We start from the raw sequence: 56,606 nt of genomic DNA, 5'->3' as shown, positions 1-56,606 counted from the left end.
CAGACCGCGATGGTCATGCCCGTCTCGGCGAGGGAAGCGGTCAGGTCGCTCAGCACCGGGCGGGCGGCACGCAGGAACCGGTCGTCCAGTGCGACGTCCTCGCTGTAGGAGACCAGCAGCCGGTGCGGCTCCAGCCCGACGGAGCGGCAGCGCTTCCAGGAGTCGAGCACCAAGTCGCGGACGTCCGACTCGACCAGTGAGCCGGCGAGGAATCGTTCGTGGGCATCGACGAGACCGCCGATGTCGTCCCAGGCGACGGACAACGGGATCACTTCCCTCATCCGAACCCGGCCCGGTCGCGCACCGCCCCTCGGCCCGCGGCCCGGCGAGCTTCGTCAAGCGCTCTCACCCTAGCCCCATGGTGACGCGCATCACAATGAATGCTTCCGCCCTCGGTCAGGGCGCTTCCCCGCGCGGCCAGCCGAGCGCGATGATCCACGCCATACTGGGTCGCATGCGGTCACTGCGGGGCCTGACCAGTCTCGCCGCCGGGCTGACGCTGGTGGCCGCCGTGGGCTGCACGGCAGGCGACGGCAGCACAGGCGACGCCGACGGCACCCACCCCTCCTCGGCATCGGCTCCGGCCCCGACCCGCGGCGGAGGCGAGTCCCCCGGCCCGTCGGCCTCCCCCTCCCCCGCCGACCCGGTCTCCCTCCCGGCCCTGATGCAGCGCGAGCACCGAGGCTCCGACCTGCGCCTGGGTGCCGTACGGGTGCGCACCGGCGCCTACACCCAGTACGCCGTCACCTACCGCTCGGGCGGTCTGACCATCTCGGGGATCATGAACGTCCCGCGCGGCGAGGGGCCGTTCCCCGCGCTGGTCCTGGCGCACGGCTACATCGACCCGGACGTCTACACGACCGGCCGCGGCATGCCCCGCGAACTGGACCTCCTCGCCCGCAACGGCTACGTCGTCCTGCACACCGACTACCGCAACCACGCGGGCTCCGACGACGACCCCGACAACGACGTCAACCTGCGGCTCGGTTACACCGAGGACGTCATCGCCGCCGTGCGCGCGCTGCGCTCCGCCGCCCGGCCGGACGTCGACGACGAGCGGATCGGGCTGGTCGGGCGGTCGATGGGCGGCGGGGTGGTGTACAACGCGCTGGTCGTGGCGCCGGGACTGGTCGACGCGGCCGTGGTGTTCGCGCCGGTCAGCTCCCGCCCGCAGGAGAACATCGACCGCTTCCAGCGGCCCGAGGGCGACCCGCTGGTCGAGGAGATCGAAGCCGCGCACGGCACCCCGGAGGAGAACCCCGAGTTCTGGCGGCAGGTCTCGCCGGTCACGTACGTCGACCGGGTCACCGAGCCCCTGCTGATCCACCACGGCACCGCCGACGACACCTGCCCCCTGGCCTGGACGCGGGCGACCGTCGCCGCGTTCGAGGCGGCCGGCAAGGACGTGGAGCTGCGGACGTACCGCGGCGAGGGGCACACGTTCGGGCCGCGGTGGCCGGACTCGATGGACGCCACCCTGACCTTCCTCGAACGACACCTGCGCTGACCGGCGACAAGGAGAAGACGGACATGCCACTGGCCGCGGTGAACGGGGTCGAGCTCTACTACGAGACGGCCGGCGACGGCGACCCGCTGGTCCTGGTCCACGGTTCCTGGGGCGACCACTACAACTGGGTGCCGGTCATGAAGGACCTCTCCCGCGACCACCGGGTGCTGGTGTACGACCGGCGCGGACACAGCCGGAGCGAGCGTCCGCCGGGCCAGGGGTCACGGCGCGAGGACGAGGACGACCTGGCGGCGCTGATGGAGACCCTCGGCTTCGCCCCCGCGTTCGTCGCGGGCAACTCCTTCGGCGCGTCGACCGCGCTGGGCCTGGCCGGCCGGCGCCCGGAGCTCTTCCGCGGCATCCTCGCGCACGAGCCGCCGCTCATGGGCGTCGTGGCCGACGACGCCGCGGCACGCCCGCTGATGGCGGCCACCGCACTGCGTATGGCCTCCGTCGTCGAGCGGTTACGGGAGGGCGAAGTCCTCTCGGGGGCAAGGCAGTTCGTGGAAGAGGTCGCGTTCGGGCCCGGGGAGTGGGAGCTGATGCCGGACCGGGTGCGGGAGACGTTCCGCGTCAACGCGCCCACGTTCGCGGACGAGCAGGGCGACCCGCGGTGGGCCGATCTCGATCTCGGCCGGCTCTCCGGTTACCGGGGGCCCGCGCTGCTGACCAAGGGCAGCGAGAGCCCGCGGTGGTTCGCCGCGATCGTCGGCCGGCTCGCGGGCGCCCTGCCGCAGGCGCTCACGCACACCTTCGAGGGCGCGGGGCACATCCCGCACGTCTCCCACCCGAGCGCGTACACGCGTCAGGTGGGCGCGCTGGTCGCTCTGGGGCGACGGGCGGCGTAGCGGCCGAACGGGGAGCGCCGTACCCGCCGTTCGCGAGGGATTGTGACGAACGCCCCACCGCGGGCCGCAAGTTTTTTCGCGCGGCGGTGATTGTTTCGCGCGAGCCATCCGTACCTCAGGGAGTACCGGCCGTTCACGTCACAGGAGTCACGATGCCCGTCTCGCGCCGCATGGTAGGCACCGTCTTCGTGGGAGGCGCTCTCGTCCTCACCCTCTCCGCCCTCGCCTACCCCGCGATGCTGGGCGTGGAGACCACGTCCGTCAATCAGGACCGCGTCATCGCCAACACGCAGTACGGCCCGTTGACCGAGGCCGACCGGGACTTCGTCGTCAAGGTCCGCGCGGCGGGCCTGTGGGAGCACCCGCTGGGCATGATGGCGATGCAGCGGGGCACGACGCCGGAGATGAAGGAGGCCGGCAAGCACCTGGTCGTCGGACACGCCCGGCTCGACCTCGCCTGCCGCAAGCTCGCCTCCGAGCTGAACATCACGCTGCCCAACCAGGCCAGCCCCCAGCAGCAGCAGTTCGTGGCGACCGTGGACTCCAAGACCGGCAAGGAGTTCGACGCCACCGGTGTCGCCATCATGCGGGTGACGCACGGGCAGATCTTCCCGGCCATCGCGAAGATCCGGGGCACCACGCAGAACACCCTGGTGCGTCAGCTGGCGGACCTGGCGAACGACACCGTGCTCGACCACATGACGGTCCTGGAGAAGACGGGCATGGTGAACTTCGACGCGAACAACTTCCAGCAGACCACGCCGCCGAAGCTCCCCAAGGACCAGATGACGCCGCCCGCGCCCCAGCCGGGCGCACCGGTCCTCACGCTCGCCATCCCCAAGGGCCTGGAAGACCTCAACACCGCGTCCCCGACGGCGCTGCCGAGCGCGGACGTCAAGTGACGCCCGCGGTGGGCCGCCGCTGAACGCGGCGCTCGCCGTCGAGGCCGGCGACGGGACCCGCGGTCAGCCCGTCTTCCATCCCCACGGCGTGTCCAGCCGCTCCCACTCGGCGGCCCACTGCTCCAGCCGCCGCCGCTCCAGTCCCAGCCGCACCACCCACACGGACCCGAGCACGAGGCCCGCGGCTCCCGAGCCGGCCAGGACTCCGCCGGCGACCGAGTGCAGCATGATCTCGGTCTCGGACAGCGGTTCCTTGGGGAGGACACCATGGCGGTCCGTCCACACCTCGGCCTTGCCGCCCGCCTTCGTCTTGGGCGGCACCCGCGCCTCGTCCGTGCGGACCGTGCCGTCCGGGTCGGTCCAGCGCACGGTCGCCCACACCAGATGGTCGGTGGTCACCCGCGCGGGCCCCGGGTCCTCCGCGTCCTTCACCAGGACGGCCGTCACCCTGTGGCTGTCGGCCCGCTGCTGCTCCGCCGAGCGCACGACCGCGTCCGCCGCGACGAGGCCGCCGCACACGGCACCGGCCAGCGCGAACAGCCATCCGCACAGCACGACCCAGGCCTCGATGAGGTCGCAACGCCGCCTCAGCGGATTGCGCCGCCACCGCCACAGCCGCACCCTCGGGCACTCGGACGCCGCCATGCCGACACCCCCTTGAGCACCGACAGCACCCTTCCAGTGTGCGCCCGCCGGCGCCGGCACGTAATGCCGAGACCGGCGGCGAGGGTCCTGGGGAGCGCGGCGGTCCGTCCGAGAGCCACCGACCCCGACCGTCCCCGCCGCCCCACCACCCCCACAGTCATCTCACCGCCGGTGACGGCGGAGGCAGACCCCCGGCCACGTCGCCCGCCCGCCGACGCCCCTTCCGTTCCCGGACACCACCGCGTCACATCGAACGGGCACGTTCTCGTCGTCCCCTCCTGCCCTCGCCCTCTAGCCGTCCGCCCCGCGTCCGCGCGCGGGTTGTGACGCGGAAGGACGACCGCGCCGTGTCCTCGCTCCCGCTCAGCGATCTCCCCGGACCGCTGCCCGCCTGCCCCACCGCCTCCGCCGCTCCCGCCACCCCGGTCCGCTCCCTGTTCGCGCCCGCACGCCTGGTCCGCCACGCGCTGACGCTCCTCCCGCTCCTGCTGATCGGGGCGTGGGCGGCGGCCGACTGGCACACCGTGCGCGACGGCGCCGCCCGGCTCGTCACCGCCGACCCCTGGTGGCTACTGGCCGGCCTCTTCTTCACCTGCATGGGCTGGGTGGTCGCCGCCCTGGTCCGTCAGGGCTCCATACCGGAGCGGCTGCCGCCGGGCCTGCTGCTCGCGTCGCAGTTCGCGGCCGGCGCCGCGAACCACGTGCTGCCGGCGAGCATCGGCGCCCACGCCGTCACCCTGCGCTTCCTCCAGGGCCAGGGCATCCCCCTGGCCCGGGGCACCGCGTCCCTCGCCCTGTACTCGCTGGTCAAACCGATCGCGAAGACCGCCGTGCTGCTCGGCTTCCTCATCGCCTTCCCCGAGCTGCTGCACCTGGGCGAACTGATACCGGACCGGCGGACCCTGGTCCTGGTCGCCGCGGGCGTGGTGACGGTCCTCGGCACGACGGCCGTACTGGTGACGGCCGTACGGCCGCTGCGCCGCCCCCTCCTCGGCTTCGTACGCACCGCCCTGACCGACGCCCGGATCCTGCACACCCGGCCCAGCCGGGTCCTCGCCCTGTGGGGCGGGGCCGCGGCCACCCCGCTGCTCCAGGCGAGCGTGATCGCCTCGGTGGGCTTCGCGCTCGGCCTGCCGCTGTCGTGGACGCAGGTGACCCTGGCGCTCCTCCTCGCCAGCACCGCCGTCGGCGCCGTGCCCGCGCCCGGCGGCATCGGCCCGGTGGACGCGGCCCTGGTCTTCACGATGGTCACCTTCGGCGCCCCGATGGGCCTGGCCGCGGCCACCGTCATCGGCTACCGCATCCTGACGGTCTGGGTACCGCTCCTGCCCGGCGCGCTGGTGCTCTCCGTCATGGTCCAGCGCAAGATCCTCTGAACCCGACGCCCCCGCTACTCCTTGCCGACCCGCACCAGGGCCACGGTGATGTTGTCGGGCCCGCCCGCCTCGATCGCGGCCTTCCACAGCTCGAAGGCCGCACGGCCGTCCTCGTGCTCGTCGAGGATCTCCTCCAGGACGTCCGGTGCGACCGGGTCCGTCAGGCCGTCCGAGCAGATGAGGAAGCGGTCGCCGGACGCCAGGGGTTCGGCCGAGACATGGGGAGCGACGGCCCGGTAGGTCAGCGAGCCGCCGAGGCTCTGGGTGACGAGGGTGGTGGTGCGGCCGGGCGGATGCGGCGGGCTGTCGTCGACGCTCAGCTGCCGCAGTTCGGCGCCGGAGGCCGCGAAGACCTGGCTGTCGCCCACGTTGAACACGAGCAGCGACTCCGGCCGCACCACGACCCCGGCGATCGTCGTTCCCATGCCGGAGAGCTCACTGCGCTCCTCACCGCCCGCCGCCTGGTACACGGCGAGGTTGCAGGCGTTCACGGCGTCACGGACGGCGACCTCGCTGCTCAGGGCGGGTCCCAGGGCCGCCATCCGGCGGGCGACCAGAGAACTGGCCACATCACCGCCGGGATGCCCGCCGAGGCCGTCGGCGACGGCGACGACCAGGGGGGTGCCGAGCGGGAAGACCAGGGTCTGCGGGTTCTCGGTCACGGTCCCGCACAGCGTCCACGGCCCGACGACGAGGCTGTCCTCGTTGCGCTCACGCAGCAGCCCGGGATGACTGATCGCACTCACGGCGACGTACGACATGAGGCGCCACCACCGCCTTCCCGCACCGGGGACACCACCTGGCCGGACCTCCGACTACGAGTCTAGGAACAGCCGTGTCCCCCGTGCCAGCGCGGCCACGCACGCCCCCGCGCCGGGCCGCCGAGTGATCGTTGCCACAGCCGGCGTCGGTGCGGAGCGTGCGCGTGAGGCGATCAGCCCTCGTCCGGCGTCAGCCGCAGCGAGATGCTGTTGATGCAGTACCGCTGATCGGTCGGGGTGGCGTACCCCTCGCCCTCGAAGACGTGCCCGAGGTGCGATCCGCACCGGGCGCACCGCACCTCGGTGCGCACCATCCCGTGCGAACGGTCCTCGATCAGCTCCACCGCGTCGGTGTCCTTCGGGTCGTAGAAGGACGGCCAGCCGCAGTGCGACTCGAACTTCGTGGTGGAGGTGAACAGTTCGGCGCCGCAGGCCCGGCAGGAGTAGACGCCCGTCGTCTTGGTGTTGGTGTACTCACCGGTGAAGGCGGGCTCGGTGGCGGCCTGACGGAGGACGGCGTACTCGGACGGGGTCAGCTCCGCGCGCCACTGCTCGTCCGGCTTTTCGACGTCGTACGACATGTGTGTGTGCCCCTCACTTCACAGGCGGTCCAGGATGAGCGGGCCGAGGTCGGTGACGTCGCCCGCGCCCATGGTGAGAACGAGATCACCGGGCTTTGTCATTCCCGCGACGAGCGAGGGCACCTCGCCCTTGTCGTGGACCGCCGTCACCTCGGCGCCGGCCGCCCGGGCCGCCTGGATGACCAACTCGCTGGTGATGCCGGGGATCGGGTCCTCGCGGGCCGGGTAGATGTCCAGGACCAGCGAGGCGTCCGCCAGGGCGAGGGCGTCGCCCATCTCCTTGCCGAGCTCCTGGGTCCGGGAGAACAGGTGGGGCTGGTAGACGACCAGGATCCGGGCGTCCCCGGCCGCCGCGCGCATCGCCTCGAGGTCGGCCGTCATCTCGGTCGGGTGGTGGGCGTAGGAGTCGATGACCTGCACGCCCGCGGCCTCGCCCTTGAGCTGGAGGCGGCGCTTGACACCCGTGTAGGCCGCGATCGCCGGGGCCAGCTCGGCGGCCGGGATCCCGAGCGCGGCGCCGGCGGCGAGCGCGGCGACGGCGTTGAGGGCGTAGTGGCGGCCGGGGACGGAGACGGCGAAGGTGAGCTCCTGGCCGTCCAGCAGGACGGTGACCTGGCTCTTCAGCCCCTGCGCCACGACGGACAGCACCCGCACGTCGGCGTCCTCGGCCTCGCCGTACGTCACCGTTCGCACGGTCCCGGCGACCCGCTGGGTAAGCTCCCGCGCCCCGTCCTGGTCGGCCGAGATCACCAGCGTGCCGCCCTCGGTGATGCAGTCCGCGAACGTCACGAAGGACTCGTAGATCTCGTCCATCGACGCGTAGTTCGCGTGGTGATCGAGCTCGACGTTCAGGACGATCGCGACCTCGGGCTCGTACTTGTGGAAGCTGCGGTCCGATTCGTCCGCCTCGGCGACGAAGATCTCACCGTCGCCGTGCAGGGCGTTCGAGCCGGGGGCGTCGAGGTCGCCGCCGATGGCGTACGACGGCTTCAGGCCCAGCTCGCTGAGGGAGACGGCCAGCATCGACGTCGTGGTCGTCTTGCCGTGGGTACCGGCGACGGCGATCGCGCGCAGCCCGTCCATCAGCGAGGCGAGCGCGTCGGAGCGGTGCACCACCGGGATGCCCAGCTCGGCGGCGCGGGCCAGCTCGGGGTTGTCCTGCCGGATCGCCGAGGACACGACGACACAGCTGGCGTCGTCGGCGAGGTGCTCCGCCGCGTGCCCGATGTGCACGGTCACGCCGAGCGCCCGCAGCGCCTCGGCGGTCGCGGACTCCCTGGCGTCGCTGCCGGCCACCTTGGCCCCGCGCTGCGCGAGAATCTTCGCGATCCCCGACATCCCGGCCCCGCCGATGCCGATGAAGTGAGGTCGGTCCATGGCGGTGGGAATGCCGGGTGCCATGTGTGTTCTCCCAGAAGTGCGATACGACGGTGAGGCACCAGCCTATTGGGTGCTCCCGCGGGCGCTGGGCAATGGGGCGCCGGGCAGTGTGCCGACCAAGGGGCGCGGGGAACTGCGCGATCAGCCCCCACAAAGCCGCGCCCGACGAACCGCCCAGCTCCTACGGCGCCCACGGCCCGGCCCAGCGGCAGCGTTACGCCTTGCTGTGCGAGAACAGCTTCAGCACCGGCACTCCCACCTTGTGCCGGGCCCGCGAGGCCCAGTCCCGGTGGAAGAACTCCTCCACGTAGTGGGGATCGGTCAGCACGATCACCTCGTCCGCACCGACCTCGTCCACCACCGTCCTGAGCGCGTCCAGCGGATGGTCGTCCAGCAGCCGCCCCTCGGCCTGCGCCCCGGCCGTGCGCAGCGCGGTGAGCGAGACCTCCAGGGCCCGCTCCCCCGTGCTCATCGCCTCCTCGCCCTCCGGGGTCTCGCCCTCCCGGACGGCCTCGTCCAGCTCCCCGAGCGCGATGTCGTCGATGGCGCGCAGCAATCTGTCGGCCTGCTCGCCGCGCGGCTGGAGCAGCACGTGGAAGGAGACCTCCTCGTCCCCGTGCAAGGTGGTGACGAACTCCACGTCGGCGGACGTCAGGGCCTTCTCGATCATCAAAACGCTTGTGAACACCGGGCGCCCCTTCTGCGGAACCATCCTGCCCCGTGCTCGCACGGGGACTGCGAGTTTTAGTGTGCCCGGCGGAAGCTAAACGGAACGGCTGATTCCGCCGTTTCCCGGACCACGACAGTTATAGAACCCATTTCCGAGCGGATCTCACGTCCGCCGGTACCGGCTGTACAGGAAACCCTCCTCCTCCAGCAGGGACACCAGCTCGAACCGCCCGGGCACCGTCACCGAGGGCCCGCCCGCGATGCGCTGGGCGTCGCCCGCGGTGAGCATCGGGGAGATCGTCAGACAGAGCTCGTCGAGGACTCCGGAGGCCACCAGCTGGCCGAGCAGCCGCGGCCCGCCCTCGGTCAGCAGCCGGGTGTGCCCGAGTTCGGCGAGGGCCCGGACGGCGCGGACCGGATCCACGCCGACGCCGTCACCGGCGATCACCACCCGGGCTCCCGCCTTCTCCGCCGCCGCCTTCCGGTCCGGAGCCGCGGCGGCGCCCGTCAGGATCAGGGTGGGCACCAGGGGCGAGGTGAACAGCGGGAGGCCGTAGTCCAGGTCGAGGCCGGCGCTGACCACGGCGATGGCGGGTGCGGGGCCCTGCCCAGCCGCCTCGCGCGCCTCTGCGAACTCCGCCCGCTCACGGGCCGGCCGGTACCCCTCCTGGCGTACCGTTTCGGCGCCGACGATCACCACGTCCGCCAGCGCCCGCAGGGTGCCGAAGATCCGCATGTCGGTCGCCGTGGAGATGGGCTGCGAGCGGCCGTCGTGCTGGGCGGCCCCGTCCAGCGTGGACACCATGTTGGCCCGCAGCCACGGCACCCGCTCGCCGGGGCCGGGCTCCGGATAGGCGTAGGCGCCGGCGAGCTCGGCCAGGCTCCACTCCCGGTCCAGGCCCTCATGCCCCCCTCGGGCCTCATCACCCCCGGCCCCCTCACGAACGGTCCTCGCTGCTGTCTCGTCGGTCACAGGGAACAGGCGTCGCATGTCAAGGAGTGTGGCACGGCGCTTACCATGGTGACCCGTGTCGTCCTCCACCGCCGCCTCCGGGCCGAGCCCGATAACCGAAGCGAGCCCGCTGTCCCTGTGCGCCCGCGAGCCGCACGTCCCGGCGGACCGGCTGGTCGCCGAGATGGTGCCGCCGCCCCGCTTCGACTCGGTCCGCTTCAGCACCTACATCCCGGACCCGAACCAGCCCAGCCAGATCGAGGCTGTCCGTGTCCTGGAGGAGTTCGCGGGCGGGCTCGGCGGTGCGCACGCCACCGGCGCCGGCAAGGCCCGGCGCGGATTCCTCGGGTTCGGCAGGCCCAAGGCGCCCAAGGTCCCGGCCGGCCCGCGCGGCGTCTACCTCGACGGCGGCTACGGCGTCGGCAAGACCCACCTGCTGGCCTCCCTGTGGCACGCCACTCCCGCCGAGCCGTCCCTCAAGGCGTTCGGCACCTTCGTGGAGCTGACCAACCTCGTCGGCGCCCTGGGCTTCCAGCAGACGGTCCAGACGCTCTCCGGCCACCGCCTGCTCTGCATCGACGAGTTCGAGCTCGACGACCCCGGCGACACCGTCCTCGTCTCCACCCTGCTCGGCAAGCTGGTCGACGCGGGCGTCGCGCTCGCCGCCACCTCCAACACCCTGCCCGGCAAGCTGGGCGAGGGCCGTTTCGCGGCGGCCGACTTCCTGCGCGAGATCCAGGGCCTGTCCGCCCACTTCCGCGCCCTGCGCATCGACGGCGAGGACTACCGCCACCGCGGCCTGCCCGAGGCGCCGGCGCCCTTCTCCGACGAACAGGTGACGAAGACGGCGTACGCCACCGAGGGCGCCTCGCTCGACGACTTCCCGCATCTGCTGGAGCACCTCGCGCGCGTCCACCCCAGCCGTTACGGCGCGCTGACCGACGGCCTGAAAGCCGTGTGCCTCACCGACGTCCAGCCGATTCCGGACCAGTCCACTGCCCTGCGGCTCGTGGTGCTCGCCGACCGGCTCTACGACCGTGAAGTCCCGGTCCTGGCCTCCGGACTGCCCTTCGACCAGCTCTTCAGCGAGGAGATGCTGAAGGGCGGCTACCGCAAGAAGTACTTCCGCGCGATCTCGCGACTCACCGCGCTGGCCCGCGACGCCAAGAGCCTGGTAACCCAGTAACTGCCCCTGGTCAAGGGGCGGTTCAAGCCAAGTCACCCTCGCATTTCAGGCTCTCTTCAGCTCGAAACGTTAAGTTAACCCTGCAAACAACGTTGCCGGGTTAACGTGTTTCTTGACCAACGGTTGACCAAGTGTTGGCACGTGCATGAGGTGTGGACTGACTGGAGGGGGGCGCATGTTCCGAGGTACGACGGCCCGGACCCCGATTTCGATCCTCGCCGCCGTCCTGCTCGCCCTCCAGTTCTTCGCACCCGGCACGGCCTTCGCACACGCATACACAGCGAGTCAGGCAGAGGCCAAGGCCCAGCCCGGAACCAAGCCCTCCGGGAAGGCGCCGCGCGACGAAACCCTCACGTCACGCCCCTGCGTCCCGTCAGGTGACGGGGACCCGACCGGTCCACTGCGCACCCGTGACCAGCTGCGCTGCACCGACTCCGGGCCACAGGCGCCCGACAGACCGTTGCTCTCCCGGGACTCCGCGTCCGCGCACCAGCCGGCCGAAGCCGGCGCGCACCGGCGCACGTCGAGACCCTCGACGTCCCACACCCCGGCGGGGCTTCAGACCTTCCGCTGCTGAGCGGCGGAGCAGTCCCCCCACCCCTGTCATGTAAACCCCGACGCGCCATTGAGGCGCGCCAGGAGGAGTCACCACACATGCAGCCCCTCATCGACAACGCCCGTACCTTCGGACAGCGCCCTGAGGAGTTCGCCAAACTGGCCGAAGGGCAGTCCCCACAGGTCCTGTTCATCACCTGCTCCGACTCCCGGGTCGTACCGGCCCTGATCACGGGCGCCCGCCCCGGCGAGCTCTTCGAGCTGCGCACCGCGGGCAACATCGTCCCGCCGTACGCCTCCGAGCACCCCACCAGCGAGGCGGCCACCATCGAGTACGCCGTGGAGGTCCTCGGCGTCAGCGACATCGTGGTCTGCGGCCACTCCCACTGCGGAGCCGTCGGCGCGCTGGTGCGCGGCGACGACCTGGACGCCGTGCCGGCCGTGCGCGACTGGCTCGCGCAGGCCGATCCGCGCCCGACGGGAGCCACCGAGGACCCGGAGGTCGCCGAGGGCGTCCAGGCCCATGTGCTGACGCAGCTGCTGCGGCTGCGCTCGTACCCGTTCATCGAAAAGAAGCTGAAGGAGCGTCAACTGACCCTGCACGGCTGGTACTACGAGGTGCACAAGGGCGCCGTGCACGCCCACGACGCCGAGACCGACGCGTTCGAGGCGCTGTGACCGGCATGCTGACCAAGTTCCCTCACCTGCGGCAGGACTTCGCCGCCTCGTTGGTCGTCTTCCTGGTCGCGCTGCCGCTGTGCGTCGGCGTGGCCGTCGCCTCCGGCGTGCCGGCCGAGCTCGGACTCGTCACCGGCATAGTCGGCGGCATCGTCACCGGCATGATGCGCGGCAGCAGCCTTCAGGTCTCGGGACCGGCCGCCGGTCTGACGGTGCTGGTCTTCGAGGCCGTACGGCAGTTCGGGCTGCCGGTCCTCGGTGTGCTGGTGCTGGCGACCGGCCTGCTCCAGCTCCTCATGGGCGCCCTGAAGCTGGGGCGCTGGTTCCGGGCCATCTCGGTCTCCGTCGTCGAGGGCATGCTGGCCGGTATCGGCCTGGTGCTCATCGCCGGCCAGCTCTACGCGGCCGTCGACGCCAAGGCGCCCGCCTCGGGCCTGGACAAGATAGCCGGGCTGCCGGGCGCGCTCGCCCGGGCGGCCGGGAACACCGAGGCGCTGGCCTCGCTCGCGCTGGGCGCCGGCACCGTCGCCGTCCTGGTGCTGTGGAAGCGGCTGCCGCGTCAGGTGCGCACCGTGCCGGGTCCGCTGGCCGCGGTCGGGCTGGCGACGCTGGTCGCCGCCGTCTTCTCACTGCCCGTCGCCACCGTCGAGGTCAAGGGCCTGCTGGGCTCCGTCCAGCCGCCGTCCCTCACCGCCTTCGGTGAACTCGCGAACGTCGGCGTGCTGGCCACGATCATCGCCTTCACGCTCATCGCGTCGGCCGAGTCGCTGTTCAGCGCGGCCGCCGTGGACCGGCTGCACGACGGGCCGCGCACCGAGTACGACAAGGAGCTGATGGCCCAGGGCGCGGGCAACACCGTCTGCGGTGTGCTCGGCGCGCTGCCGATGACCGCGGTGATCGTGCGCAGCTCCGCCAATGTCCAGGCGGGCGCGAAGACCAAGGCGTCCCGGGTGATGCACGGCGTGTGGCTGCTGCTGTTCGCGGCACTGCTGCCCGCCGCGCTCGCGCTGATCCCGATCCCCGCGCTGGCCGGCATCCTGGTCCACGCCGGCTGGAAGCTGATCCCCTTCCGCGGGATCGTCTCCCTGTGGCGGGGCCACCGGGGCGAGGCGCTGATCCTCGTCGTCACCGCCGTGTCGATCGTCGCGGTGAACATGTTCGAGGGCGTGCTCATCGGCCTGGGCCTGTCGGTCGCCAAGACCGCCTGGGAGGCCTCGCACGTGAAGCTGGAGGTCATCGACAAGGGCGCCGGCCCCATCCAGGCGTACCTGTCGGGCAACGCGACCTTCCTGCGGCTGCCGAAGATCCTCGACAGCCTGGAGGCCCTGCCCCAGGACCGCCCGGTCGTGCTGAACCTGTCCGGGCTGCACCATCTCGACCACGCCTGCCGTACGGCCCTGGAGAACTGGGCCGAGCGGCACAGCTCCGCGGGAACCGAGCCGGTCCGGGTCACCTCACCCTGACGTGCCCCGCTGGTCCGGGGCCGCCCATGGCCCCGGACCAGATTCCGGGCATATCGTTGCAGGAGCATACGCAACGGACCTCTCGGCGAGGAGGTCGTCATGGTCGAGGAAGTACTGGGCATCGTCGCGGGTGTGGGTGCGGCGGGCGTCGTGTACGTCGCGGCCGCGGCGCGGGTCGTCAAGCAGTACGAGCGCGGGGTCGTCCTGCGGCTCGGGCGGCTGGTGGGAGACGTACGACCCCCCGGATTCACGTTGATCGTTCCGATCGTGGACCGGCTGCACAAGGTCAACATGCAGATCGTCACGCTGCCGGTGCCGGCCCAGGAGGGCATCACCCGGGACAACGTCACCGTACGCGTGGACGCCGTCGTGTACTTCAAGGTGATCGACGCGGCGAACGCGCTGATCAAGGTCGAGGACTACAAGTACGCGGTCTCGCAGATGGCGCAGACCTCCCTGCGCTCGATCATCGGCAAGAGCGATCTGGACGACCTGCTGTCCAACCGCGAGAAGCTCAACCAGGGCCTGGAGCTGATGATCGACAGCCCGGCCATCGGCTGGGGCGTGCAGGTGGACCGCGTCGAGATCAAGGACGTGTCCCTGCCGGAGTCGATGAAGCGCTCCATGGCCCGGCAGGCCGAGGCGGACCGCGAGCGGCGGGCCCGGATCATCAACGCCGACGCCGAACTCCAGGCTTCCCGGAAGCTTGCCGAGGCCGCCCACCAGATGGCCGACGCGCCCTCCGCGCTCCAGTTGCGGCTGCTCCAGACGGTCATGGCGGTGGCGGCGGAGAAGAACTCCACCCTGGTCCTGCCGATCCCGGTGGAGCTGCTCCGCTTCCTGGAAGGAGGCAAGGACCAGGAAGCGAAGCCTCCCCCGAAGAGCGAGACGACTCGCGCCGTGGAGAGTGGCTCCGGCTCCGCGGACGAGGGCGCCCAGCCGGCCGTCGAGCCCGCGGCCGAGCGGGAGGTCGAGCGGACGATCGAGGACATCATCGACGACGCCTCGACGCAGTGACACGTGCTACGCGCGTGGTTCCCGAGGTCGGCACCAGGTGATAGACACGGCGGGTCACAGTTCCTGTCCGCCAGCAGGAAGGCTGCCCCATGTCCGAAAACACTTCAGCCGGTGGTTCGACACGTCGTCAGCTCCTCGCCCGCACGGGCGCGTTGGGCGTCTCGATCGCCTTCGCCGGAAACCTCACCGAACTCTTCGCCGGCACCGCCGCCGCGCAGAACCTGGGCCATGCCGGCTACGGCCCGCTGGTCGCCGACCCGAAGGGCCTGCTCGACCTGCCGAAAGGTTTCCGCTATCGGGTCCTCTCCCGTGAGGGCGACCCGCTGCGCTCCGGTGAAGGACCCGTCCCCTCCAACCACGACGGCATGACGGCCCTGCCCGGCCGGCACGGCCGCGTCCACCTGGTCCGCAACCACGAGAACCGCGCCGCCGCCCGGGTCCCCGTCCCGACGGTGGAGGGCCTCACGTACGACCCGGCCGGCAAGGGCGGCTGTACGGCCCTGACCCTCGACCGGCACGACAACGTCCTGTCCGAGCGGGTCGCCATCGCCGGTACGGCCGTCAACTGCGCGGGCGGGCCCACCCCTTGGGGCACCTGGCTGACCTGCGAGGAGACCGAGGACCGGGCGGGCACCAACGGATACACCAAGGACCACGGCTTCATCTTCGAGGTCGACCCGGCCGACCCGCTCCGCTCGGGCGCGGTCCCGCTGACCGCGATGGGCCGCTTCCAGCACGAGGCGATCTCGGTGGACCCGCACAGCGGTGTCGTCTACGAGACCGAGGACGCCTTCCTCAAGCCGTTCGGCCTCTTCTACCGCTTCCTGCCCCACCAGCCGCGCGGAAGCCTCGGCAGCCTGCGCGCGGGCGGCCGGCTCCAGGCGATGCGGGTGCCGGGCGTACCCGACCTGTCGACGATCCAGGAGCCGGGCACGAGCTTCGGGAAGATCGAGTGGGTCGACGTACCGGACCCGCTCGCGACCCGAACCCCCATCCGCCTCCAGGACTTCGGCCCGAAGGGGATCACGCACGCGCAGAAGCTGGAGGGCTGCTACTGGGGCGGTCGCAGCGTCTACTTCGTCTCCTCCTTCGCCCGCAGCGCGGACGGCTCGGCGGCGGACCACTACGGCCAGATCTGGCGCTACGACCCCGCCGCGCGCCGCCTCACGCTGGTGATCGTCTTCGGCCCCGACACGAACGTCGAGCTGCCCGGCGAGTCCCCCGACAACATCTGCCTCGCCCCCGGCGGCGGCCTCATGGTGTGCGAGGACGGCAACGGCGCCCAGCACGTCTTCGGCGTGACGCGGCACGGCGAGGTCTACGCGATGGCCCGCAACGCCCAGAACCTCGGTACGGCCGAGGAGCCGGAATGGGGCGAGTTCGCCGGGGTCACCTTCTCGCCCGACGGGGGGACGATGTACGTCAATTGCTACACACCGGGGACGACCTTCGCGGTGACGGGACCCTGGCGCAAGTGACGGCCTGATCACGGGCTCACCCCTAAAGCCCCGGCTCCACCACGTCCTCTAACCTGTGCGGCATGAACGCACCGGGGGATCTCGTCGACGGCCGTTTCGAACTGCTGGAACGGCTCGGCAGCGGAGGAATGGGCACCGTGTGGCGGGCCCGTGACACCGTGCTGCACCGCGAGGTCGCGCTCAAGGCGGTGCGGTCGGACGCGGACACGGTCGGCGTGATGCGTGAGCGGGTGATGCGCGAGGCGCGGGCGCTGGCCCGGCTGAGCCATCCGCATGTGGTGACGATCCATCAGATCGTGGCCGCCGAGCCGCATCCGTGGATCGTGATGGAGCTGGTGCCGGGTGTCTCGCTGCAGCGCCGTCTCGACGACGGCCCGTTGACTCCCGTCGAGGCCGCCCGGCTCGGACGTCAGGTGCTCGCCGCGCTGCGGGCCGCGCACGCGGCGGGCATCCAGCACCGGGACGTCAAGCCGGCCAACATCCTGCTGCACACCGACGGCGACGCCGTGCTCACCGACTTCGGCATCGCCGCCCTGCAGGGCACGACGGGCCTCACGGCCACCGGCGAGCTCATCGGTTCGCCCGAGTACATGGCCCCGGAGCGCATCCGGGGCCATGGCGACGATCCGGCGGCCGACCTCTGGTCGCTCGGCGTGGTCCTGTACGTCTGTGTGGAGGGCGTCAGCCCGCTGCGCCGCCCGACCACGCTCGCCACCCTGGCCGCCGTACTCGACGACCCGCTCCCCGCCCCCACCCGCTCTGGCCCGCTGACGCCTGTGCTCGACGCGCTGCTGGTCCGGGACCCGGCGGCCCGGCCGGACGCCGCCCGGCTGGACTCGATGCTGGCGCAGGTGGAGTCGGGGACGGCGCCGCACAGGGCCGTGCAGCCGACGGTGACGTACGCGGGGCCGCCCACGCCGCCCACTCCCACTCGCCTGGACACCCCGCGCCCCACGGTCCCGCAGCAGGTCGGCGCGGCCCGCCGCCGCACGCCTCTCGTGGTGGCCGCGACCGTGGCACTGGCGGTCGCCGCCGCCACGGCCCTGGTGTTCGCCCTGCGCCCCGGCGACACGGACGGCGGCGCGAAGGCCGACGCGGGCAAGGACTCCCCGACCACGACATCCGCCCCCACCCCGGCTAAGCAGAAGCCCTCCCCCAAGTCGGAAACCTCTTCCCCGACCCCCACCCCCGCCGGCACATCGACGGGCCGCTGGATCGCCCAGCTCCACTCCGAGCCGCTGTCCCTGGGCGCCGCCGACCGCGACCGCCGGCTCGCCACGATCCGCGAGTCGGTCCCGGAAGCCGCCGTCCTGCGCAGCGACGACTACGCCTCCCTGCGGAAGGGCTACTGGGTGTTCTACGCCCCCGGCCCCTTCACCGACGGCCGGGCCGCCCTGCGCTACTGCGCCGAGCACGGCCGCACCACCGTGAACACCTGCCTCGGCCGTTACCTCAGCACGGATCCGGCCGAGTTCACCCTCCAGTGCCGCCCGCCGGCCACCGCGCCGACCGGGACCTGCGCGCGCAGCACCGACTGACGGACGACCGAGCGGCCGGGCGGGTGATCCGCCACCGGCACACCCGGCGGCGTACCGAAATGAGCATGTGATCATCATATGTTCATTCGGTGATCACTCTGGTACGACGTGCCACCGCCGTCTGCGCCCTGGGCGCGGCGCTCGGCACGCTCGCCGCGTGTGCGGCGGAGGACGCGACCCGCGCTCCGAGCCCGGCGCCCAGTGCCACGGCCGGCGCGTCGTCCTCGGCCCGGCCGCCGACGCTCGCGCCCGGCCCGGCGGGCACGACCGCCGTCTTCGAGCACGGACCGCGGGACGGGGAGAAGACCGTCGCGCTGACCTTCGACGCCGACATGACCGCCGATCAGGGGCCACGGGCCGCGCGGGGCGAGCGGTTCGACAACCCCGGACTGATCGCGGCTCTGCGGGAGTTGAAGGTGCCGGCGACCGTGTTCATGACCGGGCGATGGGCCGAGGAGTACCCGGAGCAGGCCCGGTCCATCGGGCGGGACCGGCTCTTCGAGGTCGCCAACCACGCGTACAGCCACTACGCCTTCACCGACGACTGCTACGGGCTGCCGACCATCGGCGAGGAGGGGATGCGGGCCGACGTGGAGCGGGCGTACCGGGTGTTCCGGAAGGTGGGGATCCGTGAGCCGATGCCGTACTTCCGGTTTCCGGGCGGCTGCTACGACCGGCGCGCGCTGCGGGAGCTGACCCCGGTGGGCGTCACGGCCGTGCAGTGGGACGTGGTGAGCGGCGACGCGTTCGCGACGGACGCCCGCGCGGTCGCCGAAGAGGTGCTGGGCGGGGTGCGGCCCGGGTCCGTGGTGGTGCTGCACTGCACGCGCAGTGCCGCGCCGACGACCGAGCGGGTGGTCCGCCGGGTCGTGCCGGAGCTGCGTGCGCGGGGTTTCCGGCTGGTGAAGGTGTCCGAGCTGATCGGCGCCGTGAGCGCCTCGCGGTGAGCGTCCTACGCTGGAGACATGAGCGAGGACTACTGCACGATCGCCGACGCGGTGAAGCCGCCGAAGGCGGACGGGCCGCCGTACGCGATGGGGGTCCCCCCGCTCGAGCGCATTCGAGAGTGGGGGAGTGTGCTGTGCCGGGAGCCGACCGAGTACCCGGAGTCGTACAAGGGGATCACGCTCTGCCCTGTGTGTGAGTGGCAGGAGGCCCAGCGCACCGCCTGTTCAGGGTGATCTGCGCGAGGTGAGCGCGCAGGCCGCCGCGGTCGCCGCCGCCGTGAGCAGCGCCGCCGCCGCGAGGGGCAGGACGGGCATCGGGACCGTGCCCGAGCGGGAGCCCGTGACCAGGCCGCTTACCGCCGCCTGCGCCGGGGAGCCGGTCACCACCACGGACAGCAGGGCGGCGAGGAGCATCGCCGGGACCGCGCGGCCCGTCGAGCGCAGCACCGGCCAGGTGGTGAGAGCGCCGACGGCGGTGCCCAGCAGGGCGCAGGCCAGCGCGGCGAGCAGCCCGGCCGCGCCCGCGGGAACCAGGGGCAGACGCGTCTGGTGATCGGCGGTCACCGGCTTGCTGATCAGGGTCACGACGACGGTCGCGACCGTGCCGAGGGCCGCGGAGCCGGCCAGCGCCACCAGCAGCGCGGCGAGGTGCGCCCGCCCGGGGCCGACCGCCGCGGCGACGCAACTGCGGGCGCCGGAGGGCTCGTTGGTGACGCAGATCCGCACCAGCCAGGCGGCGACGGGGAGCAGGGCCGCGGCCGCGTAGCCGAGCGAGTCGAGGATCGGCTCGCCGCTCTGCACGCCGATCCCGAGGAAAGCGACGTACAGGATGAACGGCGCCAGCCAGCGCTGCGAGCGCGCGAGAAGGGCGGCCTGGTATCCGAGCAGGGCTTTCATGGGCGGCTCTCGTGGTCGGGGGCGGACTCCTGGCGCACGCTCACCACGTGCCAGGGCGGCCGGGCGGTCAGCAGGGCCCGCAGCAGGAGGTCCGAGTGGGAGGCGGGCACGGTGAGGTGATGGGTTCCCGGCGCGGGTTCCTCGGCCGTGACGAGCGCGCGGGTCACGTCGGCGGGCGGTTGGGCCCCACGCGGCCCCTGGGCGACGACGACCACGCGCGGGCCGGTGGGCTCCGCGGGCGGTCGTCCCTCACGCAGGCCCAGCCCACCGTCCCGCACGGTGTACGTCGCGTCGGGCGCCCCGGCCAGGCGGCGCGGGTCGTGGTCCACGAAGACCACGGCGGTCCCGCCGGCGGCGCGCTCGGCGACGGCCCGCTCCAGTTCCGCACGCGCGTCGGCGTCGAGCCCGGTCCACGCCTCGTCCAGCACGAGCAGCTCCGGCTCGGCGAGCAGGGCCTGGACGACGGCGACCTTCTGACTGCTGCCCTTCGACAGCTGGGCCATGGGGGTACGCGCGTAGGCGCCGGCCCCGAAACGCTCGAGCCACTCCAGAGCAGCCCGGGTGGCCGCCGCCCGGGACAGCCCGTGCACGGCGCCGAGGTGAGTGAGATAGCCGAGTGCGGTGAACGGCAGGGCGGTGGGAAACCGCTCGGGAACGTACGCGGTCCGCGGCCGCCCGGTGACGCGCCCCTCGGAGGGGGCGTCTATGCGGGCCAGCAGACGTAGAAGGGTGGACTTGCCGGTGCCGTTGGGCCCTTCTATTCGAACGAGCGTACCGGGCCGCACGGTGAGGTGAATGCCGCGTAAGACCCATGGGCCACGCAGGCCGTAGCGACGGCCCACGTTGTCCAGACGAAGATCGCGTTGCATGGGGACATCTTGTCGTACTGCGATGGGGGTCCCTTGGGGGCGGCCTGGCCCACGCGGCGGAGCCGCCCCCTCCACCCGCCGACCGCCCGCAAGGCGCGGCTACGGCGGCTCAGCAGGTTAAATGCGCATATGGACGAGTCGTTGTGGAGCAGGCTGTCGGTCGAGGCGCGAGCAGAGGTGGATGGCCTGATCACCGATGGCCGCAACATTCAGGCCATCCAAATGATGCGTGAGCGCGCCGGCCTTCCGCGTCCTGAACTCCGCGCGTGCGTGGACCTGCTGGCGCTTCGCGCCGAAATCCTGCGGGAGTAGACAGGGACGCGAGCATGATGTCGATCACGACGGCATTCTGGTCCACTCCAACCGTCTGTCGGCCGATGAGAGGCCACCCCGGGGACTGCGCAGGGTGTCGGACGGGGTTGGCAGACTGGACGCCGTGAACAGTGAGCCCGCCTCCGTGAATGACAGCCCCTTTCGATCCGAGCCCAGCGCACGCGACGACGCTCCGCAGTTCGTCCTGCCCCTGGTCGTGCGTATCGAGCGCTCCGCTCCCCCGGCCCGCACGGACGCCCTGGAGACGTCCGCCCGTGCCGTGCTGGCCCTCCTCAGTGACGAGCGTTCCGTCGGCGACGGCGAGTGGGCGCAGGCCGTGCGGGACTGGGAGGACGCGCGGATCCGCAAGGTCGTCCGGCGGGCGCGCGGGGCCGAGTGGCGGCGGGCCGAAGGGCTGCCGGGGATCACTGTCACCGGCAAGACCGCCGAAGTACGGGTCTTCCCGCCCGTGCCGTTGGACGGCTGGCCCAAGGAGCTGGCGAAGCTCCAGGTGTCCGGCACCGACCTCGACGACCCGGAACCGCCCGTGGACATCGACCGGTCGGCCCCCGTCCTCTGGCTGAACCCCGAGCTCGACATGTCGGCCGGCAAGGCAATGGCCCAGACCGGGCACGCGGCACAGCTGGCCTGGTGGGAGCTGTCGGACGAGGAGCGGACGGCCTGGCGGGACGCCGGGTTCCCGCTGTCCGTGCGGACGGCGGAACCGGGGCACTGGGGTGAGCTGACCGGTGCCGGACTGCCGTTGGTGCGGGACGCGGGGTTCACGGAGATCGCGCCCGGTTCCTGCACCGTCGTAGCCGATCATCCGTCGCTGCGGCGGACGCCCGGCGCCTGAACATCCCACGCGTCCCACGCGTACGTCCCCATAGGCCGTTCACGGTGTGCGGGGCGCCGGTCGCAACCTCAAATGTTGCTCTGAAGGTGGCCCCCGAGGGGTTCGGCTCCCGGTGCGGGGGCCATACCCCCGTCACATCCGACACGGAGAGGGCCGAGGAGGGGACCATGGAGCGACTGGGCACGGGGATCGGGTGGCGTCCGGAGATCGCGGACGCCGTGGAGCGCATGCCGGGCATCGACTGGGTCGAGGCCGTCGCCGAGAACGTCTGCCCCGGGCACCTCCCGGAGTCTCTGGTACGGCTGCGCGAGCGCGGGGTGACCGTGATCCCGCACGGCGTCTCGCTGGGCCTGGGCGGTGCCGAGCGGCCCGACGCCGAGCGGCTGGCCGCGCTCGCCGAGCGGGTGGAGGCGCTGGGGTCGCCGCTGGTCACCGAGCACATCGCGTTCGTCCGGGCGGGCGGGCCGCTGACGGCGTCGCCGCGCCTGGAGGCGGGGCACCTCCTGCCGGTCCCCCGGACCCGGGACGCCCTCGACGTGCTGTGCGAGAACGTCCGTATCGCCCAGGACGCGCTGCCCGTGCCGCTCTCCGTGGAGAACATCGCCGCGCTGATCTCGTGGCCGGGCGAGGAGATGACCGAGGGGCAGTTCCTGTACGAGCTCGCCGACCGCACCGGCGTACGGCTGCTCATCGACGTGGCCAACCTGCACACCAACCACGTCAACCGGGGCGAGGACCCGGCCAAGGCGCTCGCCGAGCTGCCGCTGGAGGCCATCGCCTACGTCCATGTCGCGGGCGGCTTCGAACGCGACGGCGTCTGGCACGACAGCCACGCCCACCCCGTGCCCCAGCCGGTCCTCGACATCCTGGCCGACCTCACCTCCCGGGTGTCCCCGCCCGGGGTGCTGTTGGAGCGCGACGAGAACTTCCCCGAGCCGGCCGAGCTGGAGCGGGAATTGGGGGCGATCCGGGGGGCCTTGGAGAAGGGCGCCGCCGAGCGGAGCGGGACGTCGGCGACCGAGACCTCACGGGAGGCGGCACCGGTTCAGGAGGCTTCTGAGCCCGCCCGGCAGCGGCTCGGTCTCGCGCAGGCCGCGCTGCTCTCCGCGCTGGTTGCCGGGACGCCTGTGCCGGAGGGGTTCGACCGGGTGCGGCTCGGGGTGCAGGCGCGGGCGCTCGCCGGGAAGCGGGCGGACGTCGTGGCCAAGGTCGCGCCGGAGTTGCCGGTGATCCTCGGGGACGGGTACCGACGGGCCTTCCTCGCGTACACCCACGGGCACCCGATGACCGGCGGCTACCGGCGCGACGCACTGGACTTCGCCGGGTATCTGCTGGCCGAGGGCCGTTGCGAGGACGTGCGGGCGCGGGCGGAGTTGCGGGAGTGGTGGCTGGAGCGGTCCGGCCCGAAGCCCCGGTCCCGGCGGCCGGGGGTGCGGCTGGCGCGCGCCACGCGTCGAGTGCTGCTGCGCCGGTGAGCGAGGCCGGCTACGCCAACTCCGGCCGCCGCCGTGGACACCGTCGCCGCCGGAGAGTGTGCCGGGGTTAACACCCGGGCCCGGAGAGCGGTTTCCCTATCCGATTCACCCGCATTTGCCGCCCGAAGCCACTCCACTCCCTTCCCCATTCGCCCGTATCAGCCCCGGTTGCAACCGTTCGCTCCTGTACGGCGGTTGGCGTAGACGCCGAAGTAATATGCCAACCCCATCCGCGAAGCGCACTAACGTGCGGTGCCGCAACAGGAGGCACCATGCGACCGCGTCCCCCGATCAACGGCAGAGGCATCTTCAGCGGCACCGGGCTCATCATCACGGGCCTGACGGCGACGCTGCTGGCGATGATCTTCCCGATCTGGTCGTACGCCGACCGGTCCGGGACCGGTCTGGACGTGCTCAACGCCGAGACCGTCTCGACCGGATACGGGCCGCTGTCCGCCCTCGACCGGGACTTCATCACCAAGGTCCGGCTGGCCGGGCTGTGGGAGCTGCCCGCCGGCGAGCAGGCCCGGAACAAGGGCACGACTCCGGCCGTACGGACCGCCGGTGAGCACCTCATCGAGGGGCACACGTTCCTGGACGAGCGGGTGCGTGACGTCGCCGCCAAGCTCAGCCTCGCGCTGCCCAACGAGCCCACCGAACAGCAGCGGGCGTGGCTGGCGACCCTGGACTCGGCCCAGGGCGTGGAGTACGACCGGCAGTTCGCCAACATCCTGCGGCTGGCGCACGGCAAGGTGTTCTCCGTCGTCGCACAGGTCCGGGCCGGCACCCGCAACTCCCTCGTGCGCAAACTCGCCGACGACGCCAACACCACCGTCCTCGACCACATCACGGTCCTGGAGGCCACCGGCTACGTCGACTACGACGCGCTGGCCCAGGACATGGTCGCGGGCAGCACGCCGCCGCTCACCCCGCCCCCGGCCCCACCGGGTCCGACCACCGACCCCGCTCCGGCCGTCCCCGTGACCCCGCCGCCGTCGCCGTCGCCGTCGCCGACGTACACCCTGCCGCCGGCGGCGACGAGCCCCCGCCCAGGGGACTCCGAGGACTCCTGAGGCCCGAACCGCCCGATCCGGAACGTCACATCCCGGCAACTCTCCGTCCGGATTGTGAACAACCCATGGCGTCTCACAGAGCCTTTGGCATAGAAACGCGGCATGTTCTGGGTCCTTCTCCTGCTGCTGGCCTGGGCCGTCGCCGGCACGGCGTGCACGCGGCTGTGCCTCGCCGCCGTACACACCGCGGCCATGGAATCGAACGAGGCGATCGCGGCCCGGGAGCACGATCTGACGCTGTACGAGGCGGCGTTCCTGTCCGGCGGTCCCCGGCGGGTCGCCGATCTGACCCTCGTCTCCATGGCGCGGCAGCGGCGGCTGCTGCTCGCGCACACCGGCTGGGCGACCGTCGTCGATCCGCGCGGGCGGGACGAGATGGAGCGCTCGGTGATAGGGGCCATCGGACCGGAGGGCCAGTCCCGGATCGAGCCGGTGCGGGACGCCGCGGCCGCCGCCGACGCCGTCGGCACTCTGGCCGACCGGCTGGTGAACGCGGGCCTCGCCGTGCCCGACGGAGCGCGCAACGGGACGGGCAGCGCGATCCGCCAGGTCCGGCTCGCCGCGGCGGCCGTGGTGGCGCTCGGGGCGATCGCCCTGCTGGCACCCACCCCGTCGGACATGCCGGCGCATCTGGTCGCGCTCTGGTTCGCGCTGCCCCTCGTCCTCACCCTGAGCTGCCTCGCCATCGCCCGCATCGAGATCCACCCGTACGCGCAGTGGGCCTCCCCGGCCGGGCAGCGGCTGCTGAGCGCCCTGGTCCGGCACTCCGGGGGCGAGGGCGACCGTACGTATCTCACGTCCGTCGCCGTGCGGGGTGTCCGCGCGATCGGCGAGCCGGACCTGCGGGCCGCCTTCGCGCATCGCGAGCAGGACCGCCGGCAGCACCACGGTGGCGCATAGGGAGCAATGCGGCGACACCGGCAGGGTGGTGCTTGCCTTCATCAACAGACGAACGAAATATCCCTTTTGTTGCTGGCGTGCATCGAAGGGATACGCGATGAGAGCTGCCGCCCTCTACACGGCCGCGGGGGCCATGCTCCTGTCCACCCTCTCCCTGGCCCCGGCCGGCACCGCCGGTGCCGCCCCGGGCGCGGACGAGCTGCACGGCACGACGGTGGCCGTCGCCCGTGCCCGGGCGGCGGGCATCAACTTCGGCCGCTGCCCCAAGGAGCAGGGGCTGCCCGGCCACATCCAGTGCGGCACGGTGTCCGTGCCGCTCGACTACGCCCGGCCCGACGGCAAGCAGATCCGGCTCCTGGTCAGCCGGGCGCGGGCCACGCACAAGGACCCGCACAACAGCAAGCGCCGGGTGCCGGGGCAGGGCCCCCTGGTCTACAACCCGGGCGGACCGGGTGCCTCCGGGCTGAACTTCCCGCTGATCGGGGTCATCCCGGCGTGGAAGCGGCTGGCGGCGGCGTACGACCTCGTCGGCTACGCCCCGCGCGGCGTGGGCCCGTCCGCGCCGCTGTCCTGCCAGGACCCCAAGGAGTACCTCAAGGGGCCCTCGATGGCGCCGACGTACCCCACGGAGGAGTACAAGAAGGAGCGCATCGCCCACGCGAAGGCCTACGCGCGCGGCTGTGCCCGGCGCACCGGAAGCGCGCTTCAGCACTACAACTCCCTCAACAACGCCCGTGACCTGGACGTCCTGCGTGCCGCGCTGGGCCAGGAGAAGCTGACGTTCATGGGCGCGTCGTACGGCACCTACTTCGGCGCGCTGTACGCGCACCTCTTCCCGCAGCACGTGCGGCGGATGGTGTTCGACTCCGCGGTGAACCCGGACCCGCAGCAGATCTGGTACCACAACAACCTCGCCCAGTCGGCCGCGTTCGAGGGTCGCTGGGCGGACTTCCGCGAGTGGGTCGCCGAGCACAACGACGTGTACCGGCTCGGCGTCACCGCCGGCGAGGTGCTGGCCAACTACGAGAAGGTGCGGACCCGGCTCGCAACGCGGCCGGCCGGCGGGAAGGTCGGGCCGGGGCAGTTGCAGGAGGCGTTCCTCCAGGCCGGTTACTACGACGACTACTGGCCCTCCCGGGCGCACGCGCTGTCGGCGTATCTGAAGGGCGACCCGAAGCCGCTGGTCGAGCTGGCCTCACCGGCGAGGGAGTCGGCGGCCGGGGAGGAGAACACCAACGCGGTCTACACGGCCGTGGAGTGCAACGACGCGCCCTGGCCGACGGACTGGGCGACCTGGGACCGGGACAACACGCGGCTCGCGCGCGTGGCGCCGTTCGAGACGTGGGACAACGCCTGGATGAACCTGCCGTGCGCCTACTGGCAGGCGCCCCGGCAGCGGCCGGTGGACGTGCGGACCGGCCCGGGTGAGCTGCCGCCGACGCTGATCCTGGCCGCCGAGCGGGACGCCGCGACGCCGTACGAGGGGGCGCTGGAGATGCACCGGCGGCTCGCGGGCTCGGTCCTGGTGACCGAGCGGGACGCCGGGACGCACGGCATCGCGTACGGCCCGAACGCCTGCGTGAACGGGTACGTCGACGCGTATCTGCTGGAGGGCCGCCTGCCGGGCCGGCGCGCGGCGTGCGAGGGTCACCCGGAGCCGAAGCCGCAGCGGGCGGGCGAGCGCAACGCGAAGAAGCCCGCGGCCCGGCACGAGGACCGGCACGAGGCCGCGGCGCGTCCGTAGCCGTCAGGGCTGATACGACGAAGCCCCGCACCCCGTCGAGGGGGTGCGGGGCTTCGTGGTATCCGTGCCTAGGCGAGCCCGGCGACCAGCTCGGCCACGGACTTGCGGCGGCCGGTGTAGAACGGCACCTCCTCGCGGACGTGCATCCGGGCCTCGGAGGCACGCAGGTGACGCATGAGGTCGACGATGCGGTAGAGCTCGTCGGCCTCGAAGGCGAGGATCCACTCGTAGTCGCCGAGCGAGAAGGAGGCGACCGTGTTGGCGCGGACGTCCGGGTAGCCGCGGGCCATCTTGCCGTGGTCGGCCAGCATGCGGCGGCGGTCCTCGTCGGGCAGCAGGTACCAGTCGTAGGAGCGCACGAAGGGGTAGACGCTGACGTAGTCGCGCGGCGTCTCGTCGGCGAGGAACGCCGGGATGTGCGAGCGGTTGAACTCGGCGGGGCGGTGCAGCGCCATGTTCGACCAGACCGGCTCCAGGGCGCGGCCCAGCCGGGTGCGGCGGAAGAGGTTGTACGCCTCCTGCAGCTGGTCGCTGGTCTCCGCGTGCCACCAGATCATGACGTCCGCGTCGGCGCGCAGCCCGGAGACGTCGTAGGTGCCGCGGATCGTCACGTCCTTGGCGGCGAGCTGGTCGAACAGCTCCTGGACCTCGTCGGCGTAGCCCGCGCGCTCCTCGGGGAGCACGTCCTTCAGCTTGAAGACGGACCAGAGGGTGTAGCGGATGACCTCGTTGAGGTCCTTGGCCAGCTTGCCCTTGTTCGGGATCCTGCCGGACTCGGTGGTGGAGGCGTCGTCACTCATGCCTTTATTCTCCCGCTCCGCCGTGCAGACTCTGCACCGGGTTGGCGGTGAGCTCCTGCACACCGCGCAGATCACCGTCGAGCTGGTCGACGGCGGCGTAGGCGCTCGCGATGCACGCCGGGATGCCCACGCCGTCGTACTGCGCGCCGCACACCGCGAGGCCCGGCACCTTGGCGATGTGCTCGCGGACGCGGGCCACGCGCGCGTGGTGGCCGACCGGGTACTGGGGCAGGCCGTCGGTCCAGCGGGTGACGCGGGTCTCCAGGGGGACGGCGTCGAGGCCGGTGGCCTCCTTGAGGTCCCGCCGGGAGACCTCGACCAGGTGGTCGTCGTCCCGCCCCAGGATCTCCGTCTCGCCGTACCGCCCCACGGAGGTGCGCAGGACGAGGGTGTCCGGGTCCTCGTCGGCGATCCAGCCCCACTTCTGGGAGGCGAACGTGGACGCCTTGATCGTGCGCCCCTCGACCGGCGGCACGAGGAAGCCGCTGCCCGCCGGGAGGTCGGTGCCGGCGCGGCGGTAGGCGAGGGTGATCAGGGCCATGGACGCGTACTCGACGCCGTCCAGCTCGGCGGCGGCCCCCGGGGCCTCGGCGCGCAGGAGGCCGGCGGCGGCCGGGGCGGGTACGGCGACCACGACCGCGTCGGCGTGCACCACCCGGTCACCGGCGACGACCCGCCACCCGTCGGGCCCCTGGCGGCGCAGCTCCGTCACCGGCGCCCCGGTGACGATCTCGCCGCCCCGCGCGCGGACCGACTCCGCGACGGCGAGCGGGAGCCCGCCCACGCCGCCCTCGATGCCCATGAACACCGGCCCGGTCTGCTGGTTGGCCGCGGCCTTGGCCTGGATCTCGCGGACCGCCTCCGTGAGGGAGTCGTGCGTCTTCGCCGCCTGGTAGAGCTGCGGAACGGCCGAGCGCATCGAGATTTGGTACGCGTCGCCCGCGTAGACGCCGCCCAGCAGGGGCTCGACCAGGCGGTCGACGACCTCGCGGCCGAGGCGGGCCGCCACGTAACCGCCGACCGCCACGTCGTCGCCGACCTCGGTGCGGGGCAGGTCGGCGTCGCGCTCGATGCGGGCCAGGCCCTCGTCGGACAGGACGCCGGCCAGGGCGGCGGCGGTGCCGGGGACGCCCATGACGTGGCCCTTGGGCATCGGGCGCAGGGCGCCGCGGGTCCAGATCGACGCGGTCGCGGTGGCGGGCGGCTGGAGGCGGGCGCCGAGGCCGACCTCGCGGGCGAGCGCGACGGCCTCGGGGCGGCGGGCCAGCATCGACTCGGCGCCGAAGTCCACCCGGACACCCGCGATGTCACCGGGCAGCAGCTTGCCGCCGACCCGGTCGGAGGCCTCCAGGACGGTCACGCGTCTGCCGCCGGCCAGCAGCCGGTGGGCGGCCGCCAGTCCGGCGATCCCGCCGCCGATGACGACGACATGGCCCGTGCCCCTGGGAGTCTCCGCTTCGCGCATGCCCCCAGCCTCTCAGACCCCTCTGACAGCGCCCGCGCGCCCCGGTGTCCGGCACGAGTCCCTACCGTGACCGCATCGGGACCGTTTCCCGCCAACGTTCCGCCGGAGCCCGGCGTCGAAGTGACATCAGTCGTCACGACGACCCTCGGGGGTACGCCCACATGCGCACACGACGTTCCGCACGATCCGTACGACCGGTTCAGGCCCTGGCCGGCCTCCTGCTGGCCACCGCCCTCGCGCTCACCGGCTGCAGTGGCGCGAACGACTCAGGGGGCGACAGCAAGGCGGCGGGCTCCGACGCAGGCGCCGAGGCGGCCCCCGAGAACCTTCAGTCGGGCGCGAAGGAAGGCGCCCCCGACAGCGGCACCGCCAGCGGCTCCGGCGGCTCCGGCGCCGACAAGGCCACTCCGGTCAAGGTCCCCGCGAGCCACATCATCCGCACCGCCTCACTGACCGTGCAGGTCAAGGACGTACCGAAGGCCCTGGACGAGGCACGCGGCACCACCGAGAACGCGGGCGGCTACGTCGGCAACGAGACCACGAACCGCGACGAGGAGGGCCACGAGTACACCCGTGTCGTGCTGCGGGTGCCCGTCGAGCGGTACGCCGAGGTCCTCGCGGAGCTGGAGGGCACCGGCAAGCTGATCGAGCGCAGCGCCAAGGCGCAGGACGTCACCGACCAGGTCGTGGACGTGGACAGCCGCATCAAGTCGCAGCGCGCCAGCGTGGCCCGGATCCGTGAGCTGATGGACCAGGCGACCAGGCTCAGCGACGTGGTGACGCTGGAGGGCGAGCTGAGCAGCCGGCAGGCCGACCTGGAGTCGCTGCTCGCCCAGCAGGCGTCCCTGAAGGACCGCACCAGCCTCGCCACCATCACCCTCTCGCTGTCGGAGACGCCGGTGAAGAAGGTGGTGAAGGACGACGACCCCGGCTTCGTGGACGCGCTCGCCGGTGGCTGGAACGCGTTCGTCACCATGCTCCGCTGGATCGCCGTGGCGTTCGGCGCCGTGCTGCCCTTCGCCGCCGTCGCCGCGCTGCTCGTGCTGGTGTGGCTGAAGGTGCTGCGGCCCCGGCTGCCGCGCCGCCCGGCGACCGCGCCCGCGACCACCGCGCTCGGTCCGCTGCCGACGGCCCGCTCCGCGCCGTCTCCCACGCGCGCGGGAGACGCGGAGGGCGGCGAACGGGACTGAAATGCCCGGCGCCCGTAGCGTGTTCGCATGAACATGAGCGCTGGGAGCGGTGTGTCGGGTGAGCGGGAGCGGCTGGTCGTGATCGGCGGTGACGCCGCGGGGATGTCCGCGGCGTCACAGGCACGGCGGCTGCGAAGTGCCGGGGAACTGGACATCGTCGCCTTCGAGCGCGGCCACTTCACCTCCTTCTCGGCGTGCGGCATCCCGTACTGGGTGGGCGGCGACGTCCCCGAGCGCGACCAGTTGATCGCCCGCACGGCCGAGGAGCACCGCGCGCGGGACATCGACCTGCGCATGCGCACGGAGGTCGTGGAGATCGACGTGGCCGGCGGCCGGGTGCGCGCGCGTGACGTCGATTCCGGCGCCGAGTCCTGGACGTCGTACGACAAACTCGTGATCGCGACCGGCGCGCGCCCGATCCGCCCCGACATGCCGGGCGCCGACGCCCCCGGCGTGCACGGCGTGCAGACCCTCGACGACGGCCAGGCCCTGCTCGACACGCTGGCACGCACGCGTGGCCGCCGCGCGGTGGTCGTCGGCGCCGGCTACATCGGTGTGGAGATGGCCGAGGCGCTCATCAACCGCGGCTACGAGGTGACGGTCGTCAACCGCGGGTCCGAGCCCATGTCCACCCTGGACCCGGACATGGGCCGCCTGGTGCACGAGGCCATGAAGGGCCTGGGCATCACCATGGTCGACGACTCCGCGGTCACCGAGATCCTCACCGGCGAGGACGGCCGGGTCCGCGCGGTGGCCACGCAGGACGGGGAGTACCCGGCGGACGTGGTGATCCTGGGCATCGGGGTGCACCCGGAGACGACGCTCGCCAGAGCCGCCGGCCTCCCCCTCGGCGACCACGGCGGCCTGCTGACCGACCTCGCGATGCGCGTACGCGGCCACGAGAACATCTGGGCCGGCGGCGACTGCGTCGAGGTCCTCGACCTGGTCTCCGGCCGGGAACGGCACGTCCCCCTCGGCACCCACGCCAACAAGCACGGCCAGGTCATCGGCACGAACGTCGCCGGCGGCTACGCCATGTTCCCCGGTGTCGTCGGCACGGCCGTCAGCAAGGTCTGCGACCTGGAGATCGCCCGCACGGGCCTGCGCGAGAAGGACGCGCGCAGGGCCGGCCTCCAGTACGTGACGGCGACGATCGAGTCCACGAGCCGCGCGGGCTACTACCCGGGCTCCTCCCCCATGACGGTCAAGATGCTCGCCGAACGCCGCACCGGACGGCTGTTGGGCGTGCAGATCGTCGGCAGGGAGGGCGCGGGCAAGCGGGTCGACATCGCGGCGGTGGCCCTGACGGCCGGCATGACGGTGGAACAGATGACGGCCCTGGACCTGGGATACGCGCCCCCGTTCTCCCCGGTGTGGGACCCGGTACTGGTGGCGGCGCGCAAGGCCGCGAAGGCGGTCAGTGCCGGAGCCTCGTAGCAGGCGCCGCGGGCAACGCCCTCAGGGGCGCGGGGAACTGCGCGACAAGCCACAACGCACCGGCGACCCGCGACGCACCCGCGCCCCCGCGGCGCTCACGCGGATCCGTTGATCCGCTCGATGGCCTGCCGAGCCTGCTCGGCCGGCGGCCGGGAGGGCAACGAGGACACGGAGGCACTCGTCGGCATCGCGGCGGCAGCCGGCTGCTCCCCCGCCGGCTTCGCGTGCGCGGCCCCCCGCGGGGAACGCAACCGATGGCTCACCGCCTCGTCGAGCGTCACCGGCCGCTGCATCTGGGTAGCGAGCCGTCCCGCCTCCTGGCCCAGCCGGGCCACGTCCTCCCACGGCAGCCGCAGCACCAGCGCGAGCTCGGCCTCCCCGTCGGGCAACGCGTGAATCGGAGGAGTAACTCGGTCGTTCATCGCCTGTTCCTCACGTAGACCCCGCGACCCGCCTTCCCCGTGCCGCGGGCGGTTGCCGAGTCATACGCACGCGGCGAGAGCCACGTTCACCGATTCACCGCACGGATCCGGGGCAGAAACCTTTCGTGGTCATCCCCGTCCATGACGTGAACCCGGTGCGCCGCACTCCCTGGGTGACATACGCGCTGATCGCGGCGAACGTGCTCGTCTTCCTGGCCACCCCCGGCATAGCCGGCTCCGTGGCCGGCGAGAGCAACCTGTCCCAGCTGTGCCATCTGCACGCGTTCCTGGACCACTACGCGGCGGTGCCGAGGGAGTTGATCCACGATCAGCTGCCGGGTGTGGTCCCGACCGGCGAGGTGGCCGTCGGCCCCAACGGCCCGGGGTGTGTGATCGGCCCGCCCGGCTACGACAAGTCCCCCGCGCTTTCCGTCCTCACCGCGATGTTCCTGCACGGCGGCTGGCTGCACCTGCTGGGCAACATGCTCTTCCTGCTGATCTTCGGCAACAACGTCGAGGACCGCATGGGGCATGTGCGGTACTTCCTCTTCTACGTCGTCTGCGGCTACGCGGCCAGTTACGGCTTCGCGCTCCTCAACGACGACTCGGCCGACCCGCTGATTGGCGCGTCCGGCGCCGTGGCGGGGGTGCTGGGCGCCTATCTCGTGCTGTATCCGAGGGCCAGGGTGTGGGTCCTGGTGCCGTTCCTGATCTTCCTGCCGCTACGGCTGCCCGCCTGGCTGGTGCTCGGCTTCTGGTTCGTGCTCCAGGCCGTGTACTCGTCCGGCGAGGGCGTCTCCGAGGCCGGCACCGTGGCCTACGCGGCGCACATCGTGGGCTTCCTCGCGGGCATGCTGCTGGCCTGGCCGCTGAAACGGGGGACGATCCCGCCACCGGAGCCACGCGGCCTGCTGTTCGGCAGACGCGCCCGGCCCCGGCACACGTGGTGAGCGCGAGGCGGGACAGGCTCTAGCGAGCCGTCTGCGTGTGGACGTACTCGACGAGGCGGGTCAGGGCGTCCGGGTCGGTGGACGGCATGACGCCGTGGCCGAGGTTGAAGACGTGGCCCTCCAGGCCCGCCGCCGCGTCCAGCACCTCGCGGGTCTTGGTCTCGACCGCCTCGGGGGTGGCGAACAGGACGGTCGGGTCGAGGTTGCCCTGGAGCGCCTTGCCGGGGCCGACGCGGCGGGCGGCCTCGTCGAGGGGGACGCGCCAGTCGACGCCGACGACGTCGGCGCCCGCCTCGCCCATGAGCTTCAGCAGCTCGCCGGTGCCGACGCCGAAGTGGATGCGCGGGACGCCGTAGCCGGCGACGGTGTCGAAGACCTTCGCGGAGGCGGGCAGCACCGAGCGACGGTAGTCGGCGGGGGCGAGCGCGCCGGCCCAGGAGTCGAAGAGCTGGACGGCGGAGGCGCCGGCCTCGATCTGCACCTTGAGGAAGGCTGCGGTGATGTCGGCGAGGCGGTCGAGCAGGTCGGCCCAGAGCTCCGGGTCGCCGTACATCATCGCCTTGGCGTTCTCGTACGTGCGCGACGGTCCGCCTTCGACGAGGTAACTCGCGAGGGTGAAAGGCGCGCCGGCGAAACCGATGAGCGGGGTCGGGCCGAGCTCGCGGACGAGCAGGCCGATCGCCTCGGTGACGTACGAGACGTCCTCGGGGGTCAGGTCGCGCAGCTGGGCCAGGTCGGCGCGGGTGCGGATCGGCTTCTCGACGACCGGGCCGACGCCGGGCTTGATGTCGAGGTCGATGCCGATGGCCTTCAGCGGGACGACGATGTCGCTGAAGTAGATCGCCGCGTCCACGTTGTGCCTGCGCACGGGCTGGAGGGTGATCTCGGTGACCAGGTCGGGCCGCATGCAGGACTCGAGCATGCCGATGCCCTGGCGGACCTTGCGGTACTCGGGAAGTGAGCGCCCGGCCTGCCGCATGAACCACACCGGCGTGTGCGGTACGGGCTCGCGCCTGCACGCCTTGAGGAAGGCTGAGTTCTTGGCTGCGTCGGGCGTGGCCGCAGGCGGCGTCTGGTTGGCACTCACGGGGGCAAGTCTCGCACGGCCGCACAGGGCCCCGTGCCGGGGTCGCCGTGTTGTCCGGGTGTCTCTCCCTGCACGAAGCTCCTGTTCCCCTTACTCTTCCCGGCATGGCTGCGGCTCAGGGAAGACTGTCGGACGGCACTGGCGGATCGGATGACGCGAAGGAGACCGGAGAGGCGGACCGGCATTCGCACAGCACGGCTCCCCCGGCTTTCCGGGCCGCGGTCGAGGCCCTGCGCGCCGCGCGCCTGCGGCCGCAGATCGAGGTCGAGCAGACCAAGGCGCCCCAGCGCCTGGCCCCGTACGCGTACGCGCTGGAGGCGGCGGTCGTCGACGGCGACCAGGACCTGGCCGACGGCCGTCTGGTGCTGCTGCACGACCCTGCGGGCCACGACGCCTGGCGGGGCTCCTTCCGGCTGGTGACGCTGGTGCGCGCGGAACTGGAGCCGGAGATGGCCGCCGACCCGCTGCTGCCCGAGGTGTGCTGGTCCTGGCTGACCGGCGCGTTCCAGGCGCGCGGGCTGTCGTACGGCGAGCCGAGCGGCACCGTCACGCGCGCGAGCTCCCACTACTTCGGCGGCCTGTCCGAGCGCCCGGCGGCCTCACAGATCGAGATCCGGGCCTCCTGGACGCCGCGCGAGGGGCTGGGCGGCGTCCCGGACACCGCGGCCCATCTGGCGTCCTGGTGCGATCTGCTCGCCCAGATCGCGGGGCTGCCGCCGGCCGGCCCCGGGGACGCGTCGGTGGTGACGCTGCCGCAGCGCCGCGATCCGCAGTCCCGTTGATCACGCGGGGCTCCGGACGGCCACACGCTTGACCGTCACTTTGTCGATACGGCCACTTTCGGTCAGGAACAGTTCTTGATCGAAGCGATTTACCATCCGAACGATCGACCAGGTGTCTGAATTGCCCCGATTGTTACTCACTAAATCGTGATCTTTCCCTAAAGGGCCATGGGTTTGGTGCCGAAGACGACTGTGACCTTGCAGTCCGTCCCCGCACCCCAGGAGGCCTGGTGTCCGTTCTCCTCGAGCAGCCCGCAAGCCTGGTCGCCTACCGCCCGAACAAGCCGACCGCCATGGTGGTCGTGGCCGACCCCCGCGTCCGCTCCACCGTCACCCGCCACCTGTGGGCGCTCGGTGTGCGCGATGTCATCGAGGCCTCGTCCATCGCGGAGGCTCGTCCCCGCATCGGCAACCCCCGCGACATCTGTGTCGCAGACGTCCACCTGCCCGACGGCTCCGGCCTTACCCTCCTGTCCGAGACCCGCGCCGCGGGCTGGCCCAACGGCCTCGCCCTGTCCGCCGCCGACGACATCGGCGCCGTGCGCAACGCCCTCGCCGGCGGCGTGAAGGGTTACGTCGTCACCGGCACCCGCACCAACGTCGGGCTCCCCACCCGGCCCGGTGCCGCCCCCATCGGCGCTGCCGCCGCCCGTATGCACCGTCGCCACCCGGGTGCCCCGAGCCACCCGGGCGGCTACCGCGAGCTGTCCGGTCGCGAGGTCGAGGTGCTGCGGCTGGTGGCGGAGGGCCAGTCGAACAAGGCGATCGGCGTCTCGATGGGTCTGTCCGCGCTGACCGTCAAGAGCCACCTCGCCCGCATCGCCCGCAAGCTCGGCACCGGTGACCGCGCCGGTATGGTCGCCGTGGCCCTGCGGACGGGCATCATCCACTGAGCCACCCATTCATTGACCACTTGATCATTCACTGACGTGAACGGGATCGGCCGCTGGTCCCGCCCTCGTCCCGCACCGTCGTGAGCCGGATCCTTACCTTGACTGACTGGTTTACGACCCTTGGGCGCCCGCCGACGGAACGTTCCATCGGCGGGCGCCGTCCATACACAGATACTCTTGACAGGTGACCGACGCCCAAGAAACCGCAGCAGACAGTTCACTGCGAACCACCGGAGGCGCCCCTCCGGAAGACGACGGATCTTCTGTTACGGAGGCGCCGATCCCTTTGCTCGAGCCCCGCGAGGGCATTCCGCCCGTGATCGCCGACGAGGCCGCGCTCGCCGAGGTGATCGCCGCCTTCTCCGCGGGCTCGGGCCCGGTCGCCGTCGACGCCGAGCGAGCGTCCGGCTACCGCTACGGCCAGCGCGCCTATCTCGTGCAGCTGCGCCGGGCCGGCGCGGGCTCCGCGCTGATCGACCCCGTCGCCTGCCCCGACCTGTCCGGCCTCGGCGAGGCGCTGTCCGGCGTGGAGTGGGTGCTGCACGCGGCCACCCAGGATCTGCCCTGTCTGCGCGAGATAGGCATGGTGCCGACCCGGCTGTTCGACACCGAGCTGGCCGGGCGGCTCGCCGGGTTCCCCAGAGTCGGCCTCGGCGCGATGGTCGAGAGCGTGCTCGGGTTCGTCCTGGAGAAGGGCCACTCCGCCGTCGACTGGTCGACCCGGCCGCTGCCCGAGCCGTGGCTGCGGTACGCGGCGCTGGACGTCGAGCTGCTGGTGGACCTGCGCGACGCGCTGGAGAAGGAGCTGGACCGGCAGGGGAAGCTGGAGTGGGCGCGTCAGGAGTTCGACGCGATCGCCTCCGCGCCGCCCGCCGAGCCGCGCAAGGACCCCTGGCGGCGTACGTCCGGCATGCACAAGGTGCGGCGCCGGCGCCAGCTCGGTGTGGTGCGGGAGCTGTGGCAGACGCGGGACCGGATCGCGCAGAAGCGCGATGTGTCGCCGGGCAAGGTGCTCAGCGACGCCGCCATCGTGGAGGCCGCGCTCGCCGTGCCGGCCAACGTGCACGCCCTCGCCGCGCTGAACGGGTTCGGGCACCGGATGGGGCGGCGTCAGCTGGAGCAGTGGCAGGCGGCGGTGGACCGGGCGAAGGCCCTGACCGAATCGCAGCTGCCGGCGCCGGGCCAGCCCGTCGCGGGGCCGCCTCCGCCGCGGGCCTGGGCCGACAAGGACCCCGCCGCCGCTGCGCGGTTGGCCGCGGCTCGGGCCGCCGTGTCCGCGCTGGCCGAGCAGCTCAACATGCCCCAGGAGAACCTGATCACTCCGGACACCGTGCGGCGGGTGTGCTGGGAGCCGCCGAAGGTGGTCGACGCGGAGTCCGTCGCGCAGGCGCTGGCCGGTCATGGGGCGCGGCCCTGGCAGGTCGAGCAGGTCACTCCGGTGCTGCTGGCCGCGCTGGCGGCCTAGCCGGCGCCCCTCACCTGGTCGCGCCCTTCATGAGGCCGTCGCAGAGGAAGCGCCGCGGCCCCAGGAAGACGATCGGTGTCGGCAGGATCACCAGGACCGCTCCTGCCGAGATCGTCTCCCCGTGGGAGCCGAACGGGCCCTTGAAGCGGAACGGCGACGTCGAGATCACGCCAAGATCTTCCGGCGGTATGCAGGGCAGCGGTCAGGGACGGGACCGGCTTGATGCCCGGCGCGATGACGCGGCGGGACTCCGCCTCGGGTGTGACCTTCGCCGCTCCCCCCTCCAGGACTGTGCAGCTACGTTACTCATAAGTAGCATGGGCCTGAGCGCGCGCTCAGCGCTTGCGTGCCGCAGCAGTGCAGATCCCGCACCTCTGGAGGAGAGCCATCGTGCCTCGTACCGTCAGGGATGTCGTCTTCGTCGACGGCGTCCGCACCCCGTTCGGCAAGGCGGGCCCGAAGGGCATCTACCACGAGACCCGCGCCGACGACCTCGTCGTGAAGGCGATCCGGGAGCTGCTGCGCCGCAACCCGGGTCTCGACCCGAAGCGGATCGACGAGGTCGCCATCGCCGCGACCACGCAGATCGGCGACCAGGGCCTGACCATCGGCCGCACGGCCGGTATCCTCGCCGGTCTGCCCCAGTCGGTGCCGGGCTACTCCATCGACCGCATGTGCGCCGGCGCCCTGACCGCCGTCACCTCGGTCGCGGGCAGCGTGGCCTTCGGCGCCTACGACGCCGCCATCGCCGGTGGTGTCGAGCACATGGGCCGCCACCCTATGGGCGAGGGTGTGGACCCGAACCCGCGCTTCGTCAGCGAGAAGCTGGTCGACGAGTCGGCGCTGTTCATGGGCATGACCGCCGAGAACCTGCACGACCGCTACCCGACGATCACCAAGCAGCGCGCCGACGAGTACGCCGTGCGCTCGCAGGAGAAGGCCGCCAAGGCGTACGCCAACGGCAAGATCCAGGCCGACCTGGTCCCGATCTCCGTGCGCCGCACCAACCCCGAGGCCGGCGAGACGGGCTGGGGCCTGGTCACCGCCGACGAGCCGATGCGCCCGGGTACGACGCTGGAGAACCTCTCCGGTCTCAAGACCCCGTTCCGCGTCCACGGCCGGGTCACCGCCGGTAACGCGGCCGGTCTGAACGACGGCGCCACCGCCTCCCTCATCGCCTCCGAGGACTTCGCCCGCGAGAACAACCTCCCGGTGAAGATGCGCCTCGTCTCCTACTCCTTCGCGGGTGTGGAGCCGGAGGTCATGGGCTACGGCCCGATCCCGGCCACGGAGAAGGCGCTCGCCCAGGCGGGGCTGTCCATCGACGACATCGGCCTGTTCGAGATCAACGAGGCCTTCGCCGTCCAGGTGCTCGCGTTCCTGGAGCACTACGGCATCGCCGACGACGACGCCCGCGTCAACCAGTACGGCGGCGCCATCGCCTTCGGTCACCCGCTGGCCTCCTCCGGCGTCCGTCTGATGACGCAGCTGGCCCGCCAGTTCGAGGAGCAGCCGGAGGTCCGCTACGGCCTCACCACGATGTGCGTCGGCTTCGGCATGGGCGCCACCGTGATCTGGGAGAACCCGCACCACAAGGACGCCGGAGGCAACAAGTGAGCACCACCGCTGAGCTCCTGAAGGGCGCGGCCGAGCTCTTCCCCGACGAGGTCGTGACGTCGGCGCACGTACGCCACCTCGACCTGCCGTACGGCGCCGGGCGCTTCGCGCTCATCACGCTGGACAACGGCTTCGACCACACCAAGCCGACCACCTTCGGCCCGGCCTCGCTGGCGAACCTCAACACCGCCATCGACCAGGTCGAGAAGGAGGCCGCGGACGGCGACATCGTCGGCGTCGGCATCACCGGCAAGCCGTTCATCTTCGCCGTCGGCGCCGACCTCAAGGGCGTCGAGCTGCTGAAGGAGCACAAGGACGCGCTGGCCATCGGCAAGGGCGGCCACGAGGTGTTCAAGCGCCTCGCCGGCCTCGCGGTGCCGACCTTCGCGTACTACAACGGTGCCGCCATGGGCGGTGGCGTCGAGGTCGGTCTGCACTGCAAGTACCGGACCGTGTCGAAGGCGCTGCCCGCCTTCTCGCTGCCCGAGGTCTTCCTCGGCCTGGTCCCCGGCTGGGGCGGCTGCACGATCCTGCCGAACCTGATCGGCGCCGACAAGGCCGTCTCGGTGATCATCGAGAACAGCCTCAACCAGAACAAGCAGCTCAAGGGCCAGCAGGTCTTCGACCTGGGCATCGCCGACGCCATCTTCGAGGGCGCCGACTTCCTGGAGCAGTCGCTGATCTGGACCGCCCAGGTGCTGAAGGGCGACGTCGAGGTCGAGCGTCCGGTGATCGACCGCGGCGAGGGCTGGGACCAGGCCGTCGCCAAGGGCCGCTTCATCGCGGACTCGAAGGTGCACGGCGCCGCTCCGGCCGCCTACCGCGCCCTCGACATCATCGCCGCCGCCAAGAACGGCGACCTCCAGCAGGGCTACGACGCCGAGGACAAGGCGCTCGCCGACCTGATCATGGGTGGCGAACTGCGCTCCGGCATCTACGCCTTCAACCTGGTGCAGAAGCGCGGCAAGCGCCCCGCCGGTGCCCCGGACAAGAACCTGGCCCGTCCGGTCACCAAGGTCGGTGTCGTCGGCGCCGGTCTGATGGCCTCCCAGCTCGCGCTGCTCTTCCTGCGCCGCCTGGAGGTGCCGGTCGTCCTGACCGACATCGACCAGGAGCGCGTGGACAAGGGTGTGGGCTACGTCCACGCCGAGATCGAGAAGCTGCTCGGCAAGGGCCGTATCAACCAGGACAAGGCCAACCGCCTCAAGGCCCTGGTGAGCGGTGTCCTGGACAAGGCCGAGGGCTTCTCGGACGCGGACTTCGTCATCGAGGCCGTGTTCGAGGAGATCGGTGTCAAGCAGCAGGTGTTCGCGGAGGTCGAGGCGGTCGCCCCGGCGCACGCGATCTTCGCGACGAACACCTCCTCGCTGTCGGTGTCGGAGATGGCGTCGAAGCTGCAGCACCCCGAGCGGGTCGTCGGCTTCCACTTCTTCAACCCGGTCGCGGTCCTCCCGCTGCTCGAGATCGTCCGCGGCGAGAAGACGGACGACGCCTCGCTGGCCACGGCCTTCGCCGTCGCCAAGAAGCTGAAGAAGACCGCGGTCCTCACCAAGGACGCCCCGGCGTTCGTCGTGAACCGCATCCTGACCCGCTTCATGGGCGAGATCCAGAACGTCATCGACGAGGGCACCCCGGTCGAGGTCGCCGAGAAGGCCGTCGAGCCGCTCGGTCTGCCGATGTCCCCGCTGGTGCTGCTGGAGCTGGTCGGTCCCGCGATCGGTCTGCACGTCTCCGAGACCCTCAACCGGGCCTTCCCGGACCGCTTCACGGTCTCCCCGAACCTCGCGGCCGTCGTCAAGGCGGGCAAGCGCGGCTTCTACGTCTACGACTCCGGCAAGCCGGAGCTGGACCCCGAGGTCGCCGCGCTGCTGAAGCAGGGCGACTCCGTCCTGACCGAGGAGCAGGTCCGCGACCGCGTCCTCGACGCCGTCGCCCAGGAGATCGGGCTCATGCTCGACGAGGGTGTCGTCGCCGAGGCCCAGGACATCGACCTCTGCCTGATCACGGGCGCCGGCTGGCCCTTCCACCTGGGCGGCATCACGCCGTACCTGGACCGCGAGGGTGTCTCCGAGCGCGTGAACGGCAAGAAGTTCCTGGCTCCGGGCGTGGCCAGCGTCCCGGCGTAGGCGCTCCGCTGTGAACGCCGGTGCCCCGCATGCCGACTTGGTGTGCGGGGCACCGGCGTTGTCGGCAGGTACGTGGGGGCTCCGCCCCCAGACCCCCGTATCGGCCTGAACGGCCTCGTCCTCAAACGCCGGACGGGCTGAGAGAGCCGGGCCCCGTCCACCGGCACCGGCACCGGCACCGGCACCGGCAAAGTCAGCAGGCACCGGGGCTCCCCCGGACCCCCGCATCGGCCCGAACGCCCTCGTCCTCAAACGCCGGACGGGCTGAGGGGACCGGCCCCGTTCCCAAGCACCGGACCGGCTGAGGGCGAAAACGCCGGACGGGCTGCGAGGGCCGGCCCGGGCTCAAACGCCGCACGGGGACCGGCTGAGAGCGTCGGCCGGAGGGTCAGACCTCCCGCCAGGCCTCCAGGGCCAGTCCCGGCTCGTCCTTGCGCCGGGTGACCAGCAGTTGGCCCGTCGACGGCGACAACGTGGCCGCGACCACCCGCTCGTCCTCGTCCAGGGCCAGGGCGACCGTCGCGTCCGCCGGGAGCTGCGGTCCCGACTCGGTCCACCACGCGCCCGCCGACTCCTGCTCCGTCGGGTACGCGGCGAACGCGATACGGCCGCCGGCCGAGCGCTGGGCGAGCAACGTGCAGTCGTGGCCGTCGAGTTCGCAGCGGATCGCGGTCACCGGGCCGGGGCCGGCGGACGCCAGGAGGGGGACCGGCTTGGTGCCGGGGCGCCAGGCGCACAGGTCGCCGGAGTCGTCGGCGTAGAAGAGGGTGGTGTGCTCCGCGGAGGTGGCCAGGGCGTGCAGGGTGCCCGCGCGCACGGGCGTCTCCATCGCCTCCTCCAGGACCGGGACGCTGCCCGGCTTCTCCTGCCGCCAGTGCAGGACCGCGCCGGGGACGGCCGCGTACAGCTCGACCAGCCCCGACTCCCCCGTCACGGCGGCGAGTCGGTCGTCGACCTCGGCGCCCTTCAGGTCGCGCCACGGGCCCCAGCCGCCGACCTCCTTCTGGCCGCGCATGCTGACGCCGCCCGCCCGGTTGCGGACGAAGACATGGGCCCGGCCCACCGCGTCGACCGTGACGGCGGGCGTGCCGGTGCGGTCGCCGCTCTTGTCGGGGTGGCCGATGGGAATCCAGTCCAGCGGGGCGAGCCGGGGCCGGAAGTGCGTGGAGTGCACCAGGCCGGCCTCGCCCGCCCTGGTGGGTCGCCAGGCGGCCAGGTGGGCATAGGCGTCGGCGCCCTGGCCCACCGCGGGGCCGGGGCGCAGCTTCTGGTCGCCGCCGACCCTGCGCGGGGGTTCCCAGGGGCCGCCGGATCCGAGTTCCGCCCGGCACAGGACGGCGTCGTCGGTCGGCAGATAGACGCTGAGGCGGCCGTCGCGGCCGCGGATGAGCCAGTCGCCGTTCACCGGTTCACTCTATTCGGGGTCGGGGCGCCGGGCGGCCCCGACCCCGGGCAAGCTGGATCACGGCAGCAACCTCCGCACGAGAACAGGAAGTCGACGTCATGACCGACAAGCTCACCGTGAGCGTCCTGGGCACCGGCATCATGGGCGCCGCGATGGCCCGCAACCTGCTCAAGGCCGGGCACACCGTCCGCGCCTGGAACCGCACCCGCGCCAAGGCCGAGCCGCTGGCCGCGGACGGCGCGTCCGTCGCCGGCACCCCCGCCGAGGCGGTCCGGGGCGCCGACGTGGTCCTGACCATGCTGTACGACGGCCCGGCGACGCTGGACGTGATGCGGGAGGCGGCGCCCGCGCTGAACTCAGGCGCCGTCTGGGTGCAGTCGACGACCGCCGGGCTCGACTCCCTCGCCGACCTGGCCGCGTTCGCCCGCGAGCACGGCCTCGTCTTCTACGACGCCCCCGTCCTGGGCACCCGCCAGCCCGCCGAGGCCGGTCAGCTCACGGTGCTGGCCGCGGGGCCGGCCGAGGGCCGGGCGGCGGTGACGCCGGTGTTCGACGCCGTCGGCGCCCGTACGGTGTGGACCGGCGAGGACGGCGCGGCGGGCACCGCGACACGGCTGAAGCTGGTCGCCAACAGCTGGGTGCTCGCGGTGACGAACGCCGCCGGTGAGGTGCTGGCGCTGGCCAAGGCCCTCGACGTGGACCCGCAGGGGTTCTTCGAGGTGATCGACGGCGGCCCGCTCGACATGGGGTATCTGCGGGCCAAGACGGGCCTGGTGCTCGGCGGGGAGCTGTCCCCGGCCGCGTTCGCGGTGAGCACGGCGGCCAAGGACGCGCGGCTCATCGTGGCGGCGGGCGAGCGGCACGGCGTACGGCTGGACGTGGCCGAGGCGAGCGCGCAGCGGTTCGAGCGGGCGGCGGCGCAGGGCCATGGCGACGAGGACATGGCGGCGGCGTACTTCGCGAGCTTCGAGGATGACGGGGCGGAGCGATGAGCCGTGCGAGGCTGGTTCCATGACCGATGACGTCCCCCTGCTCGTGATCGTCGACGCCGCGAACGTCGTCGGGTCGGTGCCCGACGGATGGTGGCGGGACCGGCGGGGGGCCGCGGAGCGGCTGCGGGACCGCCTGGCGGCGGACGGGGTGCCGGGGCGTGCGGGGCCCGTCGAGATCGTGCTCGTGGTCGAGGGGGCCGCTCGGGGCCTGGAGAGCGTGCCGGGGGTGCGGGTGGAGTCCGCCGCCGGCAGCGGCGACGACCACATCGTCGAGCTGGTCGCCCGCGCGGAGGGACGCCCCTGCCTGGTGGTGACCGCGGACCGGGAACTGCGCCGCAGGGTGACGGAGTTGGGGGCGGACGTGGCGGGGCCGCGTACGGTCCGGCCGTAACCGGTTGCCGTACGCGGCCCAGGACCACGTCGCGGCTCCGCCTAGGCGGTGCCCCCGTGCTGCCCCTTCTCCACGTCGGCCACGCTGGTCTCCTCGTGGCGGCCGAGGCGGCTGTGGGAGCGGCCGTAGAGGAAGTACACGACGAAGCCGACGGCCATCCAGATGGCGAACCGGACCCAGGTCTCCGCCGGCAGGTTGATCATCAGCCACAGTGAGGCGAACACCGACAGGATCGGCAGGACCGGCACCCACGGGGTGCGGAAGGCCCGGTGCAGGTCGGGGCGGGTCTTGCGGAGGATGATCACGCCGATGGCCACGACCACGAAGGCGAACAGGGTGCCGATGTTCACCAGCGCGGCGAGTTCGGTCAGCGGGGTGAAGCCGGCGAGGACCGCGATGATCACGCCGAGCAGGATGGTCGGCCGGTGCGGGGTCTTGAACCGCGGGTGGACGTGGGAGAAGAACCGCGGCAGCAGTCCGTCGCGGCTCATCGCGAAGAAGACGCGGGTCTGGCCGAGCAGCAGGATCATGCAGACGGTCGTCAGGCCGACGGCGGCGCCGAAGCTGATGAAGCCCGCGAACCAGGGATGTCCGGTGTCCTTGAACGCGTCCGCGAGCGGCGCGTCCACGGACAGCTTGGTGTAGTGCTGCATGCCCGTGACGACGATCGACACGAGGACGTACAGCGTGGTGCAGATGAGCAGGGAGCCGATGATGCCGCGCGGCATGTCGCGCTGCGGGTTCTTGGTCTCCTCGGCGGCGGTCGCGACGACGTCGAAGCCGATGAAGGCGAAGAACACGACCGACGCGGCGGTGAAGATGCCCATCACGCCGAAGTTGGAGGGCGCCCAGCCGAACATGAGCTGGATCAGCGGGGCGTCGAGACTGCTGCCGGCGTCCACCGTCTGGCTCTTCGGGATGAACGGGTCGTAGTTGTCGCCGTCGATCAGGAAGGCGCCGGCGATGATCACGGTCAGGACGACGGTCAGCTTGATGGCGACGACCAGGGACGTGATCCGCGCGGACAGCTTCATGCCGAGGACGAGGATGAAGGTGAGGACGAGGACGAGCGCGGCGGCGAGGATGTCGAAGCCGAAGGCGTCGGCGCCCTCCCGGCTGCCCAGGGCGTCGGGCATCGTCCAGCCCGCGTTGTCCATGAGCGACTGGATGTAGCCGGACCAGCCGACGGCCACCACCGCCGTGCCCAGCGCGAACTCCAGGACCAGGTCCCAGCCGATGATCCAGGCCGGCAGTTCGCCGAGGGAGGCGTATGAGAAGGTGTACGCCGACCCGGCCACCGGGAGGGTGGACGCGAACTCGGCGTAACAGAGGGCGGCCAACGCGCAGGCGACGCCGGACACGACGAACGCCAGGGCCACCGCGGGCCCGGCATTGTCCTTCGCGACGGTGCCGGTGAGCACGAAGATGCCGGTGCCGATGATGACGCCGACACCGAAGACGGTCAGATCCAACGCGGACAAGGACTTCTTGAGCGCGTGCTCTGGCTCCTCGGTGTCGAGGATGGACTGCTCGACTCTCTTCGTCCGGAAGAGTGTGCTGCTCACGGTCATACCTCCCACGCTTGTCGTCCTCGACATGATCGAGAGGGGGCGTGATACGCCTGCCCCGGCACGGGGGGATTCACACAGATGGGCCGGTTTCGCCACCGTCATGGGTGGCGAAACCGGCCCATCCGGCCGTCAGCGGAGGTCAGTCGCGCGCGGGCTCCACCGAGTCGACCTCGGCCGCCGTGCGGTCGAACCGGCCGTCCAGCTTGGAGACGAGCCCGGTGACCTGGCGGGCGATGTCGGGGGCGGTGAGCCCGATCTCGGCCATCACCTCGGCGCGGGAGGCGTGGTCGAGGAAGCGCGGCGGGATGCCGAAGTCGCGCAGCGGCACGTCGACGCCCGCGTCGCGCAGGGCCTGGGCGACGGCCGAGCCGACGCCGCCGACGCGGGAGTTGTCCTCGACGGTGACGACGACGCGGTGGCGCTCGGCGAGCGGGGCCATGGCCTCGTCGACGGGCTTGACCCAGCGCGGGTCGACGACGGTGGTGGTGATGCCCTGCTTGTCGAGCAGGCCGGCGATCTCCAGGCACATCGGCGCGAGGGCGCCCACGGAGACCAGCAGCACGTCCGGGGTGTCGGTGCCGGGCTCGCGCAGCACGTCCATGCCGCCGACGCGCCCCACGGCGGGTACGGCGGGGCCGACGGCGCCCTTGGAGAAGCGGACGACGGTCGGGGCGTCCTTGACCTGGACGGCCTCGCGCAGCTGCGCGCGGACCTGGTCGGCGTCGCGCGGGGCGGCGAGCCTGAGGCCGGGGACGACCTGGAGGATCGACATGTCCCACATGCCGTTGTGCGAGGCGCCGTCGGTGCCGGTCACGCCGGCCCGGTCGAGCACGAAGGTGACCCCGCACTTGTGCAGCGCGACGTCCATGAGGACCTGGTCGAAGGCGCGGTTGAGGAAGGTGGCGTAGACGGCGAAGACGGGGTGGACGCCGCCCGTCGCCAGGCCGGCCGCGGAGACGGCGCCGTGCTGCTCGGCGATGCCGACGTCGTAGATGCGGTCCGGGAAGGTGTCCGCGAACTTCTTCAGGCCGACGGGCTGCAGCATCGCCGCCGTGATGGCGACGATGTCCTCGCGCTCCTTGCCGAGCTCGACCATCTCGTCGCCGAAGACCGACGTCCAGTCGGCGCCCGAGGCCTTGATGGGCAGGCCGGTGTCGGGGTGGATGGGACCGATGCCGTGGAAGCGGTCGGCCTCGTCCTGGAGGGCGGGCTGGTAGCCGCGGCCCTTCTCGGTGAGGCAGTGCACGATCACCGGGCCGCCGAAGCGCTTGGCGCGGGCGAGCGCGGACTCCAGGGCCTCGATGTCGTGGCCGTCGATCGGGCCGACGTACTTCAGGCCGAGGTCCTCGAACATGCCCTGCGGCGCGATGAAGTCCTTCAGGCCCTTCTTGGCGCCGTGGAGGGTCTCGTAGAGCGGCTTGCCGACGACCGGCGTGCGGTCGAGGATCTCCTTGGTGCGGGTGAGGAAGCGCTCGTAGCCGTCCGTCGTGCGCAGCGTCGCGAGGTGGTTGGCGAGGCCGCCGATCGTCGGCGCGTACGACCGCTCGTTGTCGTTGACGACGATGACGAGGGGGCGGTCCTTGGCCTCGGCGATGTTGTTCAGCGCCTCCCAGGCCATACCGCCGGTCAGGGCGCCGTCGCCGATGACGGCCACGACATGGTCGTCGCGTTTGCGCAGCTGGTTGGCCTTGGCCAGGCCGTCGGCCCAGCCGAGGACCGTCGAGGCGTGGCTGTTCTCGATGACGTCGTGCTCGGACTCGGCCTGCGAGGGGTAGCCGGACAGGCCGCCCTTCATCTTCAGCCGGCTGAAGTCCTGACGGCCGGTGAGCAGCTTGTGCACGTAGGACTGGTGGCCGGTGTCCCAGAGCACCTTGTCCTTCGGCGAGTCGAAAACCCGGTGCAGGGCGATGGTCAGCTCCACCACACCGAGGTTGGGGCCGAGGTGGCCGCCGGTCTTGGAAACCGCCTCGACGAGGAAGGTCCGGATCTCCTCGGCCAGCTGGTCGAGCTGCTCAGGGCTGAGCCGGTCCAGATCGCGCGGTCCCGTGATGCGGGTCAGCAGCGGCACCCGTGCCTCCTTGCAGTAGAGCTGTTCGAGCTGTTGCCGGGCTCGTCGAGTCTAATGTTCCGCTCAGCCGGAAGGTTCCCGGCCCACCCGTCGTACGTCACGCAATCGGCCCTACCCGGTAACGCCCCGTGCTACAACGCCGCAAAGGGGCGCGGGGAACTGCGCGACCAGCCCACCAGGACCGGCACCCGCCAGTTCACCCACGCCCCTACGGCGCTTCGCGCTATGCGCGACCCGCGGTCTTCTGTGTCTTCCGGGTGATCGAGTCGATCACGACGGTCGTCAGCAGAACACCGGCGGTGATCATGTACTTCACCGGCTCGGCGATGGACTCCAGCTGGAGGCCGTACTGGATCGAGACGATGACCAGCACACCGAGCAGCGCGTTCCAGGTGCGGCCACGTCCACCGAACAGGGACGTGCCACCGATGACGGCCGCCGCGATGGCGTTCATCAGCAGGTCACCGGTACCGGCGCTCTGGTTGGCCGACGCGATCTTCGAGGCCAGGAAGAGACCACCGATCGCCGCGAAGCCACCCGAGATCGCGAACACGGAGATGCGCACCGCGGTCACGTTGATACCGGCACGCCGGGAAGCCTCCACGCTGCCACCGAGGGCGAAGATCTTGCGGCCGTACGAGGTGCGGCGCAGCAGGAAGTCCGTGGCGACCAGGAACACGAGGAAGATCACCGTGGCCAGCGGCAGGCCCTTGTACTGGTTGTACATGATCGCTGCGGCGAAGGAGACGACGGCGAGCAGGACCGTCCGCAGGATGGTGTCGCTCAGCGGACGGAACGGGATGCCCGCGGCCTCGCGGCGACGGTTGCCGAGGAACGAGGTGACGAAGAACACCACGGTCACCACGGCCGCCAGACCGTACGCGGCCGCCACGTCCGAGAAGAAGTACGTGGTCAGCTTGCCGATCAGGCCGTCGCTGTCGAGGTTGATCGTGCCGTTCTCGCCGAGCGTCTGGAGCATGAAGCCGAGCCAGAACAGCAGACCGGCCAGGGTCACGGCGAACGCCGGGGCGCCCAGCACCGCGAAGAAGAAGCCGTGCGCCGCGCCGATGGCGGCACCCGCCGCGACCGCGAAGAGCACGGCCGCCCACTCGGGCCAGCCCTGGTTCACCGCGAGAACGGCGGCGATCGCGCTGGACGCGCCGCTGACCGAGCCGACGGACAGGTCGATCTCGCCGAGCAGCAGCACGAAGACGATGCCGACGGAGATCATGCCCGTGCCGACCATCGTGACGGTGATGTCGCTGATGTTCTGCGCGGACAGGAAGGCCGAGTTGAGGCTCTGGAAGATGACGCAGATGGCGACCAGGCCGAGGATGACCGGCAGGGAGCCCAGCTCACCGGCCTTCAGCTTGCGCCGGAACTCGGTGAGGTAGCCGGCCAGGCCCTGCTCCTGCACCAGCAGGCGGGGGTCGACGGCGGTCACCGCGGCCGAGGCGGCCTCGGTGTTGAGGACCTCGTGGTCCTGCGCCGTGGCGGAGGTCTTGTCGATGCTCACTTGGAAACCTCCCCGGTCGTGCGCGCCGCACGGCGGGTCACGGCGTTTTCGGTGGCGCCGGTGATGGCGGAGATGATCTCCTCCTGCGAGGTCGTCTTGACCTCGAAGACGCCGTTGTTGCGGCCGAGGCGCAGGACCGCGACCTTGTCCGCGACCGCCTTGACGTCGGCCATGTTGTGGCTGATGAGGATCACGGCGTGCCCGCGCTCGCGCAGCCGCTCGACCAGGTCGAGGACCTGGGCGGTCTGCTCGACGCCGAGGGCGGCGGTGGGCTCGTCGAGAATGACCAGCTTGGGCTCGCCGAGCATGGATCGGGCGATGGCCACGGTCTGGCGCTGACCGCCGGAGAGCGAGGCGATCGGGATACGCACGCTGGGGATGCGGATCGACAGGGTCTGGAGCAGCTCGCGCGAGCGGCGCTCCATCTCGACCTCGTCGAGGACTCCGCGCTTCTTCAGCTCGCGGCCCAGGAAGAGGTTGCCGACGACGTCGATGTTGTCGCACAGCGCGAGGTCCTGGTACACCGTCGCGATGCCCAGGGCCTGGGCGTCGTGCGGCCGGCTGATCGAGACGGCCTTGCCGTCCCACTCGATGACGCCCTCATCGATGGGGTGCACGCCGGCGATCGTCTTGACCAGCGTGGACTTTCCGGCTCCGTTGTCGCCGACCAGGGCGACCACCTCACCGGCGTGGACCTCAAGCTCTACGTCGGTGAGCGCCTGAACGGCACCGAACCGCTTGGAGACCCCGCGCAACGCCAGCACGGGCGTAGCGGACACGTGAACCATCTCCTTCGCCGCCTGACCCGGCGGAAGGGTTGTGCAGAGAATGCAGGGTGGGTGAGCGGGGGTTTCCCGCGGGGGTTCCTTCCGGCGCCCCGCGCCGAGCTTGCGGGGCTGACGTATGCGCGGGGCGCCGGAGGAGTCTTGTGCAGTCACGTCCCGTGCGGGAATCCGAGGACGGATTCCCGCAGCTGTGAGGGACCTGGGGCTGCTTACTTGATGCCGAGCTTGGTGCAGGCGGCGGCGTACTTGCCGGTGCAGATCTCGGCGGCGGTGTAGACGCCGTCCTTGATGACGGTGTCGTTGATGTTGTCCTTGGTCAGCGAGGTGACCGGGACCAGGACCGACGGGACGTCCTTGGCGCTGTTGCTGGCGACCTTGTCCTTGGCGATGGAGTCGAGGGACTCACCCTTGGCGAGCGCGACGGCCATCTCCGCGGCGGCGTCGGCCTCCGGGGCGTAGGGCTTGTAGACGCTCATGTACTGCTCACCGGAGACGATGCGCTGCACGGCGGCGAGCTCGGCGTCCTGGCCGGTGACCGGGACCGTGAGGCCGGCGGCCTTCAGGGCGGTGATGATGCCGCCGGCCATGCCGTCGTTCGCCGAGTAGACGCCGGCGATGTTCTTCGCGCCGACCGCGGAGATCGCGGCCTCCATCTCGGCGTTGGCGTTGTCCGGCGACCACTCCTTGGTGTCGTACTCCTTGGCGATGGTGACCTTGCCGTCGAGGACGGAGTGGGCGCCCTTCTTGAACTGGGCGGCGTTCGGGTCGGTGACCGAGCCGTTGATCATGACGATCTTGGTGGACTTCGTGGCCTTGTCGCCCAGGGCGGTCAGCAGGGCCTCACCCTGGGTCCGACCGACCTCCTCGTTGTCGAACGAGGTGTAGGCGCTGATCGGGCCCTCGGCCAGGCGGTCGTAGGCGACGACCTTGATGCCCGCGTCCACGGCCTTCTGCACGGAGTTCTGGATCGCCTTGGCGTCCACGGCGTCCAGGATCAGCACGTCCACCTTGTTGGTGATCATGGTGTCGACCTGCTGGGCCTGGAGGTTGGCGTCCTGCTTGGCGTTGTTGTAGAGGAACTCCGCCTTGTTGTTCGTGAGCTCCTTGACCTTCTTCTCGATCAAGGGGCGGTCGAACTTCTCGTACCGGGCCGTCTTGTTCTCCGGCAGCAGGAGACCGACCTTGATGTCGTCGCCCTTGGTGGCGCTGGCGGTGGAGTCGTTGTCGCCGCCCGCTTCCTCGGCGCTGCCACAGGCAGCCAGCGAGATGGCCATCGCACCGGCGGCAATGGCTACGGCGGCACGACGCATGCGCGTGTTCACTTCAGAAACCTCCCTGACGAGGCCGCGTCGTTGCGGCCGAGGTGGCTGGAAGTCAACTCGGCCACACGTGCGACGTCAAGAAGTAAATCCTTAACGGGTTGGCAACGGTGCCATCCGTTCTCTAAGTGAAGGCGGGGGTGGCCGCATGCAGGGTGCTGTCCAAAAGGGTTGAATCGCCCATCTCGCTGAGCGCGAGCGCGAGCGCTCCGAGCACCTCGGCACGGCCGCCAAGTGCCCCGGGAAGAACGGACAGTTGCCGCGCCGCACTGGGGATGGCGTAGCGGCCGACGGACTCCCGGATCGGCCCGAGGACCAGCTCACCGGCCTCGGCGAGATCACCGCCCAGGACCACGCGGCTCGGGTTCAGGAGATTGCAGAGATTGGCGACTCCACTGCCGATGTGACGGCCGACGTCGGCGATCACCCGACGGCAGCCCGGATCTCCGTCCCTGGCCAGCCGTACGACGCCCTCCATGGTCAGATCGGTGCCATGGCTGGACTGGAGCAGCGGGAGCACGTAGCGCGCGGCCGCGAAGGTCTCCAGGCAGCCGCGGTTTCCACAGCGGCAGACCGGGCCGGACTCATCCAGAGTAATATGCCCGATTTCTCCCGCTGTGCCGCCGGGGCCGCGGTAGATCTTGCCGTTGATCACCAGACCGGCTCCGACACCGCTCGCGACCTTGATGTACGCCAGGTCACGCACCCCTCGGCCACTGCCCCAGACGAGCTCACCCAGGGCGCCGAGGTTGGCGTCGTTGTCCACGTGCACGGGCACGCCCAGCCGGTCGCGCAGCTCCTCGGCGGGCTTGGTGCCGGTCCAGCCCGGCAGGATGGCGGTGGAGCCCAGCGTGCCGGACTCGACGTCGATCGGGCCGGGGACGCCGAGGCCCACTCCGGCGATCTTGGAACGGTCGACGCCGGTCGCCGCGATCAGCCTGCTGACCAGCTGTTCTGCCCGGTCGAAGCCTTGTGTCGAGGAGGCGTCCACGTCCAGTGGTTCGGACTCCTCGGCCAGCACCTGATGGGCCAGGTTTCCGACCGCGACCCGCAAATGCGTATGGCCGAAGTCGACCCCTATGACGATGCCGGCGTCCCCGCTCAGCGAGACGCTGCGGGCCCGGCGGCCACCCGCCGAGGTGGGCGTGACCTCGACCGTTCCGCCGTCCTTGAGTTCACGGACGATATTGGAGACCGTCGCCGCGGACAGACCGGTGGTCCTCGCGATCTCCGCCTGGGTGAGGGATCCGGCCAGCCGTACGGCCCGCACAACCCGCTCCAGGTTGGCTCGGTGCAGCGACGACTGCGACCCCGGAGTCTCCACGACGACCTCCTGCGCGCGGGGCCGCTTCGATGAGGCCCCGTTCGTGTCCAACTAGTGAACTCTAAGCTGAGCCGTTCGGGTCGCCTCCCGTCAAGAGGTTGAACCGGATCCGGGTACGTGCACACAAAAGCGCACGCCGCTCCCGGGAGGGGGAACGGCGCGCACGCGGTCGGTTCCGGAGCGCTACCTCCGTGTCATTTCAGTGCACCCGCCGTGAGCCCCGCCACCACCTGCCGCTGGAAGATGATGTAGGCCGCGAGCACCGGCAGCATCGCCATGACCAGGCCGGCGAAGAGCCCGGACCAGTCACCCTTGTAGCCCTGGCTGACGGCCAGTTGCACCAGGCCCTGGGTGAGCACCCGCTTGTCGGGGTCGGTGTTGAGAACCGTGGGCAGCATGTACTGGTTCCACTGCCCCAGGAAGTTGAAGATCCCGACGCTGATCAGGCCCGGCTTGGCCATCGGGAGCATGATCTGGAAGAACGTACGGGTGTGCGAGGCGCCGTCGACGAAGGCCGCCTCGGCCACCGAGGTCGGCAGCGTGCGGAAGAACGCCGTGAGGAAGAACACGGTGAACGGCAGCGAGTACGCGATGTAGACGAGGATCAGCCCGTGGATCGTGTTCAGCAGTCCCATGTTGTTCACGACGTAGAAGAGCGGGACCAGCGCGAGCATGATCGGGAAGCTCATGCCGCCGATGAACAGGAAGTAGATGAACCGGTTGCCCGGGAAGTCGAAGCGGGCGAGGACGTAGGCCGCCATCGAACCGAGCACCAGCGTGCCGATGAGCGAGCCTCCCACCACCAGGATGGTGTTGAGGAAGTAGTCGCTCATGTTCGCCTGGGTCCAGGCCCGCGACCAGTTCGAGAAGTGCAGGCTGTCCGGCAGTGACCAGGGCGAGCCGAAGATCGAGGCGTCGTCCTTGAAGGACGTCATCACCGCCCACAGCAGCGGCATGGCCACCATGAAGGCCCAGATGATCAGAACGCCGTGGGAGAAGACGTTGAGGACGGTGCCCTCTTTCTTCTCCTTGGCCGGGGCCTTCGCCGGCACCCCGGTCTTGGTGATGGGCATCCCGGACTCGGCCGGTACGGGAGCGGTGGTCTCGGTCGTCTTCATCTGTCAGAACTCCAGCCGCTCGCGCCGCCCGAGCCGCATGACGACCGCGGCGAAGGCCAGCGTGACGACGAGCAGGGCCACGCCGATCGTGGTGGCGTAGGCGGCCTGCCCGTCACGGAACGCTTTCTGGTACACGTACAGGACCATGACGGTGGTCGAGTAGTCGGGGCCGCCCGGCCCGGTCGTCATGATGTGTACGACCGCGAACGACTCGGCGCCGAGGGCGAGGATGCCCATGTAGACCCAGCCGGACTGCACGGTGTCCCACAGCAGCGGCAGGGTGATCCGGAAGAACGTGCTCGCGCGGCCGGCGCCGTCGAGCAGCGCCGCCTCGTACAGATCCGCCGGAATGGAGGCCATACCGGCGGAGAACAGGACCACGAAGAAGCCGACCGTGGACCAGACGATCACCGCCATCACGGCCCACAGCGCGAGGTTCGGGTCGCCCAGCCACAGCGGCTGGACACTGTCGAGCCCGACCCCGCGCAGGATCGAGTTGATCGCTCCGCTGTCCGGGTTGTACGCGAAGGCGAACAGCAGCGCGACGATCGCGATCGACAGCACCTGCGGGAAGAAATAGACGATCTTGTAGAACGAGGAGCCGCGGACACCGGTGATCGCCGGGCCGCCTTTTCTGCGCCGTCCGCCCACATTGATCATGAAGGCGAGGAACAGCGCGAAACTCAGGGTCACCAGCGGCAGCAGCAACGCGAACAGGAGACTGTGCTGCAACGACTTCCAGAAGATGTCGTCGTCGAGCATCCTCTCGTAGTTGTCGAAGCCGACCATCTTGAATTCGGGGCTCAGCCCGGTCCAGTCCGTGAACGAGTAGTAGATGGACTGGACGAACGGCCAGACGACGAAGAGCGCGTACAGCCCGAGGGGCACCGCGAGGAACCCCACGATGAACCGGTACTTGCCGTGCTGCATTGCTATCGACCCCGATCTGCGCGCGGATGCAGCCGCTGGTGACGGATCCTCACCGGATCTACTGGTGCTTGTAGTGCTTGATCGACGAGTCCTTGGCGGCCTCGTCGGCGAAGCCCTGGATCTTCTTGATGGCCTCGGCGGGGGTGAGGCGTCCGGCCATCATCTCGCCGAGACCGGAGACACCGATCTTCTCCTTCTGGAGTTGCACGTACCAGTCCTGGAGCCGCGGGTTCACCACGTTCTGGCCGGCCTTGTCCAGCGCCGCGACGCCGGACTTGAGGCCCGGGGTGAGGGTGATGCCGTCGGTGCCGCCGTTGTAGGCGGTCAGCGACTTCACCTTGCTGGTGAAGTTCTTCGAGCTCGCCTCGCTCAGCATGATGCGCAGCTGCTCCATGCCGCCTGCGGTGTTCTTGGCCTTGGCCGGGACGATGAAGGGCTCACCGCCGGAGGCCCAGATCGTGCCGAAGGGCATCTTGTCGGAGGAGTCGATGCCGGTCGGGGCGGAGACGGCGAGGTCGAAGTCCTTCGGGATGACGTTCGCCGACTCGTTCTCCACCCAGGAGCCGTTCGGGATGAACAGCGCCTTGCCCTGGGCCCACGCGGTCTGCGACTGGATGTGGTCCAGGCCGGGGGTGCCCTTGAGGACGTAGCCCTTCTTGTAGAGCTCGTAGTAGGCCTCGAAGCAGGCCTTGACCGCCGGGTGCTTCCAGGCGTTCGGCTCCAGGTTGTCGATGGCGTCGAGGACCTCCACGCCGCCGACCTTGCCGATCATCGGGTAGAGCGAGAAGGGAAGGTAGTACGGGTACTTGCCGGCGTACGTCCAGCCGGCCATGCCCTTCTTCTTGGCCTTCTCGCAGACCGCGAGCATCTGGTCCCAGGTCTCGGGGTACTGCTCGTCGAGCGAGTCGAGCGCCTTCTGGGAGTACCACACGCCGTAGACCGTGTAGGCGTAGTACATGATCCAGACCGGGTCGCCGTCGAACTGGCCCATCTCCACGATGCCGGGGCGCAGCGTGTCCCGGACCTTCTTGTTCGGGTCGTCGTACGACGGGGCGTCCAGCAGCGGCGTGAGGTCGGCGAGCTGGTCCTTGCCGACCAGGACGCCCATGTCCATCTGCTCGGCGCCGGAGTTGTCGATGAGGTCGGGCGGGGTGCCCTGGTTGAAGCGGGGCTGGAGGGTGGACTGGATCTTCTGGGTGGCGGAGAACTTCACCGTCACCTCGGGGAAGTTCTTCTCGTAGATCTTCACGGCGTCCTCGGCGTACTCCTTGCCGAAGCCGCCGTCGAAGAGCACGAACTCCATCTGCGCGGTGTCGTTGACGCCGAGCGGGTTCTTCGCGGTCTTCTTGCCTTCCTTGGCTTTGTCGCCGTTGCCGCCGCCCCCGCCGCTGGCACACGCGGAAAGGAAGCTCATCGTGGGCACGGAGATCAGGCCGAGCGCGGCGGACCGCTTGATCAGATCGCGGCGTCCGACACCTGCGGTGCCGTTGTTCTCAGGGTTCTGGGCGGAAGTGGATCCCATGCTCAAGTCCTCGCCTTCTCCAGGACTCAGGCGGTGAACCGGATCCTCCCCGGCACCGCGATCGGGTCGAACTGGGGTCGTGCAGGAAGTGCGGAATCATGTGAAGTGCCGACAGGTATAGTCCACTTCCCGCCAGCGGAGCAAGATCGAATGCAAGGTTGGCCATGGGTCTTTTCCGAGTTGAGACCTCACGGAAATATGAGTGACCTGTGCGCCGCTTGCCCGAAAAATCCGCGACATAAGCCCCGAATGCCACAGCCAACACCCTTGACAATACTTAGTACTTGAGCCACAACTGATCCTTGCGCAGCGAAGTTGACAACGTTGTCCCGTGCGCAGGGAGGGTACCGGCTTATGCAGCAGAGAGCTCGGCACAGATGGGGTGGAAAGGCGGTCGTGTCGGCGACCGCCTTTGCTTTGGCAGTGGGCTCGCAGGGGGTGGCCGTCGCCCTGCCACAGGCGCCCGCGGCGGCCGACCGGGAGTTCGCCTCCTCGTTCGAGGCGGGCGACCCGGCACCCGACTGGCTCAATACCGTCGACACGGCCCCGAACGGCACCAAACGCACCTCGGGCGTGGACGGCGGCTACAGCACCGGCATTCCGGGCAATGTGACCGACCAAGTCACCGACGTACGGGCGAGCGGGGAGAACACCGGCGCCCGCGAGGTGAAGGAGAACCTCGTCGACGTCGAGCCGAGCACCAAGTGGCTGACGTTCGCCCCCACCGGCTGGGTGGAGTTCGACCTGGCGACACCGGTCAAGGTGGTCACCTACGCGCTCACGTCGGCCAACGACCACGACGAGCGCAATCCCCAGGACTGG

The 56,606-nt window shown here is 71.2% G+C and carries 52 protein-coding genes and 1 pseudogene (2 of these 53 cut by a window edge); 29 read left to right on the top strand and 24 right to left on the bottom strand.

Annotation, left to right across the window (positions count from 1 at the left end):
- A protein-coding gene (locus ACIRD7_RS01225) for a SpoIIE family protein phosphatase (protein WP_403448055.1) crosses the window boundary here: on the bottom strand, positions 1-281 show its beginning. Its footprint begins 2,572 nt before the window's first position; only the first 281 of its 2,853 coding nucleotides appear in the window; its start codon is at positions 279-281; its stop codon lies off the left edge, out of view.
- Positions 282-454: 173 nt separating this feature from the next.
- On the opposite strand from ACIRD7_RS01225, the gene ACIRD7_RS01220 reads away from it, so the two are divergent.
- The 3 genes from ACIRD7_RS01220 to ACIRD7_RS01210 all read left to right on the top strand — a co-directional run bounded on the left by ACIRD7_RS01220 (position 455) and on the right by ACIRD7_RS01210 (position 3,257).
- Complete coding sequence (locus ACIRD7_RS01220; RefSeq protein ID WP_403448053.1) at positions 455-1,507, top strand: alpha/beta hydrolase family protein; 1,053 nt, start codon at positions 455-457, stop codon at positions 1,505-1,507.
- 23 nt (positions 1,508-1,530) lie between these two features.
- On the top strand, positions 1,531-2,355 hold the full coding sequence (locus ACIRD7_RS01215) for an alpha/beta fold hydrolase (RefSeq protein WP_403448050.1): 825 nt from the start codon (positions 1,531-1,533) through the stop codon (positions 2,353-2,355).
- A 152-nt stretch (positions 2,356-2,507) separates the two neighbouring features.
- A complete protein-coding gene (locus ACIRD7_RS01210) occupies positions 2,508-3,257 on the top strand; it encodes a DUF4142 domain-containing protein (protein WP_403448048.1) in 750 nt (249 codons plus the stop codon).
- Between the two features lie 63 nt (positions 3,258-3,320).
- Here ACIRD7_RS01210 and ACIRD7_RS01205 read toward each other — a convergent pair whose 3' ends face one another.
- Entirely contained in the window at positions 3,321-3,902 is a 582-nt protein-coding gene (locus ACIRD7_RS01205) for a hypothetical protein (protein WP_403448045.1), read from the bottom strand.
- 347 nt (positions 3,903-4,249) lie between these two features.
- On the opposite strand from ACIRD7_RS01205, the gene ACIRD7_RS01200 reads away from it, so the two are divergent.
- Positions 4,250-5,278: a YbhN family protein gene (locus ACIRD7_RS01200; RefSeq protein WP_403448042.1), complete on the top strand. Its 1,029-nt coding sequence runs from the start codon at positions 4,250-4,252 to the stop codon at positions 5,276-5,278.
- A gap of 14 nt (positions 5,279-5,292) precedes the next feature.
- Here the strand turns inward: ACIRD7_RS01200 and ACIRD7_RS01195 are convergent, their stop codons facing one another.
- From ACIRD7_RS01195 to ACIRD7_RS01175, 5 genes are all read right to left on the bottom strand, one after another.
- Positions 5,293-6,039: a PP2C family protein-serine/threonine phosphatase gene (locus ACIRD7_RS01195; protein ID WP_403448039.1), complete on the bottom strand. Its 747-nt coding sequence runs from the start codon at positions 6,037-6,039 to the stop codon at positions 5,293-5,295.
- A 173-nt stretch (positions 6,040-6,212) separates the two neighbouring features.
- Positions 6,213-6,620, bottom strand: coding sequence for a peptide-methionine (R)-S-oxide reductase MsrB (gene msrB, locus ACIRD7_RS01190; RefSeq protein WP_403448036.1), 408 nt, complete (start codon positions 6,618-6,620; stop codon positions 6,213-6,215).
- Positions 6,621-6,638: 18 nt separating this feature from the next.
- Positions 6,639-8,021 carry a UDP-N-acetylmuramate--L-alanine ligase gene (gene murC / locus ACIRD7_RS01185; protein ID WP_403448033.1) on the bottom strand — a complete coding sequence of 461 codons (1,383 nt, stop codon included), beginning with the start codon at positions 8,019-8,021 and terminating at the stop codon, positions 6,639-6,641.
- 193 nt (positions 8,022-8,214) lie between these two features.
- Positions 8,215-8,688, bottom strand: a complete 474-nt coding sequence (locus ACIRD7_RS01180) for an indole-3-glycerol phosphate synthase (RefSeq protein ID WP_403448030.1) — start codon at positions 8,686-8,688, stop codon at positions 8,215-8,217.
- 144 nt (positions 8,689-8,832) lie between these two features.
- A complete protein-coding gene (locus tag ACIRD7_RS01175) occupies positions 8,833-9,660 on the bottom strand; it encodes a pyrimidine reductase family protein (RefSeq protein WP_403448028.1) in 828 nt (275 codons plus the stop codon).
- Positions 9,661-9,697: 37 nt separating this feature from the next.
- On the opposite strand from ACIRD7_RS01175, the gene zapE reads away from it, so the two are divergent.
- From zapE to ACIRD7_RS01135, 8 genes are all read left to right on the top strand, one after another.
- Complete coding sequence (gene zapE, locus ACIRD7_RS01170; RefSeq protein WP_403448025.1) at positions 9,698-10,807, top strand: cell division protein ZapE; 1,110 nt, start codon at positions 9,698-9,700, stop codon at positions 10,805-10,807.
- Between the two features lie 654 nt (positions 10,808-11,461).
- Positions 11,462-12,040, top strand: a complete 579-nt coding sequence (locus tag ACIRD7_RS01165; RefSeq protein ID WP_403448022.1) for a carbonic anhydrase — start codon at positions 11,462-11,464, stop codon at positions 12,038-12,040.
- Between the two features lie 5 nt (positions 12,041-12,045).
- The gene (locus tag ACIRD7_RS01160; RefSeq protein WP_403448019.1) at positions 12,046-13,503 is read left to right on the top strand and encodes a SulP family inorganic anion transporter; all 1,458 of its coding nucleotides are present in this window, start codon (positions 12,046-12,048) and stop codon (positions 13,501-13,503) included.
- 99 nt (positions 13,504-13,602) lie between these two features.
- A complete protein-coding gene (locus tag ACIRD7_RS01155) occupies positions 13,603-14,520 on the top strand; it encodes a slipin family protein (protein ID WP_403448017.1) in 918 nt (305 codons plus the stop codon).
- An 89-nt stretch (positions 14,521-14,609) separates the two neighbouring features.
- Positions 14,610-15,998 (top strand): PhoX family protein, encoded by a 1,389-nt coding sequence (locus tag ACIRD7_RS01150; protein ID WP_403448014.1) that lies wholly within the window; start codon positions 14,610-14,612, stop codon positions 15,996-15,998.
- Between the two features lie 62 nt (positions 15,999-16,060).
- A complete protein-coding gene (locus tag ACIRD7_RS01145; RefSeq protein ID WP_403448012.1) occupies positions 16,061-17,536 on the top strand; it encodes a serine/threonine-protein kinase in 1,476 nt (491 codons plus the stop codon).
- Between the two features lie 89 nt (positions 17,537-17,625).
- Positions 17,626-18,483 carry a polysaccharide deacetylase family protein gene (locus ACIRD7_RS01140; RefSeq protein ID WP_403448009.1) on the top strand — a complete coding sequence of 286 codons (858 nt, stop codon included), beginning with the start codon at positions 17,626-17,628 and terminating at the stop codon, positions 18,481-18,483.
- 18 nt (positions 18,484-18,501) lie between these two features.
- Positions 18,502-18,717: a hypothetical protein gene (locus ACIRD7_RS01135; RefSeq protein WP_403448006.1), complete on the top strand. Its 216-nt coding sequence runs from the start codon at positions 18,502-18,504 to the stop codon at positions 18,715-18,717.
- Here the strand turns inward: ACIRD7_RS01135 and ACIRD7_RS01130 are convergent.
- Both ACIRD7_RS01130 and ACIRD7_RS01125 read right to left on the bottom strand, forming a co-directional pair.
- Complete coding sequence (locus tag ACIRD7_RS01130) at positions 18,709-19,380, bottom strand: ABC transporter (RefSeq protein ID WP_403448003.1); 672 nt, start codon at positions 19,378-19,380, stop codon at positions 18,709-18,711. The genes ACIRD7_RS01135 and ACIRD7_RS01130 overlap by 9 nt on opposite strands.
- Positions 19,377-20,249 carry an ATP-binding cassette domain-containing protein gene (locus ACIRD7_RS01125; protein WP_403448001.1) on the bottom strand — a complete coding sequence of 291 codons (873 nt, stop codon included), beginning with the start codon at positions 20,247-20,249 and terminating at the stop codon, positions 19,377-19,379. Before ACIRD7_RS01125 ends, ACIRD7_RS01130 begins: the two co-directional genes overlap by 4 nt.
- Before the next feature lie 129 nt (positions 20,250-20,378).
- Between ACIRD7_RS01125 and ACIRD7_RS01120 the strand changes: the two genes are divergently transcribed.
- From ACIRD7_RS01120 to ACIRD7_RS01095, 6 genes are all read left to right on the top strand, one after another.
- Complete coding sequence (locus tag ACIRD7_RS01120; protein ID WP_403447998.1) at positions 20,379-20,561, top strand: hypothetical protein; 183 nt, start codon at positions 20,379-20,381, stop codon at positions 20,559-20,561.
- Between the two features lie 124 nt (positions 20,562-20,685).
- A complete protein-coding gene (locus tag ACIRD7_RS01115; protein ID WP_403447995.1) occupies positions 20,686-21,417 on the top strand; it encodes an aminoacyl-tRNA hydrolase in 732 nt (243 codons plus the stop codon).
- A 167-nt stretch (positions 21,418-21,584) separates the two neighbouring features.
- Entirely contained in the window at positions 21,585-22,892 is a 1,308-nt protein-coding gene (locus ACIRD7_RS01110) for a DUF692 domain-containing protein (RefSeq protein ID WP_403447992.1), read from the top strand.
- Between the two features lie 272 nt (positions 22,893-23,164).
- Positions 23,165-23,965, top strand: coding sequence for a DUF4142 domain-containing protein (locus tag ACIRD7_RS01105; RefSeq protein WP_403447989.1), 801 nt, complete (start codon positions 23,165-23,167; stop codon positions 23,963-23,965).
- 102 nt (positions 23,966-24,067) lie between these two features.
- On the top strand, positions 24,068-24,865 hold the full coding sequence (locus tag ACIRD7_RS01100; protein ID WP_403447987.1) for a TIGR04222 domain-containing membrane protein: 798 nt from the start codon (positions 24,068-24,070) through the stop codon (positions 24,863-24,865).
- Positions 24,866-24,962: 97 nt separating this feature from the next.
- Entirely contained in the window at positions 24,963-26,609 is a 1,647-nt protein-coding gene (locus tag ACIRD7_RS01095) for an alpha/beta hydrolase (RefSeq protein ID WP_403447985.1), read from the top strand.
- Between the two features lie 68 nt (positions 26,610-26,677).
- On the opposite strand, the gene hemQ is transcribed toward ACIRD7_RS01095, so the two are convergent.
- Both hemQ and hemG read right to left on the bottom strand, forming a co-directional pair.
- A complete protein-coding gene (gene hemQ / locus ACIRD7_RS01090) occupies positions 26,678-27,409 on the bottom strand; it encodes a hydrogen peroxide-dependent heme synthase (RefSeq protein WP_403447983.1) in 732 nt (243 codons plus the stop codon).
- Between the two features lie 4 nt (positions 27,410-27,413).
- Entirely contained in the window at positions 27,414-28,874 is a 1,461-nt protein-coding gene (gene hemG, locus ACIRD7_RS01085) for a protoporphyrinogen oxidase (protein WP_403447981.1), read from the bottom strand.
- A gap of 161 nt (positions 28,875-29,035) precedes the next feature.
- On the opposite strand from hemG, the gene ACIRD7_RS01080 reads away from it, so the two are divergent.
- Together ACIRD7_RS01080 and ACIRD7_RS01075 are read left to right on the top strand one after the other, a co-directional pair.
- Positions 29,036-30,064, top strand: a complete 1,029-nt coding sequence (locus tag ACIRD7_RS01080) for a DUF4349 domain-containing protein (RefSeq protein ID WP_403447979.1) — start codon at positions 29,036-29,038, stop codon at positions 30,062-30,064.
- A gap of 27 nt (positions 30,065-30,091) precedes the next feature.
- Complete coding sequence (locus tag ACIRD7_RS01075; RefSeq protein WP_403447977.1) at positions 30,092-31,501, top strand: FAD-dependent oxidoreductase; 1,410 nt, start codon at positions 30,092-30,094, stop codon at positions 31,499-31,501.
- Between the two features lie 95 nt (positions 31,502-31,596).
- On the opposite strand, the gene ACIRD7_RS01070 is transcribed toward ACIRD7_RS01075, so the two are convergent.
- Positions 31,597-31,923, bottom strand: a complete 327-nt coding sequence (locus ACIRD7_RS01070) for a hypothetical protein (RefSeq protein WP_403447975.1) — start codon at positions 31,921-31,923, stop codon at positions 31,597-31,599.
- Between the two features lie 125 nt (positions 31,924-32,048).
- On the opposite strand from ACIRD7_RS01070, the gene ACIRD7_RS01065 reads away from it, so the two are divergent.
- Positions 32,049-32,873, top strand: a complete 825-nt coding sequence (locus ACIRD7_RS01065) for a rhomboid family intramembrane serine protease (protein WP_403447973.1) — start codon at positions 32,049-32,051, stop codon at positions 32,871-32,873.
- Positions 32,874-32,892: 19 nt separating this feature from the next.
- Here the strand turns inward: ACIRD7_RS01065 and hemE are convergent, their stop codons facing one another.
- Positions 32,893-33,960, bottom strand: a complete 1,068-nt coding sequence (gene hemE, locus ACIRD7_RS01060) for a uroporphyrinogen decarboxylase (RefSeq protein WP_403447971.1) — start codon at positions 33,958-33,960, stop codon at positions 32,893-32,895.
- Positions 33,961-34,064: 104 nt separating this feature from the next.
- Here hemE and ACIRD7_RS01055 point away from each other — a divergent pair, with 104 nt between their 5' ends.
- From ACIRD7_RS01055 to ACIRD7_RS01045, 3 genes are all read left to right on the top strand, one after another.
- Positions 34,065-34,742 carry a DUF3000 domain-containing protein gene (locus ACIRD7_RS01055; protein WP_403447969.1) on the top strand — a complete coding sequence of 226 codons (678 nt, stop codon included), beginning with the start codon at positions 34,065-34,067 and terminating at the stop codon, positions 34,740-34,742.
- Positions 34,743-34,972: 230 nt separating this feature from the next.
- Positions 34,973-35,635, top strand: a complete 663-nt coding sequence (locus ACIRD7_RS01050; protein WP_003997051.1) for a response regulator transcription factor — start codon at positions 34,973-34,975, stop codon at positions 35,633-35,635.
- Between the two features lie 184 nt (positions 35,636-35,819).
- Positions 35,820-37,100, top strand: coding sequence for a ribonuclease D (locus ACIRD7_RS01045; protein ID WP_403447968.1), 1,281 nt, complete (start codon positions 35,820-35,822; stop codon positions 37,098-37,100).
- Between the two features lie 10 nt (positions 37,101-37,110).
- Here ACIRD7_RS01045 and ACIRD7_RS01040 read toward each other — a convergent pair.
- Positions 37,111-37,302, bottom strand: a pseudogene (locus ACIRD7_RS01040) (carbohydrate ABC transporter permease); the annotation flags it as partial.
- Between the two features lie 188 nt (positions 37,303-37,490).
- On the opposite strand from ACIRD7_RS01040, the gene ACIRD7_RS01035 reads away from it, so the two are divergent.
- The gene (locus ACIRD7_RS01035) at positions 37,491-38,717 is read left to right on the top strand and encodes a thiolase family protein (RefSeq protein WP_403447967.1); all 1,227 of its coding nucleotides are present in this window, start codon (positions 37,491-37,493) and stop codon (positions 38,715-38,717) included.
- Positions 38,714-40,843, top strand: coding sequence for a 3-hydroxyacyl-CoA dehydrogenase NAD-binding domain-containing protein (locus ACIRD7_RS01030; protein WP_403447965.1), 2,130 nt, complete (start codon positions 38,714-38,716; stop codon positions 40,841-40,843). The genes ACIRD7_RS01035 and ACIRD7_RS01030 overlap by 4 nt, the downstream gene beginning before the upstream one ends.
- 388 nt (positions 40,844-41,231) lie before the next feature.
- On the opposite strand, the gene ACIRD7_RS01025 is transcribed toward ACIRD7_RS01030, so the two are convergent.
- On the bottom strand, positions 41,232-42,248 hold the full coding sequence (locus ACIRD7_RS01025) for a hypothetical protein (protein WP_403447963.1): 1,017 nt from the start codon (positions 42,246-42,248) through the stop codon (positions 41,232-41,234).
- Between the two features lie 98 nt (positions 42,249-42,346).
- Between ACIRD7_RS01025 and ACIRD7_RS01020 the strand changes: the two genes are divergently transcribed.
- Together ACIRD7_RS01020 and ACIRD7_RS01015 are read left to right on the top strand one after the other, a co-directional pair.
- Positions 42,347-43,240 (top strand): NAD(P)-dependent oxidoreductase, encoded by an 894-nt coding sequence (locus tag ACIRD7_RS01020; RefSeq protein ID WP_403447961.1) that lies wholly within the window; start codon positions 42,347-42,349, stop codon positions 43,238-43,240.
- A 19-nt stretch (positions 43,241-43,259) separates the two neighbouring features.
- Positions 43,260-43,631 (top strand): NTP pyrophosphohydrolase, encoded by a 372-nt coding sequence (locus ACIRD7_RS01015; RefSeq protein WP_403447959.1) that lies wholly within the window; start codon positions 43,260-43,262, stop codon positions 43,629-43,631.
- 41 nt (positions 43,632-43,672) lie between these two features.
- Here ACIRD7_RS01015 and ACIRD7_RS01010 read toward each other — a convergent pair whose 3' ends face one another.
- The 9 genes from ACIRD7_RS01010 to ngcE form a co-directional block, all read right to left on the bottom strand.
- The gene (locus tag ACIRD7_RS01010; protein WP_403447957.1) at positions 43,673-45,196 is read right to left on the bottom strand and encodes an amino acid permease; all 1,524 of its coding nucleotides are present in this window, start codon (positions 45,194-45,196) and stop codon (positions 43,673-43,675) included.
- Between the two features lie 145 nt (positions 45,197-45,341).
- Positions 45,342-47,270, bottom strand: coding sequence for a 1-deoxy-D-xylulose-5-phosphate synthase (dxs, locus tag ACIRD7_RS01005; protein ID WP_403447955.1), 1,929 nt, complete (start codon positions 47,268-47,270; stop codon positions 45,342-45,344).
- A 223-nt stretch (positions 47,271-47,493) separates the two neighbouring features.
- Positions 47,494-48,786: a sugar ABC transporter permease gene (locus ACIRD7_RS01000; protein WP_403447953.1), complete on the bottom strand. Its 1,293-nt coding sequence runs from the start codon at positions 48,784-48,786 to the stop codon at positions 47,494-47,496.
- The gene (locus ACIRD7_RS00995) at positions 48,783-49,574 is read right to left on the bottom strand and encodes an ATP-binding cassette domain-containing protein (RefSeq protein WP_403447951.1); all 792 of its coding nucleotides are present in this window, start codon (positions 49,572-49,574) and stop codon (positions 48,783-48,785) included. The genes ACIRD7_RS01000 and ACIRD7_RS00995 overlap by 4 nt, the downstream gene beginning before the upstream one ends.
- A gap of 206 nt (positions 49,575-49,780) precedes the next feature.
- Positions 49,781-50,881 carry a sugar ABC transporter substrate-binding protein gene (locus ACIRD7_RS00990; protein ID WP_403451596.1) on the bottom strand — a complete coding sequence of 367 codons (1,101 nt, stop codon included), beginning with the start codon at positions 50,879-50,881 and terminating at the stop codon, positions 49,781-49,783.
- 133 nt (positions 50,882-51,014) lie between these two features.
- Complete coding sequence (locus ACIRD7_RS00985; RefSeq protein WP_403447949.1) at positions 51,015-52,214, bottom strand: ROK family protein; 1,200 nt, start codon at positions 52,212-52,214, stop codon at positions 51,015-51,017.
- A gap of 194 nt (positions 52,215-52,408) precedes the next feature.
- Positions 52,409-53,332, bottom strand: coding sequence for a carbohydrate ABC transporter permease (locus ACIRD7_RS00980; protein WP_403447948.1), 924 nt, complete (start codon positions 53,330-53,332; stop codon positions 52,409-52,411).
- Between the two features lie 3 nt (positions 53,333-53,335).
- Complete coding sequence (locus ACIRD7_RS00975) at positions 53,336-54,262, bottom strand: carbohydrate ABC transporter permease (RefSeq protein ID WP_403447946.1); 927 nt, start codon at positions 54,260-54,262, stop codon at positions 53,336-53,338.
- Between the two features lie 58 nt (positions 54,263-54,320).
- Complete coding sequence (gene ngcE / locus ACIRD7_RS00970) at positions 54,321-55,784, bottom strand: N-acetylglucosamine/diacetylchitobiose ABC transporter substrate-binding protein (protein ID WP_403447944.1); 1,464 nt, start codon at positions 55,782-55,784, stop codon at positions 54,321-54,323.
- Between the two features lie 354 nt (positions 55,785-56,138).
- Here ngcE and ACIRD7_RS00965 point away from each other — a divergent pair, with 354 nt between their 5' ends.
- Positions 56,139-56,606, top strand: partial view of a GH92 family glycosyl hydrolase gene (locus ACIRD7_RS00965; RefSeq protein WP_403447942.1) — the 5' end (the start) only. It continues 3,333 nt past the right edge of the window; the window shows 468 of its 3,801 coding nt (coding positions 1-468); the start codon lies at positions 56,139-56,141; its stop codon lies off the right edge, out of view.

This window comes from Streptomyces sp. NPDC093568, from assembly GCF_044764945.1.
GTDB lineage: Bacteria > Actinomycetota > Actinomycetes > Streptomycetales > Streptomycetaceae > Streptomyces.
This window is presented reverse-complemented; position numbering and strand designations above follow the sequence as displayed.

Bases quoted from the DNA above. Each gene is read 5' to 3' on its own strand.
- ACIRD7_RS01220 (WP_403448053.1), top strand. From the start codon at position 455: ATGCGGTCACTGCGGGGCCTGACCAGTCTCGCCGCCGGGCTGACGCTG.
- ACIRD7_RS01215 (WP_403448050.1), top strand. From the start codon at position 1,531: ATGCCACTGGCCGCGGTGAACGGGGTCGAGCTCTACTACGAGACGGCC.
- ACIRD7_RS01210 (WP_403448048.1), top strand. From the start codon at position 2,508: ATGCCCGTCTCGCGCCGCATGGTAGGCACCGTCTTCGTGGGAGGCGCT.
- ACIRD7_RS01205 (WP_403448045.1), bottom strand. From the start codon at position 3,902: ATGGCGGCGTCCGAGTGCCCGAGGGTGCGGCTGTGGCGGTGGCGGCGC.
- ACIRD7_RS01195 (WP_403448039.1), bottom strand. From the start codon at position 6,039: ATGTCGTACGTCGCCGTGAGTGCGATCAGTCATCCCGGGCTGCTGCGT.
- msrB (WP_403448036.1), bottom strand. From the start codon at position 6,620: ATGTCGTACGACGTCGAAAAGCCGGACGAGCAGTGGCGCGCGGAGCTG.
- murC (WP_403448033.1), bottom strand. From the start codon at position 8,021: ATGGCACCCGGCATTCCCACCGCCATGGACCGACCTCACTTCATCGGC.
- ACIRD7_RS01175 (WP_403448028.1), bottom strand. From the start codon at position 9,660: ATGCGACGCCTGTTCCCTGTGACCGACGAGACAGCAGCGAGGACCGTT.
- ACIRD7_RS01165 (WP_403448022.1), top strand. From the start codon at position 11,462: ATGCAGCCCCTCATCGACAACGCCCGTACCTTCGGACAGCGCCCTGAG.
- ACIRD7_RS01160 (WP_403448019.1), top strand. From the start codon at position 12,046: ATGCTGACCAAGTTCCCTCACCTGCGGCAGGACTTCGCCGCCTCGTTG.
- ACIRD7_RS01155 (WP_403448017.1), top strand. From the start codon at position 13,603: ATGGTCGAGGAAGTACTGGGCATCGTCGCGGGTGTGGGTGCGGCGGGC.
- ACIRD7_RS01150 (WP_403448014.1), top strand. From the start codon at position 14,610: ATGTCCGAAAACACTTCAGCCGGTGGTTCGACACGTCGTCAGCTCCTC.
- ACIRD7_RS01145 (WP_403448012.1), top strand. From the start codon at position 16,061: ATGAACGCACCGGGGGATCTCGTCGACGGCCGTTTCGAACTGCTGGAA.
- ACIRD7_RS01135 (WP_403448006.1), top strand. From the start codon at position 18,502: ATGAGCGAGGACTACTGCACGATCGCCGACGCGGTGAAGCCGCCGAAG.
- ACIRD7_RS01130 (WP_403448003.1), bottom strand. From the start codon at position 19,380: ATGAAAGCCCTGCTCGGATACCAGGCCGCCCTTCTCGCGCGCTCGCAG.
- ACIRD7_RS01125 (WP_403448001.1), bottom strand. From the start codon at position 20,249: ATGCAACGCGATCTTCGTCTGGACAACGTGGGCCGTCGCTACGGCCTG.
- ACIRD7_RS01120 (WP_403447998.1), top strand. From the start codon at position 20,379: ATGGACGAGTCGTTGTGGAGCAGGCTGTCGGTCGAGGCGCGAGCAGAG.
- ACIRD7_RS01110 (WP_403447992.1), top strand. From the start codon at position 21,585: ATGGAGCGACTGGGCACGGGGATCGGGTGGCGTCCGGAGATCGCGGAC.
- ACIRD7_RS01105 (WP_403447989.1), top strand. From the start codon at position 23,165: ATGCGACCGCGTCCCCCGATCAACGGCAGAGGCATCTTCAGCGGCACC.
- ACIRD7_RS01100 (WP_403447987.1), top strand. From the start codon at position 24,068: ATGTTCTGGGTCCTTCTCCTGCTGCTGGCCTGGGCCGTCGCCGGCACG.
- ACIRD7_RS01095 (WP_403447985.1), top strand. From the start codon at position 24,963: ATGAGAGCTGCCGCCCTCTACACGGCCGCGGGGGCCATGCTCCTGTCC.
- hemQ (WP_403447983.1), bottom strand. From the start codon at position 27,409: ATGAGTGACGACGCCTCCACCACCGAGTCCGGCAGGATCCCGAACAAG.
- hemG (WP_403447981.1), bottom strand. From the start codon at position 28,874: ATGCGCGAAGCGGAGACTCCCAGGGGCACGGGCCATGTCGTCGTCATC.
- ACIRD7_RS01080 (WP_403447979.1), top strand. From the start codon at position 29,036: ATGCGCACACGACGTTCCGCACGATCCGTACGACCGGTTCAGGCCCTG.
- ACIRD7_RS01075 (WP_403447977.1), top strand. From the start codon at position 30,092: ATGAACATGAGCGCTGGGAGCGGTGTGTCGGGTGAGCGGGAGCGGCTG.
- ACIRD7_RS01070 (WP_403447975.1), bottom strand. From the start codon at position 31,923: ATGAACGACCGAGTTACTCCTCCGATTCACGCGTTGCCCGACGGGGAG.
- ACIRD7_RS01055 (WP_403447969.1), top strand. From the start codon at position 34,065: ATGGCTGCGGCTCAGGGAAGACTGTCGGACGGCACTGGCGGATCGGAT.
- ACIRD7_RS01020 (WP_403447961.1), top strand. From the start codon at position 42,347: ATGACCGACAAGCTCACCGTGAGCGTCCTGGGCACCGGCATCATGGGC.
- ACIRD7_RS01015 (WP_403447959.1), top strand. From the start codon at position 43,260: ATGACCGATGACGTCCCCCTGCTCGTGATCGTCGACGCCGCGAACGTC.
- ACIRD7_RS00995 (WP_403447951.1), bottom strand. From the start codon at position 49,574: ATGGTTCACGTGTCCGCTACGCCCGTGCTGGCGTTGCGCGGGGTCTCC.
- ACIRD7_RS00990 (WP_403451596.1), bottom strand. From the start codon at position 50,881: ATGCGTCGTGCCGCCGTAGCCATTGCCGCCGGTGCGATGGCCATCTCG.
- ACIRD7_RS00980 (WP_403447948.1), bottom strand. From the start codon at position 53,332: ATGAAGACGACCGAGACCACCGCTCCCGTACCGGCCGAGTCCGGGATG.
- ACIRD7_RS00975 (WP_403447946.1), bottom strand. From the start codon at position 54,262: ATGCAGCACGGCAAGTACCGGTTCATCGTGGGGTTCCTCGCGGTGCCC.
- ngcE (WP_403447944.1), bottom strand. From the start codon at position 55,784: ATGGGATCCACTTCCGCCCAGAACCCTGAGAACAACGGCACCGCAGGT.